The organism is Streptomyces sp. NPDC012474 (assembly GCF_042955185.1).
GTDB lineage: Bacteria > Actinomycetota > Actinomycetes > Streptomycetales > Streptomycetaceae > Streptomyces > Streptomyces cahuitamycinicus.
Genome location: NZ_JBIBEP010000002.1, coordinates 454,891 through 512,132, shown reverse-complemented (window position 1 = coordinate 512,132; position 57,242 = coordinate 454,891). Strand labels below are relative to the sequence as shown.

Annotated in this window: 49 protein-coding genes, 1 pseudogene and 1 riboswitch (1 of these 51 running past the window's edge); of the genes and pseudogenes, 25 read left to right on the top strand and 25 right to left on the bottom strand. The window is 68.7% G+C overall.

Translation table 11 applies throughout. The features are described from left to right. The 4 genes from ACFY9S_RS07150 to ACFY9S_RS07135 all read right to left on the bottom strand — a co-directional run. Window positions 1-147, bottom strand: the beginning of a protein-coding gene (locus tag ACFY9S_RS07150; RefSeq protein WP_391123904.1) for a peptidoglycan DD-metalloendopeptidase family protein. It extends 921 nt beyond the left edge of the window; 147 of the gene's 1,068 nt are visible here — the first part of the coding sequence; it begins with the start codon at window positions 145-147; its stop codon lies off the left edge, out of view. A gap of 101 nt (window positions 148-248) precedes the next feature. Next, entirely contained in the window at window positions 249-3,737 is a 3,489-nt protein-coding gene (gene cydD / locus ACFY9S_RS07145) for a thiol reductant ABC exporter subunit CydD (protein WP_391123902.1), read from the bottom strand. Window positions 3,738-3,749: 12 nt separating this feature from the next. After that, the gene (gene cydB / locus ACFY9S_RS07140) at window positions 3,750-4,757 is read right to left on the bottom strand and encodes a cytochrome d ubiquinol oxidase subunit II (RefSeq protein ID WP_391123900.1); all 1,008 of its coding nucleotides are present in this window, start codon (window positions 4,755-4,757) and stop codon (window positions 3,750-3,752) included. A gap of 20 nt (window positions 4,758-4,777) precedes the next feature. Further along, window positions 4,778-6,286 (bottom strand): cytochrome ubiquinol oxidase subunit I, encoded by a 1,509-nt coding sequence (locus ACFY9S_RS07135; RefSeq protein WP_391123898.1) that lies wholly within the window; start codon window positions 6,284-6,286, stop codon window positions 4,778-4,780. Between the two features lie 149 nt (window positions 6,287-6,435). Here ACFY9S_RS07135 and ACFY9S_RS07130 point away from each other — a divergent pair, with 149 nt between their 5' ends. Beyond that, window positions 6,436-6,828 (top strand): cyclophilin-like fold protein, encoded by a 393-nt coding sequence (locus tag ACFY9S_RS07130; RefSeq protein ID WP_391123896.1) that lies wholly within the window; start codon window positions 6,436-6,438, stop codon window positions 6,826-6,828. A gap of 16 nt (window positions 6,829-6,844) precedes the next feature. On the opposite strand, the gene hisC is transcribed toward ACFY9S_RS07130, so the two are convergent. Continuing rightward, complete coding sequence (gene hisC, locus ACFY9S_RS07125) at window positions 6,845-7,924, bottom strand: histidinol-phosphate transaminase (protein ID WP_102907939.1); 1,080 nt, start codon at window positions 7,922-7,924, stop codon at window positions 6,845-6,847. A gap of 432 nt (window positions 7,925-8,356) precedes the next feature. On the opposite strand from hisC, the gene ACFY9S_RS07120 reads away from it, so the two are divergent. From ACFY9S_RS07120 to ACFY9S_RS07110, 3 genes are all read left to right on the top strand, one after another. Beyond that, entirely contained in the window at window positions 8,357-9,469 is a 1,113-nt protein-coding gene (locus tag ACFY9S_RS07120) for a substrate-binding domain-containing protein (RefSeq protein WP_391123894.1), read from the top strand. A 279-nt stretch (window positions 9,470-9,748) separates the two neighbouring features. Further along, the gene (locus tag ACFY9S_RS07115; protein ID WP_391123892.1) at window positions 9,749-10,840 is read left to right on the top strand and encodes a metallophosphoesterase; all 1,092 of its coding nucleotides are present in this window, start codon (window positions 9,749-9,751) and stop codon (window positions 10,838-10,840) included. A gap of 183 nt (window positions 10,841-11,023) precedes the next feature. Continuing rightward, window positions 11,024-11,890, top strand: coding sequence for a hypothetical protein (locus ACFY9S_RS07110; RefSeq protein ID WP_391123890.1), 867 nt, complete (start codon window positions 11,024-11,026; stop codon window positions 11,888-11,890). Window positions 11,891-12,005: 115 nt separating this feature from the next. Here ACFY9S_RS07110 and thiC read toward each other — a convergent pair whose 3' ends face one another. After that, a complete protein-coding gene (gene thiC / locus ACFY9S_RS07105; RefSeq protein ID WP_391123888.1) occupies window positions 12,006-13,790 on the bottom strand; it encodes a phosphomethylpyrimidine synthase ThiC in 1,785 nt (594 codons plus the stop codon). After that, window positions 13,783-13,972: riboswitch (TPP riboswitch) on the bottom strand. Its footprint overlaps the gene before it by 8 nt. Window positions 13,973-14,044: 72 nt before the next feature. On the opposite strand from thiC, the gene ACFY9S_RS07100 reads away from it, so the two are divergent. Then, window positions 14,045-15,775, top strand: coding sequence for a YibE/F family protein (locus ACFY9S_RS07100; protein WP_391123886.1), 1,731 nt, complete (start codon window positions 14,045-14,047; stop codon window positions 15,773-15,775). A 313-nt stretch (window positions 15,776-16,088) separates the two neighbouring features. Here ACFY9S_RS07100 and ACFY9S_RS07095 read toward each other — a convergent pair whose 3' ends face one another. The 4 genes from ACFY9S_RS07095 to ACFY9S_RS07080 all read right to left on the bottom strand — a co-directional run bounded on the left by ACFY9S_RS07095 (window position 16,089) and on the right by ACFY9S_RS07080 (window position 18,371). Beyond that, entirely contained in the window at window positions 16,089-16,523 is a 435-nt protein-coding gene (locus tag ACFY9S_RS07095; RefSeq protein WP_102913323.1) for an SsgA family sporulation/cell division regulator, read from the bottom strand. Window positions 16,524-16,621: 98 nt separating this feature from the next. After that, entirely contained in the window at window positions 16,622-17,356 is a 735-nt protein-coding gene (locus ACFY9S_RS07090; RefSeq protein ID WP_391124253.1) for an IclR family transcriptional regulator C-terminal domain-containing protein, read from the bottom strand. Window positions 17,357-17,676: 320 nt separating this feature from the next. Next, window positions 17,677-17,889, bottom strand: coding sequence for a DUF5326 family protein (locus ACFY9S_RS07085; protein ID WP_391123884.1), 213 nt, complete (start codon window positions 17,887-17,889; stop codon window positions 17,677-17,679). Between the two features lie 164 nt (window positions 17,890-18,053). Beyond that, on the bottom strand, window positions 18,054-18,371 hold the full coding sequence (locus tag ACFY9S_RS07080) for a cupin domain-containing protein (protein ID WP_062927868.1): 318 nt from the start codon (window positions 18,369-18,371) through the stop codon (window positions 18,054-18,056). Window positions 18,372-18,431: 60 nt separating this feature from the next. Here ACFY9S_RS07080 and ACFY9S_RS07075 point away from each other — a divergent pair, with 60 nt between their 5' ends. The 5 genes from ACFY9S_RS07075 to ACFY9S_RS07055 all read left to right on the top strand — a co-directional run bounded on the left by ACFY9S_RS07075 (window position 18,432) and on the right by ACFY9S_RS07055 (window position 22,480). Further along, window positions 18,432-18,809, top strand: a complete 378-nt coding sequence (locus tag ACFY9S_RS07075; RefSeq protein ID WP_391123882.1) for a phage holin family protein — start codon at window positions 18,432-18,434, stop codon at window positions 18,807-18,809. A 6-nt stretch (window positions 18,810-18,815) separates the two neighbouring features. Next, window positions 18,816-19,307, top strand: a complete 492-nt coding sequence (locus ACFY9S_RS07070) for a low molecular weight protein-tyrosine-phosphatase (RefSeq protein ID WP_391123880.1) — start codon at window positions 18,816-18,818, stop codon at window positions 19,305-19,307. After that, complete coding sequence (locus ACFY9S_RS07065; RefSeq protein ID WP_391123878.1) at window positions 19,304-20,695, top strand: cystathionine gamma-lyase; 1,392 nt, start codon at window positions 19,304-19,306, stop codon at window positions 20,693-20,695. The genes ACFY9S_RS07070 and ACFY9S_RS07065 overlap by 4 nt, the downstream gene beginning before the upstream one ends. Before the next feature lie 194 nt (window positions 20,696-20,889). Next, on the top strand, window positions 20,890-21,795 hold the full coding sequence (locus ACFY9S_RS07060; protein WP_391123876.1) for a LysR substrate-binding domain-containing protein: 906 nt from the start codon (window positions 20,890-20,892) through the stop codon (window positions 21,793-21,795). Window positions 21,796-21,997: 202 nt separating this feature from the next. Continuing rightward, window positions 21,998-22,480, top strand: coding sequence for an NUDIX domain-containing protein (locus tag ACFY9S_RS07055; protein ID WP_102913681.1), 483 nt, complete (start codon window positions 21,998-22,000; stop codon window positions 22,478-22,480). Window positions 22,481-22,490: 10 nt separating this feature from the next. Here ACFY9S_RS07055 and ACFY9S_RS07050 read toward each other — a convergent pair whose 3' ends face one another. Next, window positions 22,491-24,128 (bottom strand): globin domain-containing protein, encoded by a 1,638-nt coding sequence (locus ACFY9S_RS07050; protein ID WP_391123873.1) that lies wholly within the window; start codon window positions 24,126-24,128, stop codon window positions 22,491-22,493. Between the two features lie 571 nt (window positions 24,129-24,699). Here ACFY9S_RS07050 and ACFY9S_RS07045 point away from each other — a divergent pair. Further along, on the top strand, window positions 24,700-25,563 hold the full coding sequence (locus ACFY9S_RS07045; protein ID WP_391123871.1) for a GNAT family N-acetyltransferase: 864 nt from the start codon (window positions 24,700-24,702) through the stop codon (window positions 25,561-25,563). Window positions 25,564-25,631: 68 nt separating this feature from the next. On the opposite strand, the pseudogene ACFY9S_RS07040 reads toward ACFY9S_RS07045, so the two are convergent. Then, window positions 25,632-26,044: pseudogene (locus tag ACFY9S_RS07040) on the bottom strand (heme-binding protein). A gap of 71 nt (window positions 26,045-26,115) precedes the next feature. Then, window positions 26,116-27,324 (bottom strand): MFS transporter, encoded by a 1,209-nt coding sequence (locus ACFY9S_RS07035; RefSeq protein WP_391123869.1) that lies wholly within the window; start codon window positions 27,322-27,324, stop codon window positions 26,116-26,118. A gap of 141 nt (window positions 27,325-27,465) precedes the next feature. Here ACFY9S_RS07035 and ACFY9S_RS07030 point away from each other — a divergent pair, with 141 nt between their 5' ends. Both ACFY9S_RS07030 and ACFY9S_RS07025 read left to right on the top strand, forming a co-directional pair. Continuing rightward, the gene (locus tag ACFY9S_RS07030; RefSeq protein WP_391123867.1) at window positions 27,466-27,930 is read left to right on the top strand and encodes a MarR family transcriptional regulator; all 465 of its coding nucleotides are present in this window, start codon (window positions 27,466-27,468) and stop codon (window positions 27,928-27,930) included. Between the two features lie 58 nt (window positions 27,931-27,988). After that, window positions 27,989-28,441 (top strand): GNAT family N-acetyltransferase, encoded by a 453-nt coding sequence (locus ACFY9S_RS07025; RefSeq protein ID WP_391123865.1) that lies wholly within the window; start codon window positions 27,989-27,991, stop codon window positions 28,439-28,441. 53 nt (window positions 28,442-28,494) lie between these two features. Here the strand turns inward: ACFY9S_RS07025 and ACFY9S_RS07020 are convergent, their stop codons facing one another. Beyond that, window positions 28,495-29,880 carry a serine hydrolase gene (locus ACFY9S_RS07020; protein ID WP_391123863.1) on the bottom strand — a complete coding sequence of 462 codons (1,386 nt, stop codon included), beginning with the start codon at window positions 29,878-29,880 and terminating at the stop codon, window positions 28,495-28,497. Window positions 29,881-30,240: 360 nt separating this feature from the next. Here ACFY9S_RS07020 and ACFY9S_RS07015 point away from each other — a divergent pair, with 360 nt between their 5' ends. After that, window positions 30,241-30,804 carry a dihydrofolate reductase family protein gene (locus ACFY9S_RS07015; RefSeq protein ID WP_391123861.1) on the top strand — a complete coding sequence of 188 codons (564 nt, stop codon included), beginning with the start codon at window positions 30,241-30,243 and terminating at the stop codon, window positions 30,802-30,804. An 851-nt stretch (window positions 30,805-31,655) separates the two neighbouring features. Then, window positions 31,656-32,009: a VOC family protein gene (locus ACFY9S_RS07010; protein ID WP_261680111.1), complete on the top strand. Its 354-nt coding sequence runs from the start codon at window positions 31,656-31,658 to the stop codon at window positions 32,007-32,009. A gap of 83 nt (window positions 32,010-32,092) precedes the next feature. Here ACFY9S_RS07010 and ACFY9S_RS07005 read toward each other — a convergent pair whose 3' ends face one another. The 4 genes from ACFY9S_RS07005 to dnaB form a co-directional block, all read right to left on the bottom strand. Beyond that, on the bottom strand, window positions 32,093-32,314 hold the full coding sequence (locus ACFY9S_RS07005) for a hypothetical protein (RefSeq protein WP_391123859.1): 222 nt from the start codon (window positions 32,312-32,314) through the stop codon (window positions 32,093-32,095). Between the two features lie 40 nt (window positions 32,315-32,354). After that, on the bottom strand, window positions 32,355-32,975 hold the full coding sequence (locus ACFY9S_RS07000) for a hypothetical protein (RefSeq protein ID WP_391123857.1): 621 nt from the start codon (window positions 32,973-32,975) through the stop codon (window positions 32,355-32,357). Between the two features lie 304 nt (window positions 32,976-33,279). Beyond that, window positions 33,280-33,690 carry a TnsA-like heteromeric transposase endonuclease subunit gene (locus tag ACFY9S_RS06995; RefSeq protein ID WP_391123855.1) on the bottom strand — a complete coding sequence of 137 codons (411 nt, stop codon included), beginning with the start codon at window positions 33,688-33,690 and terminating at the stop codon, window positions 33,280-33,282. 195 nt (window positions 33,691-33,885) lie between these two features. After that, a complete protein-coding gene (gene dnaB, locus ACFY9S_RS06990; protein WP_161364680.1) occupies window positions 33,886-35,367 on the bottom strand; it encodes a replicative DNA helicase in 1,482 nt (493 codons plus the stop codon). A gap of 460 nt (window positions 35,368-35,827) precedes the next feature. On the opposite strand from dnaB, the gene ACFY9S_RS06985 reads away from it, so the two are divergent. Then, on the top strand, window positions 35,828-37,165 hold the full coding sequence (locus tag ACFY9S_RS06985; protein WP_391123852.1) for an MATE family efflux transporter: 1,338 nt from the start codon (window positions 35,828-35,830) through the stop codon (window positions 37,163-37,165). A 204-nt stretch (window positions 37,166-37,369) separates the two neighbouring features. On the opposite strand, the gene rplI is transcribed toward ACFY9S_RS06985, so the two are convergent. The 4 genes from rplI to rpsF all read right to left on the bottom strand — a co-directional run bounded on the left by rplI (window position 37,370) and on the right by rpsF (window position 39,070). Beyond that, a complete protein-coding gene (gene rplI, locus ACFY9S_RS06980) occupies window positions 37,370-37,816 on the bottom strand; it encodes a 50S ribosomal protein L9 (protein ID WP_033309881.1) in 447 nt (148 codons plus the stop codon). An 18-nt stretch (window positions 37,817-37,834) separates the two neighbouring features. Beyond that, window positions 37,835-38,071 carry a 30S ribosomal protein S18 gene (gene rpsR / locus ACFY9S_RS06975; RefSeq protein WP_003949403.1) on the bottom strand — a complete coding sequence of 79 codons (237 nt, stop codon included), beginning with the start codon at window positions 38,069-38,071 and terminating at the stop codon, window positions 37,835-37,837. A gap of 46 nt (window positions 38,072-38,117) precedes the next feature. After that, on the bottom strand, window positions 38,118-38,708 hold the full coding sequence (locus ACFY9S_RS06970) for a single-stranded DNA-binding protein (protein ID WP_391123850.1): 591 nt from the start codon (window positions 38,706-38,708) through the stop codon (window positions 38,118-38,120). Window positions 38,709-38,779: 71 nt separating this feature from the next. Then, window positions 38,780-39,070 carry a 30S ribosomal protein S6 gene (gene rpsF / locus ACFY9S_RS06965; RefSeq protein WP_030847098.1) on the bottom strand — a complete coding sequence of 97 codons (291 nt, stop codon included), beginning with the start codon at window positions 39,068-39,070 and terminating at the stop codon, window positions 38,780-38,782. Between the two features lie 264 nt (window positions 39,071-39,334). Here rpsF and ACFY9S_RS06960 point away from each other — a divergent pair, with 264 nt between their 5' ends. The 3 genes from ACFY9S_RS06960 to ACFY9S_RS06950 all read left to right on the top strand — a co-directional run bounded on the left by ACFY9S_RS06960 (window position 39,335) and on the right by ACFY9S_RS06950 (window position 42,041). After that, window positions 39,335-39,640 (top strand): hypothetical protein, encoded by a 306-nt coding sequence (locus ACFY9S_RS06960; protein WP_102907193.1) that lies wholly within the window; start codon window positions 39,335-39,337, stop codon window positions 39,638-39,640. Window positions 39,641-39,806: 166 nt separating this feature from the next. Then, window positions 39,807-40,928 (top strand): peptidoglycan bridge formation glycyltransferase FemX, encoded by a 1,122-nt coding sequence (gene femX, locus ACFY9S_RS06955; protein WP_102907194.1) that lies wholly within the window; start codon window positions 39,807-39,809, stop codon window positions 40,926-40,928. A gap of 81 nt (window positions 40,929-41,009) precedes the next feature. Then, window positions 41,010-42,041 carry an alanine racemase gene (locus ACFY9S_RS06950; RefSeq protein WP_391123847.1) on the top strand — a complete coding sequence of 344 codons (1,032 nt, stop codon included), beginning with the start codon at window positions 41,010-41,012 and terminating at the stop codon, window positions 42,039-42,041. A gap of 103 nt (window positions 42,042-42,144) precedes the next feature. Here the strand turns inward: ACFY9S_RS06950 and ACFY9S_RS06945 are convergent, their stop codons facing one another. Together ACFY9S_RS06945 and ACFY9S_RS06940 are read right to left on the bottom strand one after the other, a co-directional pair. Beyond that, window positions 42,145-43,656: a glycosyltransferase 87 family protein gene (locus ACFY9S_RS06945; RefSeq protein WP_391123846.1), complete on the bottom strand. Its 1,512-nt coding sequence runs from the start codon at window positions 43,654-43,656 to the stop codon at window positions 42,145-42,147. Window positions 43,657-43,782: 126 nt separating this feature from the next. Then, window positions 43,783-46,437, bottom strand: coding sequence for a transglycosylase domain-containing protein (locus tag ACFY9S_RS06940; protein WP_391123844.1), 2,655 nt, complete (start codon window positions 46,435-46,437; stop codon window positions 43,783-43,785). A gap of 402 nt (window positions 46,438-46,839) precedes the next feature. Between ACFY9S_RS06940 and ACFY9S_RS06935 the strand changes: the two genes are divergently transcribed. The 4 genes from ACFY9S_RS06935 to ACFY9S_RS06920 all read left to right on the top strand — a co-directional run bounded on the left by ACFY9S_RS06935 (window position 46,840) and on the right by ACFY9S_RS06920 (window position 50,632). After that, window positions 46,840-47,523: a helix-turn-helix transcriptional regulator gene (locus tag ACFY9S_RS06935; RefSeq protein ID WP_391123842.1), complete on the top strand. Its 684-nt coding sequence runs from the start codon at window positions 46,840-46,842 to the stop codon at window positions 47,521-47,523. A gap of 44 nt (window positions 47,524-47,567) precedes the next feature. Beyond that, window positions 47,568-48,650: an inositol-3-phosphate synthase gene (locus tag ACFY9S_RS06930; protein WP_102907198.1), complete on the top strand. Its 1,083-nt coding sequence runs from the start codon at window positions 47,568-47,570 to the stop codon at window positions 48,648-48,650. An 87-nt stretch (window positions 48,651-48,737) separates the two neighbouring features. Beyond that, window positions 48,738-49,997 carry an MFS transporter gene (locus ACFY9S_RS06925; RefSeq protein WP_391123839.1) on the top strand — a complete coding sequence of 420 codons (1,260 nt, stop codon included), beginning with the start codon at window positions 48,738-48,740 and terminating at the stop codon, window positions 49,995-49,997. Between the two features lie 122 nt (window positions 49,998-50,119). Further along, complete coding sequence (locus ACFY9S_RS06920; RefSeq protein WP_391123837.1) at window positions 50,120-50,632, top strand: hypothetical protein; 513 nt, start codon at window positions 50,120-50,122, stop codon at window positions 50,630-50,632. Between the two features lie 118 nt (window positions 50,633-50,750). Here the strand turns inward: ACFY9S_RS06920 and ACFY9S_RS06915 are convergent, their stop codons facing one another. Continuing rightward, window positions 50,751-52,196 carry a CCA tRNA nucleotidyltransferase gene (locus ACFY9S_RS06915; protein ID WP_391123835.1) on the bottom strand — a complete coding sequence of 482 codons (1,446 nt, stop codon included), beginning with the start codon at window positions 52,194-52,196 and terminating at the stop codon, window positions 50,751-50,753. Window positions 52,197-52,462: 266 nt separating this feature from the next. Between ACFY9S_RS06915 and ACFY9S_RS06910 the strand changes: the two genes are divergently transcribed. Continuing rightward, window positions 52,463-54,868: a DUF6049 family protein gene (locus ACFY9S_RS06910; protein WP_391123833.1), complete on the top strand. Its 2,406-nt coding sequence runs from the start codon at window positions 52,463-52,465 to the stop codon at window positions 54,866-54,868. Between the two features lie 43 nt (window positions 54,869-54,911). After that, entirely contained in the window at window positions 54,912-57,206 is a 2,295-nt protein-coding gene (murJ, locus tag ACFY9S_RS06905; protein WP_391123831.1) for a murein biosynthesis integral membrane protein MurJ, read from the top strand. Window positions 57,207-57,242: the final 36 nt, after the last annotated feature.

Here is a 57,242-nt window from a genome sequence, read left to right as displayed (position 1 = left end):
CGCCACCTCGGCGCTGAGGCCCTGGTCCGCGCCGGTTCCGGTACCGCTGCCCGGTTCCCCGGGCGCCGCCGTCGGCCGGGCCGCGAGCACGGTCAGCGCGCACAGCAGGACCGGAACCAGCAGCCGATGACGGCGATATGAGCGCATGTCAGCGATCGTCGCCCAGCACTGCGGGCCCGGTCCTGTTCAGGTCGTACGGCTGGGGGACCGGCTGCGCCGAATGGCCCAGTGCGCACCGGCCCCGGCTGCTACCGCGCTCCCGCCGGCGACTCCGCGGCCGCCTCCCGCTCGGCCATCTCCCGCAACGGCCCGTCCAGCGCCAGCAGCTCCGCGTAGGGACCGCGCTGGACCACCCGTCCCCGGTCCAGCACGAGCACCTCGTCGACCGCTTCGAGCCCCGCCAGCCGGTGCGTGATGAGCAGCGTCGTCCGGCCCTCGGTCGCGGCCAGCAGATCGGCGGTGAGCGCGTCGGCGGTCGGCAGGTCGAGGTGCTCCGCGGGCTCGTCCAGCACCAGGACGGGGAAGTCGGCGAGGAGTGCCCGGGCCAGCGCCAGACGCTGCCGCTGGCCTCCCGACAAACGCGCCCCGTGCTCGCCCACGAGCGTGTCGAGGCCGTCGGGCAGGCCGTCGGCCCAGTCCAGCAGCCGGGCACGGCACAACGCGGCGCGCAGCTGGTCCTCGGTGGCGTCCTTCCTGGCGAGCAGCAGGTTCTCGCGCAGCGAGCTGTCGAAGAGATGCGCGTCCTGCGCACACAACCCGACGAACCCTCGTACGTCGTCACTGTGCAGCGCGTAGGCGTCCACGCCCGCCAGCACGTACGAGCCGGCCTTCGCGTCGAGGAACCGCAGCAGCACCTGCGCCAGCGTGGTCTTGCCTGAGCCGGAGGTCCCGACCACGGCGATCCGGCGGCCCTCGTCGAGGGTCAGGTCGAGCCCGGCGAGCGCGTCGCGCTCCTGCCCGGCGTACCGGGCGGTCAGCCCTTTGAGCACGACCGGGAACGGTGAAGCGGGCGCCTGCCGGGGCCGCTCGGGCTCCCCCACGGGCTCCGGGGCGTCCAGAACCTCGTAGACCCGCTCCGCGCTCCGGCGGACGCGTTGCCGGTACTGCACGGCCAGCGGCAGCCCGAGCACGGCCTCGAAGGCGGCGAGGGGGGTCAGGACGACGACGGCCATGGTCACGCCGTCCAGCCGCCCGGCGGCGACCGCCTGGGCACCGGCCAGGGCAGCCGCCGTGACGGTCAGGCCGGAGACCAGCGCGGTGAGACCGTCGCCGAGGGCCGTGGCGGTGGCGGCGCGCGAGGCGATCCGGGTGAGCGCCCCGTCGGCCTCGCGCGCCTGGGCGGTCCGCGCGGGCAGCGCGCCGGCGACCGTCAGCTCGGCGGTGCCGGTGAGCAGATCGGCCACCCGCGTCGCGAGCACCCCACGGGCGGGCGCCAGCCTGTGCTCGGCCCGCCGGGCCACCGCGCCGGTGATCAGCGGCACGCCGACCCCCGCGGCCAGGAGCCCGGCCGCGAGCACCGCGCCGGCCTCGGGCAGCAGCCAGGCCGTGAAGCCGACCGACGCCGCCGACACGACGACGGCCGCCCCGGCCGGCAACAGCCACCGCAGCCAGTAGTCCTGCAGTGCGTCCACGTCGGCGACCAGGCGGGAGAGCAGATCACCCCGGCGGACCCGGCGCAGCCCGGCGGGCGCCAACCGCTCGAGCCTGCGGAACACCGCGACCCGGGTGTCCGCCAGCATCCGCAGCACGGCGTCGTGCGACACCAGCCGCTCGGCGTACCGGAACACGGCCCGCCCGATGCCGAACGCCCGCGTAGCGGTGACGGCCATCATCAGATACAGCACGGGCGGCTGCTGCGAGGCCCGCGAGATCAGCCAGCCAGAGGTGGCCATGAGCCCCACGGCACTCCCCAGCGCGAGGCTCGCGAGCAGCAGCGCGAGTCCCAGCCGTCCGCGCCGGGCACCGGACATGGCGCGGACACGGGCGAGGACCCCGCCTGCAGCCGGCTGACTGACGAGCTCGGCCGGGGTGGGCGGCTCGACCTCGACGGGCCGCGTTCCGGTCCCCCGGGCCACGGCGGATGCCACAGGCGACCCGGCGGAGGTCTCGGGCTCCGCCAGCCGCACCACCCGGTCCGCGACCTCCAGCAACGCCGGCCGGTGCACCACCAGCAGCACCGTCCGGCCGGCCGCAAGGCGCCGCACCGCCGCGACGACCTCGGCCTCGGTGGCTCCGTCCAGCGCCGCCGTCGGCTCGTCGAGCAGCAGCAGGGGCCGGTCCGCGAGGAACGCCCTGGCCAGCGCGAGCCGCTGCCGCTGCCCGGCGGACAGCCCGGCGCCGTCCTCGCCGAGCACGGTGTCCACACCCTCGGGCAACGCGTCGACGAACTCCAGCGCCCCGGCGTCCCGCAGCGCCTGCCGTACTGCGTCGTCACCGGCGTCGGGCCGGGCCAGCCGTACGTTCTCGGCGATCGTCCCGGCGTACAGATGCGGCCGCTGCGGTACCCACGCGATCCGGGAACGCCACGCCTCCAGGTCGGCACCTGCGAGATCGACTCCCCCAACCCGCACCCGGCCCTCGTCCGGTCGCGCGAACCCCAGCAGGACGCTCAGCAGCGTCGACTTGCCCGCGCCGCTCGGCCCGACCAGCGCGACCGTCTCCCCGGGCTCGACGCTGAAGGTCACGTCCGAGACGGCGTCCACCGACCGCCCCGGATACCGGACGGTCACGCCCTCGAACGACAGCGCACCCTCCGCCACGGCCGCGGAACCGGACGCCGGGACGGGCGTCTCCAGAACCTCGAAGATCTCCTCGGCGGCGGCGAGCCCCTCGGCCGCGGCGTGGTACTGCGCCCCGACCTGCCGCAACGGCAGATACGCCTCGGGCGCGAGGATCAGGATGACGAGGCCGATGTACAGATCCATCTCTCCGTGCACCAGCCGCATGCCGATCGTCACGGCGACCAGCGCCACCGAGATCGTCGCGAGCAGCTCCAGGGCGAAGGAGGAGATGAAGGCGATCCGCAGCGTCCGCATGGTCGCCCGCCGGTACTCGCCGGTGATCCGCCGGATCGACTCGGCCTGCGCCTTGGCCCGGCCGAAGACCTTCAGCGTCGGCAGCCCCACGACAACGTCCAGGAAGTGCCCGGACAGCCGCGAAAGCAGCTGCCACTGACGGTCCATCCGGGACTGGGTCGCCCAGCCGATGAGCACCATGAAGACCGGGATGAGCGGGAGGGTGCCCACGATGATGGCCGCGGAGACCCAGTCCTCGGTGACGATCCGCGCCAGCACCGCCACCGGCACGACCACCGCGAGACCCAACTGCGGCAGATACCGCGAGAAGTAGTCGTCGAGGGCGTCCACCCCCCGGGTGGCCAGGGCGACCAGGGAACCGGTCCGCTGCCCGCTCAGCCAGCCCGGCCCCAGCTCGGCGGAACGCTCCAGCAGCCGCCCCCGCAGCTCGGACTTCACCGCCGCGCTCGCCCGGTGCGCGGCGAGCTCGGTGAGCCAGCCGACCAGGGCCCGGCCGACCGCGACCGTGGCCAGCAGCACCAGGGGAGTGCCGAGTTCGGACACCGCCATGCGGTGCTGGAAGGCGCCCACCACCACTTCGGCGATGAGCATCGCCTGCGCGATGACCAGCCCCGCCCCTACGACGCCCAGGGCCACGACCGCCGCCAGGAAACCCCGGGTGGCTCGGGCGTACCGGAGCAGACGCGGATCGATTGGTTTCACGTGAAACACACCTCAGTGCACGGTCTCGGCGGCGATGTGCTGAGTGCCGATCCGCTTGCGGAACACCCAGTAGGTCCAGCCCTGGTAGAGCAGGACGACCGGGGTGGCGATCCCGGCACACCAGGTCATGATCTTCAGTGTGTACGGGCTGGACGAGGCGTTGGTGACCGTCAGGCTCCAGTCCGGGTTCAGCGTCGACGGCATGACGTTCGGGAAGAGCGTCAAGAAGAGCATCGCCACCGTGGCCACGATGGTGAGCCCCGACAGGGCGAACGCCCAGCCCTCACGCTTCGCCCGCGCCGCTACCAGCGCCAGGACGAGCGACGCCACGGCCGCGACCAGCGCGACGAGCGATGTCCCGTCACCTCGGTCGGACTGCGTCCACAGCAGGAAGACGAGCGCCAGCAGGGCGGTCACCAGCCCGACGCGCAGCGCCAGCTTCCGCGCCCGCTCCCGAATCTCCCCGACCGTCTTGAGCCCGACGAACACCGTCCCGTGGAAGGTGAACAGCGACAGCGTGACCAGCCCGCCCAGCAGCGCGTACGGGTTGAGCAGGTCCAGGACGCCGCCGGCGTAGTTGAAGTCCTGGTCGATCTTCACGCCGTGCACGATGTTGCCGAAGGCCACACCCCACAGGAACGCGGGGATCAGCGAGGTCCAGAAGATCGCCGTCTCCCAGTTGCGCTGCCAGCTCTCCTCGGGCCGCTTCACGCGGTACTCGAAGGCGACACCCCGGACGATCAGGCAAACCAGGATGAGCAGCAGGGGCAGGTAGAAGCCGGAGAAGAGCGTGGCGTACCACTCGGGGAAGGCGGCGAAGGTCGCGCCGCCCGCCGAGAGCAGCCACACCTCGTTGCCGTCCCAGACGGGGCCGATGGTGTTGATCAGCACCCGCTTCTCGGGCCGGTTGCGGGCGAGCAGCTTCGTGAGCACGCCGACCCCGAAGTCGAAGCCCTCCAGGAAGAAGTAGCCGGTCCACAGGACGGCGATCAGGACGAACCAGACGTCGTGCAGTTCCATGACTGTGCAGCTCCCTCGGCCTAGTACGAGAAGGCCATCGGCTTGTCGGCGTCACGGGAGTCGCCGCCGATCTTCGTGGGCGGGTTGAGGTCGGCCTCGGTGAGCTCCGGCGGGCCCGCCTTGGCGTACTTGACCAGCAGCTTGACCTCGACGACGGCGAGGATCGCGTACAGCGTGGTGAAGACGACCATCGAGGTGATGACTTCGGCCTGGGAGACACCGGGGGAGACCGCGTCACGCGTCTGGAACAGGCCGTAGACGACCCACGGCTGGCGGCCCATCTCGGTGAAGATCCAGCCCCAGGAGCTGGCGATCAGCGGGAAGCCCAGGGTGAGGATCGCGATGCGCCAGTACCACTTGGTGAGGGTCGGGCCGAGCGCCTTCTTCGGCAGCAGCACGAGATGCGGCACCTCGTCGTCGCCCACCCTCAGATGCTGCGGCAGCATGAACTTCTTGCGGGTCAACCACAGCCCGGCCAGGCCGATGGCGAACGACGTCATGCCGAAGCCGATCATCCACCGGAAGCCCCAGTAGGCGACGGGGATGTTGGGCCGGTAGTCACCGGGCCCGTACTTCGCCTGCTCGGCCTTGTTGACGTCGTTGATGCCGGGCACGTACGAAGTGAAGTCGTCCTTGGCGAGGAAGGACAGCAGGCCGGGGATCTCGATGGCGACCTTGTTGTGGCCCTTGTCGACGTCGCCGACGGCGAAGACCGAGAAGGGTGCCGGCTTCTCGCCGTCCCACAGCGCCTCGGCAGCGGCCATCTTCATCGGCTGCTGCTGGTACATGATCTTGCCGAGCACGTCGCCGCTGATCGCGGTGAGGAGCCCGCCGATGACGACGGTGACGAGGCCCAGCCGCAGCGAGGTCTTCATCACGGGGAGGTGCTTCTTGCGGACTATGTGGAAGGCCGCGATGCCGACCATGAAGGCGCCGCCGGTCAGGAAGGCCGCTGTGAGCGTGTGGAAGACCTGGGCGAGCGCGGTGTTCTGGGTGAGCACCAGCCAGAAGTCGGTGAGCTCGGCCCGACCCTTCGCCTCGTTGATCCGGTAGCCCACCGGGTGCTGCATCCAGGAGTTGGCCGCGAGGATGAAGTAGGCCGACAGGATCGTGCCGATCGAGACCATCCATATACAGGCCAGGTGGATCTTCTTCGGCAGCTTGTCCCAGCCGAAGATCCACAGGCCGATGAAGGTCGACTCGAAGAAGAAGGCGATCAGGGCCTCGAAGGCCAGTGGCGCACCGAACACGTCACCGACGAAGCGCGAGTAGTCGGACCAGTTCATGCCGAACTGGAACTCCTGCACGATGCCGGTGACCACACCCATCGCGATGTTGATCAGGAAGAGCTTGCCCCAGAACTTCGTCGCTCGGAGGTACTTCTCCTTCTCCGTCCGCACCCAGGCCGTCTGCAGACCGGCCGTGAGCGCGGCCAGCGAGATCGTCAGGGGGACGAACAGAAAGTGGTAGACGGTGGTGATGCCGAACTGCCATCGCGCCAGGGTCTCCGGCGCCAAAGCCAGGTCCACGTCGCCGCTCCTTACCTACGCTTGTGAAAGCGTTCACATTCACAAGCCATTATGCAGCACGGACTTTCGAGCCCTGGAGGGGGTCCCCTGTCGCGCCGGTCACAACAGGCCCCTTGGCTGGAACTTCAACATATTGTTGAATTGATGGCATGCAGACACCGCCGCCACCACGGATACGGATCTCCTGGCCCGCGGGCCATCTCACGGCGTCGCTCGACGACACCCCGACCAGTCAGGCCCTCGCCAACGCGCTGCCTCTAGTGTCGACAGCGCGCACCTGGGGCGAGGAGGTGTACTTCGACACAGGAGTGTCGGTTTCACGTGAAACAGGCGCCCGCGAGGTCGTAGAGCCGGGCACCGTCGCCTTCTGGACCGACGGCGACGCCCTCGCCCTCCCGTACGGACCAACGCCGATCTCACAGGGTGACGAGTGCCGCCTCGCAAGCCCGTGCAATGTCCTCGGCCGTCTCGACGGCGACCCCGGCCTGCTCACGACAGTGCGGGACGGCGACCCCGTACGCGTGGAACTTCTGGACGCCTGACCTGGCGCGCTGAGCCCTACAGCTCCTTGCGGAACCCTTCCGACACCTTCAGGAAGATGTCGTTCGCCTCGGCCTCCCCGACCGTCACCCGCACACCCTCACCCGGGAACGGCCGGATCACCACGCCCGCCTGCTCGCATGCCTGCGCGAACGCGACCGTGCGCTCCCCCAGCCGCAGCCATACGAAGTTGGCCTGAGTCTCGGGCACAGTCCAGCCCTGCGAGCGCAGACCGTCGACCACGCGCGTGCGCTCGCACACCAGGGAGCCGACCCGGCCGAACAGTTCGTCCTCGGCCCGCAGTGAGGCGATCGCCGCCTCCTGCGCGAGCTGGCTCACGCCGAACGGCACTGCCGTCTTGCGCAGCGCCGCGGCCACCGGTTCATGGGCGATGGCGAAACCGACACGCAGGCCGGCGAGGCCGTACGCCTTCGAGAAGGTCCGCAGCACACAGACGTTGGGCCGGTCACGGTAGAGCTCGACGCCGTCCGGCACCTCGGGATCGCGAATGAACTCGCGGTAGGCCTCGTCGAGGACCACCAGCACATCACTGGGCACCCGGTCCAGGAACCGCTCCAGCTCGGCCCGCCGCACCACCGTGCCCGTGGGGTTGTTGGGGTTGCAGACGAAGATGAGCCGCGTCCGGTCGGTGATGGCGTCGGCCATCGCGTCGAGGTCGTGCACATCCCCGGGCGTCAGCGGCACCTGGACCGACCTCGCGCCGCTGATCTGCGTGATGATCGGATACGCCTCGAACGACCGCCAGGCGTAGATCACCTCGTCGCCCGGGCCGGAGGTGGCCTGGATCAGCTGCTGGGCGACACCGACCGAACCGGTACCGGTGGCCAGGTGGGCGAGAGGCACGCCGAACGCCTCGGACAGCTCGTTCATGAGCGCCGTACAGGCCATGTCCGGGTAGCGGTTGAAGGTGCAGGCCGCCGCCGTCACGGTCTCCATCACACCCGGCAGAGGCGGATACGGGTTCTCGTTGGAGGACAGCTTGTAGGCCACCGGACCACCTGCCGCGGCGGGCTTGCCGGGCTTGTAAGTGGGGATCCCCTCCAGCTCGGCGCGCAGCTTGGGGCTCGTCTCGCTCACCGCAGTCCTCCTCGTGAAGACCGGCGGCCCATGACCGCCGCCGACATCCATTACTCCTCACCTTATGAGGATTCGGCGCCGCTGCGTATAGCCACGACCGAGCAGCCGGGCCCCGACCTCTCCTGTCCCACCGGCAACAGGGGCATCGGCGCACCAAGGCGTACGAATCCGGGGGCGCGCCTCACATATATCTACGCGCCGGTGGTGCACGCCGTGGCGCGCATCCCTCGTGCAGGTGAGTTGAGACCTCTTCGCAACATCACCCACTTGGCAGGCCCGTGCGCGCCGACAAGACACGTACTGTCATGAGAGCGTTCAACGCCCTTGCTTTCCAAAGCAATTGGCAGTAAATGATCATGCAGAAACGTGCCTGTCAACGTGTGCATATGCGTCCGCACTACCCCACCGCATGAGCCCTACTATCGGCTCGCCATGACAGCAGCAGGGAAGCACCAGGTGAGCCGCGCGGAAACCTCACGGCGAGGCAGCAGGCCGGGTCGGGCGGGCATCAGAGACGTGGCCGCCGCAGCCGGAGTCTCCATCACGACCGTCTCCGACGCCCTCAACGGCAAGGGCCGGCTCCCGGACGCCACCCGGCGCCATGTCCGCGAGGTCGCCGACCGACTGGGCTATCGCCCCTCGGCGGCCGCCCGGACCCTCCGTACCGGCAAGTCGGGACTCATCGGCCTGACCGTGACCACATACGGGGATGAACCTTTCACCTTCACGGAGTTCGCGTACTTCGCGGAGATGGCGCGGGCCGCCACCTCCGCCGCGCTCGCCCGCGGCTACGCCCTCGTCATCCTGCCCGCGACCTCCCGCCACGACGTGTGGTCGAACGTCGCCCTGGACGGCACCGTCGTCATCGACCCCTCCGACCAGGACCCGGTCGTCGGTGAACTCGTCCGGCAGGGCCTGCCGGTCGTCTCCGACGGCCGCCCGGCCGGCGCCCTGCCGGTCACCGCCTGGGTCGACAACGACCACGAGGCCGCCGTCCTCGGCATCCTCGACCACCTGGCCGACGCCGGCGCCCGCCGGATCGGCCTGCTGACCGGCACGTCGACGGACACGTACACGCACCTGTCGACCACGGCGTACCTGCGCTGGTGCGAGCGAGTGGGCCAGGATCCGGTGCACGAGGCCTACCCGGCGCACGATCCCTGCGCGGGAGCCGTGGCCGCCGACCGGCTGCTCGCCCGGCCCGACCGGCCCGACGCGGTCTACGGACTGTTCGACCCGAACGGCACCGACCTGCTCGCCGCGGCCCGCCGCTACGGCCTGCGCGTCCCCGACGACCTGCTGCTGGTCTGCTGCAGCGAGTCCACCGTGTACGCCAACACCGAGCCACCGATCACCACGCTCTCCCTGAAGCCGCGCCGCATCGGCACGGCGGTGGTGCAACTCCTCATCGACGCCATCGAGGGACTGGAATCCGACCGGCCGGTGGAGCAGGTGATACCGACGGAGCTGATCGTGCGCACCTCGTCCCAGCGACGCTCGCCGCGCACGACGGTCAGCCCGCCGCGATCACCCGAGGAGACGTAGGTCCACTCACCCAGGTAAAGGGAAGGTCGTACTCCTGGGGAGAAACAGGGCCGGTCCCCCGGAGAGAAGGGATCGTTCTCGCGGAGAGCGGAAGAGCGGGGACGGTCACACGGTGGTCAAAGCCCGGTCCAATCGGGGCGAAAGCCGCGGTGAACTGGACTCTTGCTCTGATTCACCACCCCTGGGTCATCACATGGCGCGATCCGCATTCCTATGATGGGCCCACGACACCCGCGGGCCGCTACGACCAGGCAGTCCGATGCGGTGCAACGCGGCGCGATGGTGGAGGGGTCGATGACTCAGGGGGCCGGTCAGGGACCCGAGGTGGAGCGGACGGCGACGCTGCGCGACTTCCGGGTGCCCGCGTACGTCCACGAGGCCGGTCCGTACGTCCACAGCGTCCACCCCAGTGACGTCGCCCCGCCGCCCGAGGAGGCCTACCCCGAGGGGTACACGCCGACCGAGCGCGACCTTCCCGTCATCAACCGGGGTGACACTGTCCAGGTGACCGTGGATCCCGAGACCGCCGCCGCCCCGCAGGCCACCACCGGGCAGGGACCGCTGTACGTCGTCGGTGACGTGCACGGGTACCTCGACCAGCTGGTGTCGGCCCTCCAGGAGAAGGGCCTGCTCGACGCCGCCGGAAGCTGGTGCGCGGGCACCGCCCGGCTGTGGTTCCTCGGCGACTTCACCGACCGCGGGCCGGACGGCATCGGCGTCATCGACCTCGTGATGCGGCTGTCCGCCGAGGCCGCCGCGGCCGGCGGCTACTGCAAGGCGCTCATGGGCAACCACGAGCTGCTGCTGCTCGGCGCCAAGCGGTTCGGCGACACCCCCGTCAACTCCGGCGCGGGCACCGCCACCTTCCAGGCGGCGTGGCTCCTCAACGGCGGCCAGAAGACCGACATGGACCGCCTCCAGGACCACCACCTGCAGTGGATGTCGCGCCTTGACGCCATCGAGGAGGTCGACGGCCACCTGCTCGTCCACTCCGACACCACCGCCTACCTCGACTACGGCCGCTCCATCGAAGAGGTCAACGACACCGTCCGCGAGACGATCACCCGCAACGACGCGGACGAGGTCTGGGACCTGTTCCGCAAGTTCACCAAGCGGTTCTCCTTCCGCGACGAGGGCGGCGCGGACGCCGTGCGCTCCCTGCTCGATACGTACGGGGGCACCCGCATCGTTCACGGGCACAGCCCGATTCCGTATCTGCTGGGCGAGGTCGGCTCGGAGGACGACGAGGACGACCGCGACCCCGTGATCGAGGGACCGCACGTCTACGCCGACGGACTCGCCATCGCGATGGACGGTGGCGTGACCATGGCCGGAAAACTACTGGTCCAGCAACTGCCGCTGGATGCGTGAACGTTCACCGGGCAGGCGTTCCCCTTCGGAGGACCGGGCCGGTGAGGGGTCAATTTCGGTAAACCCCCTGTCACCGCATACCGTCACCGCTCTACCATCGGCTTATCCGTAGCAGGCTCCCCTCCGTTTCTGCCCGACGGCTCGTCAGCATGCCGAGCCCCAAGCCCTACGGAGCATCGGGGGATGCACATGAACAGCGTTCCGCAGCACCTGCTGAGCGAGGACCGCCAGGAATACGAGCGGATCCTCGATGAGGCGCTGCGCTCCGCACCACACCGTCCCGAACTGGCCGCTGTCGGTCAGCGGCTCAACCCCGAACAACTGCGCACCATGGCGCTGAACGCGACCGCGCTCATCACGGCGGCCGCATCGACCGAGTATCAGCACTACGTCAAGGTCCGCGACGAACTGCGACAACCGGCGTCGGCCGACTCGACGGCCGTGCGCGAGTCCGGTTCCGCCAGGCCCGGTACGGGCGCGTCGGGGCTCGCCGCCACCATGGGCGGGGTCGCCGAGACCGCCGGCGCGGGCGCCGTCGCCGTCGTCGCCGTCCTGGCGCCCGTCCTGGCCGGAACCGCCGCGGCGATCTTCCTGCTCGTCGGGTACATCCTGCGGATGCTCGACCCGGAGCAGGGATTCGCCCGCACCATGCTCACCACGGGCTGGGTGTTCGGCGCCGTGACCGCGGTCGCGATCCTCGTCGCCGCGGTGGGGCTACTGCTCACTGCCCTGCGCAACAAGCCCACGGCCGAAGGCGGACCGTACGGCGAACTGCGGGGCGAGGTGGTCCAGGCCAAGGAGGCCTGGCACGAGGCCCTGCTGGAACGCGGCATCCTGCCCTTCCTGCGGGAGGCCCTCGTCGACCCGGGCGCGGCGGCCGCACTGCACCACACGCCGTCGTCAACGCCGGTCAGCCGCATGCCGCACCTCGGCTACGGCCGCCCGGGGTTCACCAGCCCGGACGACGGCGACCGCGGCTCGCGCCCCAGCTTCAGCAGCCCGGACTACTCCAGCCCGGACTTCGGAGGGCCGGAGCACCAGCCGGAGTAACCCCCGCGTCGGGGCCCGTCCGGGCAGCGGACTCGAACGGGCGGACCCGCACGCGGACTCGAACGGGCGGACCCACAGGCCCGCGGCCCATCGGCCCCGGGCCTGCGCGGCAGGGTCAGTCCGCGATGGGCAGGTACACGCGGTTCCCGCTCGCCGCGAACTCCTTCGACTTCAGCGCCATGCCCTCCTCGATCTCGGTCCGTGTGCCGCCGTGTTCACGGCGGATATCCTGCGAGATCTTCATGCTGCAGAACTTGGGACCGCACATCGAGCAGAAGTGAGCCGTCTTGGCGGGCTCGGCGGGCAGGGTCTCGTCGTGGAACTCCCGTGCCGTGTCCGGGTCGAGGGCCAGATTGAACTGGTCCTCCCACCGGAACTCGAAGCGGGCGTCCGACAGCGCGTCGTCCCACTCCTGCGCACCCGGGTGTCCCTTGGCGAGGTCGGCTGCGTGGGCGGCGATCTTGTAGGTGATGACGCCCGTCTTGACGTCGTCACGGTTCGGCAGGCCCAGGTGCTCCTTGGGCGTGACGTAGCACAGCATCGCCGTGCCCCACCAGGCGATCATCGCGGCACCGATGCCGGAGGTGATGTGGTCGTACGCCGGTGCGACGTCCGTGGTCAGCGGGCCGAGCGTATAGAACGGAGCTTCATCGCAGATCTCCTGCTGAAGGTCGATGTTCTCCTTGATCTTGTGCATCGGGACGTGGCCCGGGCCCTCGATCATGGTCTGTACGTTGAAACGCTTCGCGATCCGGTTGAGTTCCCCGAGCGTACGCAACTCCGCGAACTGCGCCTCGTCGTTGGCGTCCGCGATCGAGCCGGGCCTGAGGCCGTCCCCGAGCGAGTACGTGACGTCGTACGCGGCGAGGATCTCGCAGAGTTCCTCGAAGTTCTCGTACAGGAACGACTCCTTGTGGTGCGCGAGGCACCAGGCAGCCATGATCGAGCCGCCGCGGGAGACGATGCCGGTCTTGCGGTTGGCGGTCAGCGGCACGTACGCCAGGCGCACGCCCGCGTGGACCGTCATGTAGTCCACGCCCTGCTCGGCCTGCTCGATGACCGTGTCCTTGTAGATCTCCCAGGTCAGTTCCTCGGCCCGGCCGTCGACCTTCTCCAGGGCCTGGTAGAGCGGCACGGTGCCGATGGGCACGGGGGAGTTGCGCAGGACCCACTCGCGCGTGGTGTGGATGTTGCGGCCGGTGGACAGGTCCATGACCGTGTCGGCGCCCCAGCGGGTCGCCCAGGTCATCTTCTCGACCTCCTCCTCGATGGAGGACGTCACAGCCGAGTTGCCGATGTTGGCGTTGACCTTCACCAGGAACCGCTTGCCGATGATCATCGGCTCGATCTCCGGGTGATTGACGTTGGCCGGCAGCACGGCCCGGCCTGCGGCGATCTCTTCACGCACGACCTCGGGTGCCACGTTCTCCCTGATGGCGACGTACTCCATCTCGGGCGTGATCTCTCCCCGGCGGGCGTACGCGAGCTGCGTGACCGCCTGCCCCTCCCTGCCGCGGCGCGGCTGACGCGGCCGACCGGGGAAGACGGCGTCCAGGTTGCGGAGGCCGCCGCGGGGCGAGGTGTGCTTGATGCCGTCGTCCTCGGGACGGACCGGGCGGCCCGCGTACTCCTCGGTGTCACCGCGAGCGATGATCCAGTTCTCGCGCAGGGGCGACAGGCCCCTGCGGACGTCGGTGTCGACGAGCGGATCGGTGTACGGGCCCGACGTGTCGTACAGGGCGACGGACTGGCCATTGGTGAGGTGCACCTGACGGACCGGCACGCGCAGGTCGGGGCGATTGCCTCCGATGTACGCCTTGTGCCAGCCGATGGACTTCCCGGCCTCCTCGGACTTCTCGTCCTCAACGGAGGCAGGCGTGCGTGCGTCCTTGTTGGTCATCAGACCTACTCCCTACGCCGGCATTACCCGGTAACAGGTTCGGCGGTCGACGCAGCGGTTTCCGTCCGGCGACGTTCCGTGTGAAACGTCACTCGACTCCGGCGATGTTTCATGTGAAACATCGCTGGGACGGAGGTCAGCGCCCTCTCAGCCCGGTGCTCCGAGCTCCCGCGTGTACAAAAGGTGCCTCCACGCTAGCGGCAATTCTGGCGCGGTGAACAGAGGGCCCCCCTCGTTCTTGCGATGATCGGTCGGTGACCACGACGCAGCGTCCCTCCCACCCACCGCCCGAGCCGCCCCACGGATCCGGCGCCGGAAACGGCAACGGCCATGGTGACGGTCATGATTCCGTCGCCGGAGGCGGGCAGGGGCAAGCCATGCGGCAGGGCCTCGGCCCCGGCCCCGGATACGGGCGTGACGGGCGTTTCAGCCCCTCGGGCCGCGGTGAGTACGGACCGAGCTTCGGTGACGGCCCGGGTGCCGGTTCGCACGGTGGTCATGACGCTCCAACGGGCGGTCCGGGTCCCGGCCACGGCCACGGCCCCGGTCGTGGGCCCGGTGGCGGCGACGGGCATGGCCACGGTGCCGGTGCCGGGAATGGCCATGGCGGAGATGACGGACACGGGCACGGTGGCGCCGACGGGAACGGTCATGGCGGAGGTGACGGGCACGGCTCCGCCCCGGGTGGCGGCCACGGGCATTCGCACAGCCACGGCCCGGCCACGCCCGTCTCCATGCATCTGCGCAAGGTCATCGCGGCGATCCTGATCCCGTTCGCCGCGGCGGTGCTGGTCGGTCTCGCCGTCCTGTGGCCGGGCGGCGCCCCGGCTCACGAGCGCACCGGCGTCGGCTTCGACCGGCAGACGCAGGATGCCACGGTCACCAAGGTGGTCGAGGTGAGCTGCAAGGAGGCCGGCGCTTCGGGCGTTCCGCCGACCGGCGACACCTCCACCGCTGAGGGTTCCTCCGCGGTGCAGCAGGAGAAGGGCACCTGCAAGCGGGCGACGATCCGGGTCGACAGCGGGGACGACAAGGGCCGTACGTTCACCGAGATCGTCCAGCCCGACCAGTCCCGCCAGCTGCAAGAGGGCCAGAAGGTCGTCGTCGCCTACGAGCCTTCGGCGCCGAAGGACCTGCAGTACTCGGTCACCGACGTCAACCGTCGGCTGCCCATGGCGCTACTCGCCGGCATCTTCGCCGTCGCCGTCGTGGTCGTCGGGCGGCTGCGGGGTGTCATGGCGTTGGTCGCACTGGCCATCAGCTTCATGGTGCTGAACTTCTTCATCCTGCCCGCGATCCTGCAGGGGTCGAACCCGCTGGTCGTGGCGGTGGTGGGCGCGAGTGCCATCATGCTCATCGCCCTCTACCTCTGTCATGGTCTGTCCGCCCGGACATCCGTGGCGGTGCTGGGCACCCTCATCTCGTTGCTGCTGATCGGCATCCTCGGCTCAGTCTTCATCGACTGGGCCGCACTCACCGGCAACACCGACGACAACACCGGTTTGATTCACGGCCTTTACCCGACGATCGACATGAGCGGTCTGCTGCTCGCCGGCATCATCATCGGCTCCCTGGGCGTGCTCGACGACGTGACGGTCACCCAGACCTCGGCGGTCTGGGAGCTGCACGAGGCCAATCCGTCGATGGGGTGGCGCGGGCTCTACCGCGCGGGCATCCGGATCGGCCGCGATCACATCGCCTCGGTCGTCAACACGCTCGTCCTCGCTTACGCGGGTGCCGCGCTGCCGCTGCTGCTGTTGTTCTCGATCGCGCAGAGCAGTGTGGGGACGGTCGCCAACAGCGAGCTGGTCGCGGAGGAGATCGTGCGCACGCTGGTCGGCTCGATCGGCCTGGTCGCCTCGGTGCCGGTCACCACGGCCCTGGCGGCGCTGGTGGTCTCGGCCGACCGGCCCGGCACGGAGCCCGCCAGGGAGGCCGCTGCGGTCCCGGCGCGCGGGGGGAGGGGCCGGCGCCGCAAGCGCTGACGCCTCTGCGCCTGTGGACGCCTGTGAAGGCCTGGGCCCCGGCGTCCGGCGCGGGGCCTGGACTCCCCGGCGCGGCGGCTGGATTCAAGGCGCGGCGCCCCGGCCCTCGGCGCGGCGGCCAGCTTCTCGGCATAGCGCCCCGGCGACCGGCGTGGCGCCCGGCTTCCGGCTCGTTGACCGCGAGCGTCTCGGCTCGACCGCCTGGGACCGCGAGAAGATCACCCGACATACGAAGATCGCAGGAAGAAGCGTTCCTTCGCAGTTCGGCGACACCCGGTGAAGCGTTACTCCACCGTGCCGCCGGGCCCATGTCTCAACCAGCGCCCTGCTCGGCGAGGATGCGGTCCAGGGCCTCGTCGAGGTGCGCGTCGAAGTCGGCGAGCGAGCCCTCCTGGCCCAGCGGCACCAGCTTGTCCGTACGGTCCAGGAAAGCGACGAGCGGTGCGGTCGACGACCGGAACACCGCCTGGTCGCTGCCCACCTGAAGCCGGATCAACACCTCGCCCAGCGCGTCGGGTTCGACGGGCGTGACCCGCACATCGCCCTCCCCGCACGGCCGGCCGACGCCGTCGATCAGCAACTCCCGTCCGAAAGCCCATGTCACCGGGGCATCACCGGGCAAGTGAAAAGTCAGCCGGACGGCATAGGGATCACTGGACTCATAGCGCAGCTCCACCGGGATGCGGAAGGAGAGCTCCTCGGACACGAGAAAGCTCATCATGACCTCTGCTTGTACGGACTCGCGCATCGATAACCCCGTCATTCGCCGTGACTGGCCGGGAACGAACCTCTGACACTTGGTGGAATCTTGCTGAACGTACACAGCAGATCACAAGGAGTGAGTTTTCACATACTGATAGAGAGCGCGAGCGAGCCGAGCAGACGCCCGATCTCGGTCTGCAACTGACGGGCCGCGGGGAGCAACCGGTCGGCCTGGTGTGCGGGCAGTGAGATGGCCATCGTCGCGGCCGTGGTGCCGAGAGTGAGGGGGATCGCGGCGCACACCGCACCCAGGGCGTACTCCTGACGCTCGGTCACGGGTTCCATCCGCCGGATCCGCTCCAGGCGCCGGAGCAGGCTGTGGTTGTCGCGCACCGTGTACGGCGTGAGGGGCTGCACCGGGTAGCGGTCGAGGTGGTCACGGCGGGCTTCCTCGTCCAGCTGGGACAGCAGGCACTTCCCGATGGCGTGCGCGTGGCCGGTCTCGCGAAAGTCTGCCCACTCCTCGACCGCCGGGTTGCCCGGGGTGTCGGAGACGCACATGACCTCGATCTCACCCTCCCGGTACACCGCGTAGTACACGGGCACGCCCAGGACGTCCCGCCAGTGCGCGAGCGCGTCGACGACCGTGCTGCGACGTTTCTGCCGCGCCCCGCTGCTGCTCAGCCGCTCGGCCGCCTCACCGAGGAAGAACAGGCCCTTGTCCCGCCGCAGATAGCCCTCGTGCACGAGCGTGCGCAGCAGGTGATACGTCGTGGGCAGCGCCAACCCGGTCTCACGGGCCAGTTGTTTGGCCGGGGCCCCGTACTCGTGTACGGCGACGGTCTCCAGCAGACGCATCGCGCGCTGCACGGATCCGATGAGGGTCGGCGGTGGCGGCGGTGTGGAAGGTGGCGGTGGCCCGGGCGGCGCCGCCGAGCGCGGTTGCGCGGGGACGGTGTGGAGCTGGACGGGTGCGGTGTCAGCCGGGACCAAGGGTCTCTCCCGAAGCGCGAGGGGGCAGACCGTGCGGAGGAACACGGGTGGGGGTGAATGCCGCTCGCGGGGAAGTCCCCGCGTCGAGTTCCGGACTCTATTCGTCTGCCACCGCATACAGGCCGCTCGGACCGGAAACTTCCCTCGCCCGAGGGAACGGGTGATTCCAGGTGTTTCCCGCTACCCCCACCGGTTCCCCACCGGTCTCACCAGTCGCTGCGCGACGTGGAGCTCGACATGAACTTCCGTACGACGTAGATCAGTCCACCGACCAGTGCCACGAAGACCAGCAGCTTGAAGAGCAGTCCGATGACGAAGCCGACGACACTGGCGATCAGCCCGCCGAACACGACCAGGGCGATGACCGGCACCGCGATCCACTTCACCCACCACGGCAGTCCCGTGAAGATCTCTCGCATCGCCCTCGTCCTTACCTTCCCACCCGTTCGAGTGCCGGGCCCTGTCGGTCCTTCTGGATCTCTGATGTCCTGCACTCGATGCTAGGACCGGGAGGGGGCGAACGGGGGCCTCGCACCCCTTGTCCTCCCCTGACCGATCCCCTAGGGAACCCCGAGGCGGTCCGTCATCGCTCGGGCGGAGAGAAGACCACCAGCACCCTAAGGTCCTCGGTGATGTGGTGGAACTTGTGTGCGACGCCCGCCGGCACGTAGATCACGCTGCCGCGCGCCACCTGGGTCGTCTCCAGGCCGACGGTGATCGCGGCACGGCCGCTCACAACGAAGTAGACCTCGTCCTGATTGTGCGGCTTCTGTGGATCCTGTTCGCCCGCGTCCAGGGCGTACAGACCGACCGACATGTTCTGCTCCCGCAGAAACTGCAGGTAGGCGCCCTCGTTGGCGGCGCGCTCCGCCTCCAGTTCATCCAGCCGGAATGCCTTCATCGCCTTGTCCGCCCCTGCCTCTTGTGCCCGTGTCCGATCAGGTCTGCCACGATCAGACACATGAAGAATTTCGTAGTCAAGACGATTGCCAACGCGGGTGCCCTGGCGGTCGCCGTATGGCTGCTCGACAAGATCACCCTGACGGGTGACAGCACGGGCAAGAAGATCGGCACTCTGATCATCGTGGCGCTGCTCTTCGGCGTGGTGAACTTCCTGGTCAAGCCGCTGGTCAAGCTCCTCAGTCTGCCGCTTCTGATACTGACGCTCGGCCTGTTCACGCTGGTCGTCAACGCGCTGATGCTGCTTCTCACCTCGTGGCTGGCCGACAAGCTCGACGTGAGCTTCCATGTGGAGGGCTTCTGGACGGCCGTCCTGGGCGGCCTGATCATCTCGGTCGTCTCCTGGGCGCTGCACGTCGTCCTGCCCGACGGGGACTGAGCAGACATGACGTACCGCGTCTGCTTCGTCTGCACGGGCAACATCTGCCGGTCCCCGATGGCCGAGATCGTCTTCCGCGCACGGGTGGCGGAAGCGGGTCTCGACGGGCTGGTGGAGGTCGACAGCGCCGGCACGGGCGGCTGGCACGAGGGCGATGGCGCGGACCCGCGCACGGTGGCCGTCCTGGAGGACAACGGCTCCGCCGGCGCCCACACGGCCCGGCAGTTCCAGTCGTCCTGGTTCTCCCGCCTCGACCTGGTGATCGCCCTCGACTCCGGCCACCTCGGAGCGCTGCGCCGCCTGGCGCCGACGGAGCAGGATGCCCAGAAGGTACGGCTGCTGCGTTCGTACGATCCTGCCGCCGGCTACGACCTCGACGTACCGGACCCCTACTACGGGGGCGCGGACGGCTTCGAGGAGTGCCTTGAGATGGTGGAGGCGGCGAGCACCGGTCTGCTCGCCGCCGTGCGAAGGGACGTGGAGGGACGGGCGGTATGAGCGATTCCGCGCAGGACGACGCGGGCGGGGCGACGGGTGAGTCGGCCCGGGTGATCCGCCACACGGCACCGGCGGCGGACGCGGGCGAGGTGAAGGATGCCGCGAGCCGGGTGACCGGTGCGGCGGGTGGAGTGACGGATGCCGTGGACGAGGTGACGAACGCCGTGAGCGGGGTGACGGGTGCCGCCGGCGAGACGGCGAATGCTGCGGACAGGGCGACAGGCACCGTCGACGAGGTGACGGGCACCGCGGGACGGGCAACCGTGAAGACCGGTGACGGCACGCGCGCGGTGCGGGCCGGACTGCCCGAGCCGGTCAAGTACGAGCCCACCCTGCCCGGCCCGGTGTTCGCCGCCCACTTCCACCTGCCGGGCGAGCCGACCGGCCCCTACACCTACGGCCGCGACCAGAACCCGACCTGGACGCTGCTGGAGCGTGCCGTCGGCGAGCTGGAGGCACCCGGCCGGGACGATGCGGAGACGCTCGTCTTCGCCTCGGGCATGGCCGCCATCTCGGCAGTGCTCTTCTCCCAGCTGCGCACCGGCGACGTGTGTGTCCTGCCGGATGACGGCTACCAGGCGCTGCCGCTGGTTCGCGCCCAGCTGGAGGCGTACGGCATCGAGGTGCGCACCGCGCCGACGGGCGGCGACGCCCAGCTCGACGTCCTCGACGGCGCGAGGCTGCTGTGGATCGAGACGCCGTCGAACCCCGGGCTCGACGTGTGCGACATCAGGCGGCTCGCCGAGGCGGCACACGCGCGTGGTGCCCTGGTGGCCGTCGACAACACCCTCGCGACGCCGCTCGGCCAGCGTCCACTGGAGCTGGGTGCCGACTTCGCGGTGGCCAGCGGCACCAAGCAGCTCACCGGGCACGGAGACGTCCTCCTGGGCTATGTCGTCGGCCGGGACGCCGAGGCCATGACCGCCGTACGCCGCTGGCGCAAGATCGTCGGTGCGATTCCGGGGCCCATGGAGGCCTGGCTGGCACACCGTTCCATCGCGACGCTCCAGATGCGGGTCGACCGGCAGAGCGCGACAGCCCTGGCGGTCGCAGAGGCGCTGCGCGAGCGGCCCGAGGTGACGGGGCTGCGCTACCCGGGTCTCCCCGACGACCCCTCGCACACGATCGCCGCTCGGCAGATGCGGCGCTTCGGGTGCGTGGTGTCGTTCACGCTGCCCACGCGCGAGCGTGCCGACCGCTTCCTCGAAGCGCTGCGGCTCGTGGACGACGCGACGAGCTTCGGCGGGGTGCGGTCCACGGCCGAACGGCGGGGACGCTGGGGCGGGGACGCGGTGCCTGAGGGCTTCATCCGCCTCTCGGTCGGTGCCGAGGACCCGGAGGACCTGGTGGCGGACGTGCTGCGTGCGCTGGACGCATCGGCCGCCTGACCATCCCCACGGACGGTCCGAGCCTCCCCCCTCGTGGCTCGGACCGTCCCCCGGTTCCGCGCGCAAGAACCGCGCGACCAAGGCTAGTTGACTCTCTGTCAGTGTCCAATCACGGTAGCGACAGAGACCTATCGACTTATTTATAGTTGGGCAGGCCGTGGGCGGGTGGCGAGGGTCGGAGAGGGGAGTGCGCGGTGGATCTGGCCTTACTGCGGACCTTCGTGACCGTGCACCGGGCCGGCTCCTTCACCCGCGCCGCCGCCCTGCTCGGTCTCTCCCAGCCTGCCGTCACCTCGCAGATACGGACGCTGGAACGGCAACTGGGCCGCCCCCTGTTCCTGCGGCAGGCCCGCGGCGTGACCCCGACGAGCATCGGCGACGAGCTCGCCCACAAGGCCGCGCCCCATCTCGACGCCCTGGTGGAGATCACCGAGACCGGCCTCGACGACGACTCCTCCTTACGGACCCTGCACCTCGCAGGTCCTCCGGAGTTCACCGCCGAACGAGCCCTGCCCGCCCTCACGGAGCTGACCGGTGAGGACGGCCAGGGCTTTGCCTTGCGCGCTTCCTTCGGGACGGCCGAGGAAACACTGGAAGGGCTTTCTGCCGGGCACCATGATCTGGCCATCAGCACGGCCCAGCCGCGCGGCTCCCTGCTCACGGCGACTGCGCTCTGCGACGAGGAACACGTCCTGATCGCGGCGCCGCGCTGGGCCGAGCAGATCGGCACCGTGCAAACGGACCGCGAGCCGGAACCGGCCCTCGAGAAGGTGCCCGTGGTGGAGGTGCACGAGTCGCTGCCCTTCGTCTCCCGCTATTGGGCCTCCGTTTTCGACTCGCACCCGGCTACCCCAGGCACAGTGATCGTCCCCGACCTTCGTGCGGTCCTGGCCTGTGCGGCCGCCGGCGCCGGCCTGGCGGTGCTGCCCCGCTATCTGTGTGCGCCGGCGCTGGAGCAGGGCGATGTCGTGGCCCTGCACGAGCCGACGGTGCCACCGCTGCGGACATACTTTCTGGTGGTTCGGACCGGGACGCTGGCGCTGCCCCATATCGCTCGAGCCCACGAGTGGTTGCAGCGGGCTTCGGCCGACTGGTGCTGAGTCCCTCATCGGCCGGGCTCCGAGCTGGGATGACGCGGGTTTCGCGGGCGCCCTGGTGGTGGGGCCGAGGGCCTTCTCAAGGAGGCGACGGGGGCGCCTTGGGGTGGGTATCGGGGCGCTCGGGACCGTGCCTCACTCTGGGGGCTCGGCCGGTGACGGTTCGCGATGTTTCACGTGGAACCAGCCGGGCCACATTTCACTCATGACCGTCCGACCCGTGGTCAAGCGCACCGCCCGCGCCGTTCTGCTGGACGGCGCCGACCTGATCTTGATCAAGCGCACCAAGCCGGGTGTGGATCCCTACTGGCTCACCCCCGGTGGCGGGGTCGAGCCCAGCGACTCGACCGTCATCGACGCCCTGCACCGCGAGGTGTACGAGGAACTGGGCGCCAAGATCACCGATGTGGTGCCCTGCTTCGTGGACACCATGGAGCACATCGGGGAGGACGGCGGAGCAACCGGTGTGAAGGTGCAGCACTTCTTCGTCTGCCGCCTGGAGTCCATGGATCCCTCCCTGCGCCATGGCCCCGAGGTGGACGAGCCGGTCGGCGAGTACGAGATCGTGCGCGTGCCCTTCACCCGGGTCGGTATCGCCTCCGTCCATCTCGTGCCGCTGTCGCTGCGCCACTACCTGGACGGCAACATCGAGGGCGTTCTCGCCATGCACGCTCCCGACCTGGGCTGAGGCGCCAGGGTCAGCTTCCGGCCGCGACCAGTTCCTCGACGGAGTCGTGGCGTATGCGGTTCGACGGGATACCGATGTCCCTCAGTGCGTCCACACTGCTGCGAATCATCCCGGGCGGGCCCGAGAGGTAGGCGTCGAACTCGTTCCACGGCCCATAGGCGCGTATCGCGTCCGGCAGCTGCTGGTTCGCCTGCTGGTCGATGATCGCCCGGACCGAGAGCCAGGGGTGGCTCTGCTGGAGGCGGAGCATGGTGTCGATGTCATACAGGTCGTGGTCCGTGCGGGCTCCGTAGAAGACCTCGACCGACCTGCGGTCCCCATGCTCGGCGACATCTTCGACCAGAGCCTTGATGGGCGCTATGCCCGTGCCGCCGCCCAGGCAGAGCAGACCGCTGTCCGTGGTGTGGTCCACGGTCATGGAACCGGCGGGCGGACCGAGCCGGATGATGTCGCCGGGGCGGGCGCGGTGCACCAGGGCATTGGAGACCCAGCCCGCTGGTACGGCCTTCACATGGAACGACAGAAGACCGTCGGAGCGGGGCGCCGAGGCGAAGGAGTAGTGCCGCCATATCCGGGGCCACCAGGGCGTCTCCACGCTCGTGTACTGCCCGGCGAGGAAGGGGTACGGCTGGTCGGGCCGGACGGTGACGACCGCGACGTCCGGGGTTCGCAGGTCGTGCGTGACGATCTCGGCGTACCACCAGGCCGGGGCTCGCAGTTCGTCCGCGGCCGCCGCGTCGATCATGACCTGGGAGATCGTGGTGTAGGCCCTGACCCAGGCCGCCTCCATCTCCGCGTTCCAGACCCCGGCGGCGTATTTGCTCAGCGCACCGATGAGGCACTCGCCGACGGCCGGGTAGTGCTCGGCCCGCGTCCCGTACTTCCGGTGCCCCCGGCCGAGATTCTGCAAGTAGTCGACGAGGACATCCTTGTTGTCGATGTGCTCGGCGGCCGTGAGCAGCGCTCTGAGCAGCCGGTCCCGCTGCGTGTCCATCGCGGCCGGGAACAGCGACCGCAGGTCGGGGTGGCGAACGAAGAGCAGAGCGTAGAAGTACGACGTGACCTTGTCGGCGACCGGGGATACCTCGGCCATGGCGCGGCGGATGAGCAGGGCGTCCGGGGAACCCTCTTCGACCCGGGGGGTGGCGGCCTCTTCCGGGGACGACACCGGTGCGTACCGCTGGGCGGGGACACGCTGCTCAGCAGCGGCAGTCGGGGGCGGAGCCGGCGTGGAGGCGAAGGGCGTGGGGGTCAGCGGGGCCGGTGCGGGACCCGGCGATGAGGCGCCGGCGAGGCTCGAGACCGCGGGGGGAGGAGCGTGCTGCGCGGCTTGAGGGGCGGGCTTCGGTATCGACCCCGGGGCGTCACGCCCTTGCTCGGGCCCACCGGCGCTCACACTGCCGGGCGTCGTGTTTGTCGGCGCGGATGTGCCGTCTGCCGGGGTTTCCGGGACGGTTCCCGGCCTGCCCACCGGGCGTATCGCGGCCGGCCGACGCCCTTCTGCCGTTCTGTCGGGCGTCCTGGCGTCGCTGTCCGGCGCCGTCGCCGGGTCCTTGCGGGGTGTGAACCAGCCGCCCTCGCCGCCAGAAGTGCCGCTGTCGGCCGACGTGGTGGTCGGAGCGTCCATGGTGTGCCTCGCCTCGAGCATCTTTCGGTCGGTCTGCGCACTTTCCCAGCCGGAAGGTGCCTGCTTTCCCCCGTGGACGGTCTGCGTTCCCATCCTTGTCGCGGCCAATGCGGCCACATTCAACCCGTATTCCGGCCCCGTACGGACAAGTAAGGCGAGAGTGTGACATTGGCCGCAGTGCTTTCATCGAGCTTCTCACCCGCCTGGACGCTTCCGTCGCGTAACCGGAAACGCGGGTCTTCGATCTCTCCGTCCCGCTAGGCTGCGTTGCCCTGCACTCGGCCCATACGGGGCGGGCCGTGCCGTCCCGAATGCGAACCGGAGTCGACCCTACCGGCCACCGGCGTGCACACAAGTCCCCCCTTCCCTCGCCACGAATGCGGCCACGACGCGAATCATCGAGTCGGTCAACTTCGGCGCGGTAATGCACCGTTCCCAGCCTCGATCGGACACGGGGTGTTCTTACGTGTTTCACGTGAAACATCCAGCACCGACCCACGCCGTGTACGGGTGGCGACAACTGGCCAAAAGCTCGTACGTCTCCATTGAAAGAGGTGGACGCCAAGGGCCCGCGTCGGACAGCCTGACCTGCGTGCCGACTCCTTCCCTTGCCTCTCTGCCCATCCGCCGTCTCACGCTCCGCGATCAAGCGGCCTGCGCCGACTTGTCCGAGGACCGGGGGTGGCCACGGGAGGAGCACAAGTGGGGCTTCCTCCTCACGGCCGGAAAGGGCTACGGCATCGACGACCCCGACGGCGGCCTGGTCAGCGCCTGCGTCGTCACCGAGTACGGACCACAAAACCCTGCCCTCGCCGCGATCGGCATGGTTTTGGTGGCCGGACGGCATGCTCGCCAGGGCGTGGGACGCCGACTGATGCGCCACGTCGTCTCGGCGATGGGTGCTACTCCCGTCACCCTGCATGCCACGCCGTACGGCCGCCCCCTCTACGAGGAACTCGGCTTCAAGGTCACCGGGCGGGCCGAGATGGTCCGGGGGCACTTCAGCCCCGGTGGGCCGGAGCCGACTGTCACCACTCGCGCCGCGACCGCCGAGGACCTCACCGCGATCCTCCGGCTCGACGAGCAGGTGTTCGGGACCGACCGCACCCACATCGTCACCCGACTCCCCGCCTTCGCCGATCAGTTGCGCGTAGCCGAGGAGGGCGGGCGGATCATCGGGTACGCGGGAGCCTGGCCCAACATGGACACCCACGTCGTGGGGCCGCTCATCGCGCGCGACACGTCGGTGGCGCAGGCGCTCATCGCCTCTCTTGCCGCTCACACCGACCGCCCGCTGCGCACCGACATCGATGTGCGGCATGAAGAGCTCCTCGCGTGGGTGAAGCAGCGCGGCCTGGAGTCCGTTGCCTTCAACTCGGTGATGTCGTACGGGATCACCGAGCTGCCCGGAGACTGGAGCCGGCGGTTCGCGCCGGTCACGGTCGCGGCGGGCTGAAAAGTCTCGGTACGACGGTGCGGGCTGCCCGGAAACCGGGGCGCCCGCATGGTCGTGCTGAGGCCTGGTCAGGCACGGGCCTCAAGGGCGGCCGTGGCGAAGCCGTGGTCCTGCTCCGGCGGGCCGACGCCGATCGCGCCGATCAGACGGCCCTCGCGCCGCACCGGACCGCCGTCGGCGGTGAACGGCAGCGGCCGGTCGAGCGCGGTCGGCAGCGTGTGGAAGAGGCCTCCCGGCTGCACCGCGTCGACCAGGTCCGCGGTGGGCGCGTTCGGCTGGAGAGCCGTGAATGCCTTGCGGGCGTTGGTCTCGTCGGAGATCAGCACGGCCCGGTGGTCCCGCCGGAAGGCGAGCAGATGCTGCCCGAGTCCAGGACGGTGACGCTGTTGGTGACGCCTGCGGCCTCGGCGGCTCGCCGGGACGCGACGACGAGCGCATCGGCGTCCCGGGGGGTCAGCGGGGCGACAGCGGTGGTGGTGATCAGGAGGGAGTTGTCCTGGACGACGTGCTGGTGCTGCTGAGTCATGCGGTCGGTCGGGGTGACCCGGCTGCTCAGTGGTGGACGGCGGCCCGCTGCCCGGCCGGTGCGCCACCCGTCACGACAGTGCCGGGCTCACCGGTACGGCGCTCAAGGGCTGCCGAGAGAAGGGCCAGGACCAGGGCTCCGGCTGCCAGGACGGCACCGACCCAGTTGGGGGCGGTGTAGCCGAGGCCTGCCGCGATCACGAGGCCTCCGAGCCAGGCGGACAACGCGTTGCCGAGATTGAAGGCGCCGATGTTCACGGCTGAGGCCAGGGTCGGGGCGCCGTGCGCCTGGTCGAGAACCCGCTTCTGGAGCGGCGGCACGGTGGCGAAGCCCAGGGCGCCGATCAGCGCGATGGTGATCGCCGACAGCAACTTGTCGTGGGCGGTGAGGGTGAACAGCGCCAGGACGACGGAAAGGGCGCCCAGGGAGACGTACAGCATGGGCATCAGGGCGCGGTCGGCGAACCTGCCGCCGACGAGGTTGCCGCCGACCATGCCGAGGCCGAAGAGGACCAACAGCCACGTGACCGAGCCGTCAGCGAAGCCTGTGACGTGGGTCATCATCGGCGCGATGTAGGTGATGGCCGCGAAGACACCGCCGAAGCCGAGGACGGTCATGGCCATCGCGAGCAGCACCTGCACGTTCTTGAAGGCGGCCAGTTCGTGCCGCAGGCGCACGCCCTCCGCCTTGGGCGTGTCGGGGACGAGCCGAGCGATGCCGACCAGCCCGACGACGCCGAGGGCGGCGACGATGGCGAAGGTCACCCGCCAGCCGACGGATTGCCCGACGAGCGTGCCCAGCGGGACGCCGACCACGTTGGCGACGGTCAGGCCGGTGAACATCATCGCGATGGCTCCGGCCTTCTTGTCCGGGGCGACGAGATCGGCCGCGACGACCGCGCCGATGCCGAAGAAGGCGCCGTGGGCCAGCGAGGCGACAATCCGGCCGATCAGCATGACGGAGAAGGCCGGGGCGAGTGCCGAGAGCAGGTTGCCGACGATGAACAGGCCCATGAGCAGCATCAGCATCCGCTTGCGAGAGATCTTGGTGCCGAGCACGGTCATCAGCGGGGCGCCGAACATCACGCCGAGCGCGTAGCCGGTCACCAGGTATCCGGCGGTCGGGATGGAGACTCCGTAGTCGCCCGCGACCTCGGGCAACAAGCCCATGATCACGAATTCCGTCGTTCCGATCCCGAAGGCCCCGATCGCGAGGGCCAGAAGCGCGAGAGGCATGGAGGGTTACCTTCCCAGACGATTGCAGGAGCAGTTTGCCTGCGTGCACAATAGTTGCAGACGCGGCATACAGGCAACCGACGTCAATTGCGGATCTGCTCTATCCTGAGTGTCAGCCGCTCCGGGACGGAGGAGACGCCCATGACAGCGACGGACCCCGCACTCACCGCTCTCGCCCAGAGCTGGTGCGCCCTCTCCCTGCTCCACGGGAGGATCGAGGCCCACATCGAGCGCGCCCTGCAAACCGGGCACGACCTCAGCGCGCGCGAGTACTCCCTGCTTGACGTGCTCAGCCGACAGCACGACGGGGACGGCGGACATCTGCAGATGAAGCAGGTCGCCGACGCCGTCGTCCTCAGCCAGAGCGCCACCACGCGTCTGGTGACACGGCTGGAAGACCGCGGACTGCTGGAGCGCTACCTGTGCCCCACGGATCGCCGGGGCATCTACACGAACGTCACCGACGCGGGTCTCCAGCTACTGAAGGCGGCACGGCCGACCAACGACGCCGCCCTGCGCGAAGCCCTCGACGAAGCGGCGAAGAACCCCGAACTGGCCCCACTGGTCCGGGTCGTGGAGACGCTGAAAGCCCCGCTGCCCGCCTGAGGCAGGACATACCGCGTGCGGCATCTCCGCACCGGCCGGCACTGCGTAGGGTGCGTCCATGGGAGATCTTGAGATACGTGCCGCGATCGCCGACGACGTCCCGGCGATCGTCGCCATGCTCGCGGACGACCCGCTGGGCGCACAGCGCGAGTCACCGGACGACCTCGCCCCGTACCTGGCCGCACTGGAGCGGCTCAGCGCCGACCCGAACCAGCGTCTGGTCGTGGCGGTACGGCAGAGCCAGGTCGTCGGCACGCTCCAGCTCACGATCATTCCCGGGCTCTCCCGACGCGGCGCCACCAGGTCGACCATCGAAGGAGTGCGCATCCACGCTGACGAGCGCGGCAGCGGGCTGGGGACACAACTCATTGAGTGGGCGATCAACGCGTCCCGGGACGAGGGATGCCAGTTGGTCCAGCTGACCTCCGACAGGACCCGTACCGACGCCCACCGCTTCTACGAGCGACTCGGGTTCACGGCCTCCCATACAGGCTTCAAGCTCCAGCTCTGACCGGCATGCCTGGGCGTCGTTTCACGTGAAACGACGCCCAGGCACGTCACCGCTCAACCGGTACCGCGCCATCCCCCGGGATCGATCCCGCCCGGCACAGGAGCCCCCTCGTCATACGGCTGACGCGTGAACACGAACGAGCCGAGGTCCAGATGGCTCACGGGCCCGTCCGGCCGCCGTACGGCCTTCAGGGGCTCGCCGGCGTAGTAGCCGTCCAGCCCCGTCCAAGTGCCGTCGCCGTTCGAGCGGAACCGTGAGCGGCGTCCGGCACCGGACAGCGGCCCCAGCGAAACCAGTCCGTCGGCCGTCAGCCGCAGAGCGAAGGCGTGCGTGCCCCAGTACCACTGCCCCGTCAACTCCAGCAGCGACGGGTCGAGATCAACCAACGGCTTCCACGGTGCAGGGATGCGCGGCTCCGCCTCGGCGACGATGCGGACCAGGTCGGCGGCGACCTGGAACAGCAGCGGCCCGGAAGTGGAGTTGGCCATGGCGATCGCCGCCACGTCGTCATCGACGCTGATCATGAGGCACGCGAGGAACCCGGGCAGTGAGCCGGTGTGACCGACGAGGGACCGGCCGTTCCGTCGCCGGATCTCCATGCCCAGACAGTAGGCGTAACCGCTCGCCACATCCGCCGCGTCGTGGGGCGCGGCAGGTGTCCTCATCTCCCGCAACGACTCGGCACTCAGTACCCGCTCGTCGCCATGGACCAGGAAGACCGCGAACCGCGCCAAGTCACCGGTCGTCGACCAGAGCTGACCGGCCGGTGCCATGCGTCCCAGATCCTCGACGGGCTCGGGAAGCATCACATCCGCCCAGGGATGCACGGCCCAGCCGCCCGCATGGGGCGCCTGAGGCAGCACGCTGGTGCGATACAGACCCAGAGGTTCGAGCACTTCACGCCGAAGGACGTCCTCCCAGGGGGCCCCGCGGAGCTTCTCGATGAGTGCGCCGAGCAATGCGTACCCCGGGTTCGAGTAGTGGAACCGGCGGCCGGGCGAGGCCAGCAGGGGCCGCTCACCCAGAACGTCGGCGAGTTCGGGCCGCAAGGATCCCGGGCTCCGCTCCCACCACGGTTCCGGCGTCTCGGCCGCCAGCCCAGCTGTGTGCGCCAGGAGTTCTGCGACGGTCGCCTCCCCCACGCCGGTGCCCGGCAGATGCTTCTCGAGCGGATCCCCGAGATCCAGTGCGCCCTCGTCGCGAAGCCGCAGCACGAGGACGGCCGTGAAGGTCTTGGTGATCGAGCCGATCCTGTACTGCACGTTCTCGTCCGGCGCATGCCCTTCCACCGAAGTCCGTGCACCCGTCCACACCGTGGTTCCATCCCGCACAACGGCCGCGACGAGCGACGGAGCCCGCCCTTCGGCCTGCGCGACGGCGATCCGGTGCAGCAGAGCACGACGGGTACCGGGAAGCAGTTCTCCCTGAGATGTCGTCATGGGCCCAGTCCACCCGGCCTGACATCCCCGCGTCGAGCACATTCGGGCCCGCAGCCTGCGAGGCCGGGTGCAGGTCTCGTGGACTCCTGGCACAGGGCATCGCGCTGACCAGACACTTCGGTGAGGTGTGGGTCTCGCCGCCGATGACCTGTCGATCTTCTGTGACCTGCTGGTTCTCTGTTGTCTCACCGCGATGTCACCAAGATCAGTCTCAGATCGATGCCCTTTCCTCGCCGGAACGATGAGTCTGCGGCTGAGTCACCGAGCACGAGGGCTACATGCGAGCTCAGATCGCACCGATGAGTTTCCCGCGCCGCGCCGGTCTGTACGCGAGGGACCGCCTCACGGAAGGCTGGCGCCATGCGCAAATTGATCTACGGCATGAACCTGAGCCTGGACGGCTACATCGCCGCGCCCGGCGACGACATCGGCTGGAGCGTGCCGAGCGACGAGCTGTTCCAGTTCTGGTCCGATCAGTTGCAGTCGACCGACCTGACGCTGTACGGGCGCAAGCTGTGGCAGACGATGAGCTCCTACTGGCCGACCGGCGACCAGCAGCCCAACGCCACCCCGGCGGAGATCGAGTTCGCGCGCCGCTGGCGGGACATGTCGAAGGTGGTGTTCTCCTCGACGATCGACAAGGTCGACTGGAACGCCCGCCTGGTCACCGGCGACGCGGTCGCCGAGATCACCCGGCTCAAGGCCGAGGACGGCGGTCCGATGGACATCGGCGGCGCGACGCTAGCCGGGGCGGCCATGCGGGCCGGGTTGATTGACGAGTACGTGCTGGCCACCGCGCCGGTCCTGGTGGGCGGCGGCACGGCGTTCTTCACCGCGCTGGACAACTGGGTGAACCTGAACCTGGTGGAGACGCGAACGCTTCCCTGCGGCGTGATCCTGAGCAGATACGAGACTAGGCGCTGAGCAGCTTCCCGCTGTCTCACGGCTTGGATGGGTGTTCCCTCTCACCGTCGCGGCATTTCCTCAGCCGGGACCTTCTGGGCGGCCGCGGCGACTCGTTTCCCCAATCGGGTCAGCTGCGTGGCCGTACCGCGTTCGGCTCGTTCGGAGGGGGATGTCAGGGAGACCGGCCCGACCACAGCAGGTGCAAGACCCCGGCCCGAACAAGCTCCGGGGCGAACCCACCCACTGCGCCGAGGGGCCTCTTCGCGGGGCACCCCGCGACGGCCCCATCAACCGCTCCAGCAGATCAGCGGGGAAAAGCCAGTCACGGCGGTATCCGGCGATGAGCCGTACGTTCTCCAACACGCCCGGCTCCGGTTCGCTCAGCACTTGATACCCACCCGCGGCCCTGCACGACCTGGCGTGTCCAGGCGAACGTGAAGGCCACCTCCGGGGTCTCCAGCCAGCGACTCGGCTTCACATCGACGACCAGCGGCCCCTCCCGCTTCAGCAGCAGGTAGTCGGGGGCGCCGCCGGAATACGGAACTGGTCGTACTGGCTCGACTCGTTCAACGTTACCTATGGGCCCGTCGACTCGAACGTCTACCTGTCGGAGCCGACCGTTCTGGTCGATGAGTGCGGTCCTGTTCGATGGCCGTCCGTCGGCGATCGGCTGGTCATGGGTTCTGCCTGAAGGCGGGCGGCGAGGTGGTGTCCCCTGGAGTGGTGTGGCAGCGATCACTTCTCGCGACGCGCTGCTACCACATCGCGCTACTACACCGCTCTGCGGGACACGATCCCACACCGGACCGGCGGTCGACGGCAGTCACCCCCACCCTGGCAGTCAGCCGGCCCTGTTTATGCTCACGCCCATGGCACTCGAATGGGAACAGATCATCGTCGACTCCTCTGACCCCATCGCCCTCGGGCGCTGGTGGGCCGAGGCTCTCGGCTGGGTAGTGGTCGACGAATCCGAGGAGATCATCGAGATCCGGCCTGAGCCGGACCAGATGCCGGGGCTGCTCTTCGTGCCTGTCCCCGAGGGCAAGACGTCGAAGAACCGGCTCCACCCCGACTTCCGCCCCGACGACCAGGAGGCCGAGGTCGCCCGGCTGCTCTCCCTCGGTGCCCGGCGCGCCGACACCGTGCAGGACGAGCAGCACTGGGTGACCCTCCTCGACCCGGAGGGCAACGAATTCTGTGTCCTGGGTGAGCGGAAGAGCTGAGCGGGGCCGGGCAGCCGTTCGGGCGGAGGTGCCGGACGGTTTTGCCCACCCGCAGTTGCCCCAGCCGCTGTTCACCGACCCGGCTACACCACTACACGGGACATGACCGGCGGCGACGAGGCGATAGGAATGCCGGTCTCGATCAGCAGCAGTTCCTTCACTGCCAGTCTCAGCAGCTTCCCGCGGCCGTTCTTCAGTACCGCCTCGTTGCCGTTCACGGTGATCGCCAGCTCGACTACCTCAACGGTCTCGCCGTCATAGCGGAACCGTGTACCAACCCCCACGCGGGCTCCGGCCCAGCTCACTTCGGAACCTTCAGAACGTGATGACCGCTGACAGGGGTACTTAAGTCGGTGACCAATTCGCCACGCCAGAGAAGGTCGAGGACCCCAGCACGGGCCTCCTCCGGTTCCCGTCCGGCGAGTGCGTCATCGAGTTCGCCAAGTGTCCGGCGGTCCAGCTCCATCGCTCGAAGTTCGTCGAGCAGGAGACCATCGAAGAGCCAGTCGCGTCGGGACCCGGCGAGGAACCGAAGGTTCTCGAGCTCCGCCGACGCAGGTCCGCCCCACACGACGTATCGCCATCCGCATGCCTCCAACAGCCGCTGCTCCAGCGCGCGATGCAATGAGGAGCCGCCAGCACGAACGAGAACGAGCGAAAGTTCGCCTCGCGGACGTGCTCGGCCCGGTCGAGGATCTTCCGCCGCTCGTCTTCGTGTAGTTGTCCCAGCACTACCGACGCGATGTCCTCAGCGTCGTCAGCTGCCGGGCCCGCTTGCTCGGGTATCACGGCCGCACGGTCAGAGAACAGCAGTTCTTTCAGTGACAACCTGAGTAGCCGCCCTCGGCCATCCTTGAGGACCACTTCGTTGCCCGCCGTCGTAGCGGCCATCTCCACCACTTCGACGGTCTCCCCGTCGTAGCGGAAGCGCGTACCGACCCCCACCCTCGTCCCTGCCCCGCTCATGCCGCCTTCCTCAACACCCGTGAAGAATCGAGCGGTTGACGCAGATCAGCAAAGAGAGCATGGGACCACAGCAGGTGGTGAATCGCGGACCGCACCTGGGGCTCAGGGCGGTCAGGCAGGCAGCGGGCGGCTTCGCCCAGTGGGACCTCATCGAGGTCGGTCCGGCGGAGTTCATCGAGAAGCTCAGGGCTGAACAGCCAATCCCGCCGGTAACCAGCGAGGAGGCGGAGGTTATCCAGCTCCGCCTCCGGTGGCTCGCTCCAGACCTCGTACTGCCATCCCCGGGACTCCACCGCTTGCCGTGTCACTCGAACGTGAAGGCCACCTCGGGCCTGGAGAGCCTTCGGTACGGCTTGACGTCCACAACCACAGGTCCCGGCTCGCCGATCAGCAGGTAGTCCGGGATGTGCTTGCGGACCTTCCCCTCCACCACGGACTTCAGCAGGAACGGCTGGGCGGTGATGTGCTGTACGGAAGCGTCAAAAACAGCGAAGAGCAGCCTGGCCAGCTCCAGGCGGGACTCGTAGATCACGTGATCCCGAACTGTCGAGGACCAGTAAGTACCCGAGTAGTGCTTCTGCCCCTTGTACCAGCGGAACGTCCGCCATGGCACAGCCGACCTCAGCAGATCGGAAGACGCTGCAACCCACGCTCGTTCCTCGACAGCGTCGCTGTTGCGACGCCGAACGCTGACCGTTACATCAGGACTGTCCATGGCACCCCCTGCTCGGGCGATTGCCCCTACAGCCACGGTGCCAGCACACTGTTCGAGCAGGGCCCGCACCCCGTCACGTCACTCAACGGGTGACGGTGCTGACCAGCCAGTCTCAGGATCGTGTCCTATCTGCCAGCGATAGGACATCGGTCGTGGGATTAGGACACGGAATTTGGGACCCTACACGAGAGGCGATCAGGTCTGCGCCATGTCCACGAACCGTGAGTAGTGCCCCTGGAAGGCGACCGTGATCGTCGCCGTCGGGCCGTTACGGTGCTTGCCCACGATGATGTCCGCCTCGCCCGCGCGCGGCGACTCCTTCTCGTACGCGTCCTCGCGGTGCAGAAGGATCACCATGTCGGCGTCCTGCTCGATGGAGCCGGATTCACGCAGGTCGGACACCATCGGCTTCTTGTCCGTGCGCTGCTCGGGACCACGGTTCAGCTGGGAGAGCGCGATCACCGGAACCTCCAGCTCCTTCGCCAGGAGCTTGAGGTTCCGGGACATGTCCGAGACCTCCTGCTGCCGGCTCTCGGAGCGCTTGGAGCCCCCGGCCTGCATGAGCTGCAGATAGTCGATGATCACCAGCTTGATGTCGTTGCGCTGCTTCAGCCGACGGCACTTCGCGCGGATCTCCATCATCGACAGGTTCGGGGAGTCGTCGATGTAGAGCGGTGCGGACGAGACCTCGGGCATCCGGCGCGCCAGGCGCGTCCAGTCGTCGTCCGTCATGGTGCCGGAGCGCATGTGGTGCAGAGCGACGCGGGCCTCTGCGGACAGCAGACGCATCGCGATCTCGTTGCGCCCCATCTCCAGGGAGAAGATGACGCTCGGCAGGTTGTGCTTGATCGACGCGGCCCGGGCGAAGTCAAGGGCAAGGGTCGACTTGCCCATGGCGGGACGGGCCGCGATGACGATCATCTGCCCCGGGTGCAGACCGTTGGTGAGGGAGTCGAGGTCCGTGAACCCCGTGGGAACGCCCGTCATCTCGCCGCTGCGCGAGCCGATCGCCTCGATCTCGTCGAGCGCACCCTCCATGATGTCGCCGAGCGGCAGGTAGTCCTCGCTGGTGCGCTGCTCGGTGACCGCGTAGACCTCAGCCTGGGCACGGTTGACGATCTCGTCGACGTCGTCGTCGGCCGCGTATCCCATCTGTGTGATGCGCGTGCCGGCCTCGACCAGTCGGCGCAGGACGGCCCGCTCATGGACGATTTCCGCGTAGTACGCCGCGTTGGCCGCCGTGGGGACCGTCTGGACGAGGGTGTGCAGATACGAGGCCCCGCCGACCTTGTTGATCTCACCGCGTTTGGTGAGCTCGGCCGCGATCGTGATGGGGTCGGCGGGCTCGCCCTTGGCGTAGACGTCGAGGACGGCCTGGTAGATCGTCTCGTGGGCCGGCTTGTAGAAGTCATGGCCCTTCAGGATCTCGACGACGTCGGCGATGGCGTCCTTGGACAGGAGCATGCCGCCGAGGACGGACTGCTCGGCGTCGATGTCCTGCGGCGGTACCCGCTCGAAGGACGGGGCCGATCCGCTGTCCCACGCCCCGTTGTCCCTGCCGCGCTCATGCTGTTCGTCTCTGCCGCGGGCTCCGTCACCACGTCGGCGGGAGGCGGGCAGACGATCACTGGGACCGCTGTCGGCCCACGGGTCGTCCAAGGGCTCGGAAATGCTCACCGAGCCACCTCCTCCCGTCCGCCGAAGCAGACCTAGCCGTGCCCCTTTGTTCTACGGCACGGCACTGACAAATAAGAGGCCCAACTCCGGTTGGCATGCGCCGGTTTTGTGGCGTTTTGAAAACCGGCGGACGGAGCGGGCGCCGGACCACCGTAGGCCTGTCGGCACCGTCAGCCAATCTGGTTATCCACAGGCCATGTGGACGACGGCCCAGATGCTGTGGAGAACTCCGCGAAACCTGTGCACGACCCGGTGGACAGGCCTGTGAACAAGCAATGACCCTCACTCGGGAAGCCCTCTTGACCTGCACCTTTGTCATCCACGGGCTGTGCAGAAGAAAAACTTTCCCAACCGGCCCAAGATCGCCTCGAACAGTGCACAGCAGTGCGCACCCGAGGACGGAAAGTAAGGGGTGCGAATGCTTTGCATCTCTTACCTGTGGACGATTAGATTGGTGCACATGACACAGGCCCCCGCGCGCCGCCGAACCGGCCGGAGACAGCACGACCGAGAGATCGTCGCGCTGGCCGTGCCGGCCTTCGGCGCCCTCGTCGCCGAGCCCCTCTTCCTCATGGCCGACACGGCCATCGTGGGCCACCTGGGCACAGCCCAACTCGCCGGACTCGGCGTCGCTTCCGCCTTGCTCATGACCGCCGTCAGCGTCTTCGTCTTCCTCGCCTACGCCACAACGGCCGCGGTTGCCCGTCGCGTCGGAGCGGGCGACCTCCCGTCCGCCATCCGGCAAGGCATGGACGGTATCTGGCTGGCACTGCTCCTCGGTGCTGCCGTCGTCGCCGTCGCACTGCCGACAGCACCCCATCTCGTGGACCTCTTCGGTGCCTCGGAGGCGGCAGCCCCCTACGCGATCACCTACCTGCGCATCTCCGTGCTCGGCATACCGGCGATGCTGGTGGTCCTCGCCGCGACCGGTGTCCTGCGCGGCCTGCAGGACACCAGGACCCCTCTCTACGTCGCCATCGCCGGCTTCGTCGTCAACGGCGCCCTCAACGCCGCGCTGGTCTACGGCGCCGATCTGGGGATCGCCGGCTCCGCTTGGGGCACCGTCATCGCTCAGTGCGGCATGGCCGCGGTCTATCTCGTGGTGGTTCTGCGCGGAGCGCGCAAGCATGGTGCCTCGCTGCGCCCGGATGCCTCCGGGATCAGGGCCTCCGCGCAAGCCGGTGTGCCCCTGCTGGTGCGCACTCTCTCGCTGCGGGCGATCCTGATGATCGCCACGGCGATCGCTGCCCGTCTCGGGGATGCCGACATCGCCGCCCACCAGATCATCCTTTCCCTGTGGAGCCTGCTGGCCTTCGCCCTCGACGCCATCGCCATCGCGGGGCAGGCCATCATCGGTCGATACCTCGGAGCCGGTGACGCCCAGGGCGCCCGGGACGCATGCCGTCGCATGGTCGAGTGGGGTATCGCCGTCGGAGCCGTTCTCGGAATTCTGGTGGTCATCAGCCGACCGGCGTTCCTGCCTCTGTTCACCAGCGACCCGGCAGTCAAGGATGTGGCGCTGCCCGCCCTGATCATCGTCGCCCTTTCCCAGCCCATCTCCGGCATCGTCTTCGTCCTTGACGGAGTCTTGATGGGTGCCGGCGACGGCCCCTACCTTGCCTGGGCGATGCTGATCACTCTGGTGGTCTTCACGCCGGTCGCTCTACTGGTCCCGGTACTGGGCGGCGGGCTCACCGCCCTCTGGGCCACGATGACGCTGATGATGACTGTGCGGATGCTGACCCTGTGGCTTCGCACTCGCTCGGGCGCATGGATTGTGACGGGCGCGACCCGCTGACCGTTTCACGTGAAGCGCTGCCTGTTTCACGTGAAACAGGGTGTGCTCCACAGAACGCGGTGTTTCACGTGAAACAGGAACGTCCCTCGGTATACCTGCTCCCGACAGAGAAGGCCCTCCGCAGGCCTGCGTCCGACAGACACGAATGGGGCCGCACCCCGCAGGGTGCGGCCCCATCGCTTACTGCTTCAGCACGCGCGGCACTCAGGCCGCGACGACCTCGATGTTCACCTTCGCGGCAACCTCGGGGTGCAGACGCACGGACGTCTCGTGAGCGCCCAGCGTCTTGATCGGCGAGCCGAGCTCGATGCGGCGCTTGTCGACCTCGGGGCCACCGGAGGCCTTGATCGCGGAAGCGATGTCGGCCGGGGTGACGGAACCGAAGAGACGACCGGCGTCGCCGGAGCGAACGGCCAGACGGACCTTGACGCCCTCGAGCTGGGCCTTCACAGCGTTGGCCTGCTCGATGGTCTGGATCTCGTGGATCTTGCGAGCACGACGGATCTGCTCGACGTCCTTCTCGCCACCCTTGGTCCAGCGGATAGCGAACTTCCGCGGGATCAGGTAGTTGCGAGCGTAACCGTCCTTGACGTCGACGACGTCGCCCGCGGCACCGAGGCCGGAGACCTCGTGGGTGAGGATGATCTTCATGAGTCGGTCACCCTTCCCTTATCGCGCGGTGGAGGTGTAGGGCAGCAGCGCCATCTCACGGCTGTTCTTCACGGCCGTGGCGACGTCACGCTGATGCTGCGTGCAGTTGCCGGTCACGCGGCGGGCACGGATCTTGCCGCGGTCGGAAATGAACTTCCGCAGCATGTTCGTGTCCTTGTAGTCCACGTACGTGACCTTGTCCTTGCAGAATGCGCAGACCTTCTTCTTCGGCTTGCGCACAGGCGGCTTAGCCATGGTGTTTCTCCTGTGTGATCAAGAAGTGTGAGTGCGAACCCCGCCCCTAGAAGGGGGGCTCGTCCGAGTAGCCGCCGCCAGTGCCGCCGCCGGAGTTTCCACCCCAGCCGCCGCCACCGCCCTGGTTGCCACCGGCGGGAGCACCGGTCGCCCAGGGGTCGTCAGCGGGAGCGCCGCCGCCCTGCTGGCCGCCACCGGGGCCGCCGCCCCAGCCGCTGCCACCCTGGCCGCCACCGCCACCGCCGAAGCCCTGGCCGCCCTGGCCACCGCGGCCGGTGGTCTTGGTGACCTTGGCCGTGGCGTTGCGCAGGCTGGCGCCGACTTCCTCGACGTCCAGCTCGTAGACCGTGCGCTTGACACCCTCACGGTCCTCGTAGGACCGCTGCTTCAGCCGGCCCTGCACAATGACGCGCATGCCTCGCTGGAGCGACTCAGCGACGTTCTCCGCCGCCTGACGCCAGACCGAGCAGGTCAGGAACAGGCTCTCGCCGTCCTTCCACTCGTTCGTCTGGCGGTCGAAGGTGCGGGGGGTGGACGCGACACGGAACTTCGCGACCGCCGCACCGGAGGGGGTGAAGCGCAGCTCGGGGTCGTCGACAAGATTGCCGACGACCGTGATGACGGTCTCGCCTGCCATGGGGGAACCTCTCGGCGGGTTTGCTCTGGCTGCTTGCTACTCGAATCCCGGGATCAGCTGAGCTGGGAAGCTCAGTGGGTCTCGGGGCGGAGGACCTTGGTCCGGAGGACCGACTCGTTCAGGTTCATCTGGCGGTCGAGCTCCTTGACGACCGCAGGCTCGGCCTGCAGGTCGATGACCGAGTAGATGCCCTCGGGCTTCTTCTTGATCTCGTACGCGAGACGACGACGGCCCCAGGTGTCGACCTTCTCGACCTTTCCGCCGCCATCACGGACGACGGAGAGGAAGTTCTCGATCAGCGGAGAGACAGCGCGCTCCTCGACCTCGGGGTCGAGGATGACCATCACCTCGTAGTGACGCATGTGGAACCCACCTCCTTTGGACTCAGCGGCCACGGTCGTTCCGTGGCAGGAGGGTTGTGATGCGTAGCAACGGTATCGGCCACCACTGACAGTCGGGGTCTCTCGCGAGAAGCCCCTTGCCATGACATGGGCAGACACCGGTGCGGACGGTACAGAGTACCCGCACAGCGGCTTGCGGTTGAAATCCGGCCTCCGGGGCAGCCAATCTGTACCCATCGGGTGTGTATGGCGCTACCGTGCGCCGACTTTCGCAGGAGGTGCCTTATGGCACAGGCATTGCGACCGAACACCGCCGGCGGCCTCTTCGCCACGGACGGCAAGCCCCATCCCCTCCAGGACGCCCTGCTCGCGGTGACCCTGGTGCTGGGCCTCACGTCGTTCCTCACGGCGATCATCGACGACGACCTGCATGTGCTCAGCTCCTGGGCCGGTCTCGTGGGCATCCTCACGGGTGCGTACGGCCAGTGGATCTCGGAGACGACCAGGGAGCGCTTCGGCCTGATCCTGGGCCTGGGCGCATCAGGCGTCGGGTTCTTCCTGGGCATGGCGCACGGCGGCCTCATCGGCTGACGCCAGGGCACCCCTCATCTGAAACACCGGGTCACGCCCCGGTCGGCCTCGCCGGGGCGAAGGTCCCGTACGCCCAACCGGCGCGCTCCCAAGGCGCAGTAGGCTTCGCGCGAGAGCCGGAGCCCCTGTACCCATGGGGACACACCAGCCCGAGGAGCGCCCCGAAATGAGCCTGACCCTGAGGACCATCAGTCGCGAGCAGCATCTGGCCTACATCCAGAGCCTGCCGTCGGCGAGCCACATGCAGGTCCCGGCCTGGGCTGACGTCAAGGCGGAGTGGCGCTCCGAGAACCTCGGATGGTTCGACGACCGCACCGGCGAGATGGTCGGTGCCGGTCTGGTTCTCTACCGGCAGCTTCCCAAGATCAAGCGCTACCTCGCCTACCTGCCCGAGGGCCCGGTCATCAACTGGTTCGCGCCGAATCTGCAGGAATGGCTCGAACCGATGCTGGCGCACCTGAAGCAGCAGGGCGCCTTCTCCGTGAAGATGGGCCCGCCGGTGATCATCCGGCGCTGGGAGGCCCCCTCCATCAAGGCGGGCATCCAGAACCCGGACGTGAAGCGCCTGCGTGACATCGAGGCCGACCACATCGAGCCGCGTGCCTTCGAGGTGGCCGACAAGCTGCGCCGCATGGGCTGGCAGCAGGGCGAGGACGGCGGAGCCGGCTTCGGAGACGTGCAGCCCCGCTACGTGTACCAGGTGCCGCTGGCGAACCGCTCCCTGGAAGAAGTCCACAAGAACTTCAACCAGCTGTGGCGCCGCAACATCAAGAAGGCCGAGAAGGCCGGCGTCGAAGTCGTCCAGGGCGGCTACCAGGACCTTGAGGAATGGCAGCGGCTGTACGAGATCACGGCCGTGCGCGACCACTTCAGGCCGCGCCCGCTGTCGTACTTCCAGCGCATGTGGACAGCCCTCAACACCGAGGACCCGAACCGCATGCGGCTGTACTTCGCCCGGCACGACGGCGTGAACCTGTCCGCCGCGACGATGCTGATCGTCGGCGGGCACGTCTGGTACTCCTACGGCGCCTCGGACAACATCGGCCGTGAGGTCCGGCCCTCGAACGCGATGCAGTGGCGGATGCTGCGCGACGCCTACGCGCTCGGTGCCACCGTCTACGACCTGCGCGGCATCTCCGACTCGCTGGACGAGACCGACCACCTCTTCGGCCTGATCCAGTTCAAGGTGGGTACCGGCGGCCAGGCGGCCGAGTACCTCGGCGAGTGGGACTTCCCGCTGAACAAGCTGCTGCACAAGGCCCTCGACATCTACATGTCGCGCCGCTGATGTCCCGTTCAGTGCTTCTATACCCCTGATACACGGCAACCGCCGATACACGGCACCGCGAGAAAGGTTCCAGGTCCGGCCATGGCGCTCACGCTCTACGTCGACACCGCGCGCTGGCGTGCGCACCACAAGCACGTGCAGGAGCAGTTCCCGGGCCTCGTACCGGTCTGCAAGGGCAACGGCTACGGCTTCGGGCACGAGCGGCTTGCGGAGGAGGCCACGCGGCTGGGCTCGGACGTCCTCGCCGTCGGCACCACGTACGAGGCCGCCCGGATCAAGGACTGGTTCGGCGGCGACCTGCTGGTGCTGACGCCGTACCGGCGGGGCGAGGAGCCGGTGCCCCTGCCGGACCGGGTCATCCGCTCCGTCTCGTCGATAGACGGCGTGTACGGCCTGGTCGGTGCCCGTGTGGTGATCGAGGTGATGTCCTCGATGAAGCGGCACGGCATCAGCGAGCAGGACCTGGCCCAGTTGCACGCTGCCATCGAGAACGTCCGCCTGGAGGGTTTCGCCATCCACCTGCCGCTGGACCGCACCGACGGCTCGGACGCCGTCGAGGAGGTCATCGGCTGGATGGACCGGCTGCGTGCCGCACGGCTGCCCCTGCACACGATGTTCGTCAGCCACCTCAAGGCCGAGGAACTCGCCCGGCTTCAGCAGCAGTTCCCGCAGACCCGCTTCCGGGCCCGCATCGGAACGCGAATGTGGCTGGGGGACCACGACGCCACGGAGTACCGCGGCGCGGTCCTGGACGTCACGCGCGTCGCCAAGGGCGACCGTTTCGGCTACCGGCAGCAGAAGGCGGCCTCCGACGGTTTCCTGGTGGTCGTGGCGGGCGGTACGTCGCACGGAGTGGGTCTGGAGGCCCCCAAGGCGCTGCACGGCGTCATGCCACGGGCCAAGGGCGTCGCCCGCGCCGGCCTCGCGACGGTGAACCGGAACCTTTCTCCCTTCGTCTGGGGCGGCAAGCAGCGCTGGTTCGCGGAGCCGCCGCACATGCAGGTCTCGATCCTGTTCGTTCCGGCGGACGCGCCCGAGCCGAAGGTCGGCGATGAGCTGGTGGCCCATCTACGGCACACCACCACCCAGTTCGACCGGATCATGGACCGCTGACCGACACGGACACCGATCCCTCGCAGCACAGCAAGAAGGCCGTACACGGCGATCCGTGTACGGCCTTCGACGCGTCCCGGCTACGGCATTCCGCGCCGTTCGCTCAGAGCGAACCCCCCGTGGCGCCCGTTTTTCCCCACTCGAGCCGTGCCCCTTCGTACTGGGCGGTCACGTGCGGTCGTGGGCGATCGGCCGGGCCGAGAACGAAGACGTCTTCGGCGCCGTCGAGCACCCCGCCCGAGGGATCGTCGTCACCGGACCGCCGCACCGGATCCCGCTCCGGCAGGAAGATGTCGCGCACGACCATCACACACAGGTACAGCGTCCCCAGCAGATGCAGGGCGATGGCCCAGTGGTACCCGTCGGTGGGCAGCCCCTTGTGAGCGTCTCCGCTGGTCGTGTACGCGAGGTACAGCCAGATCCCCAGGAAGTACGCCACCTCGCAGGCCTGCCAGATCAGGTAGTCGCGCCACTTCGGCCGGGCGAGGGCGGCCAGCGGGACCAGCCACAGGACGTACTGCGGCGAGTAGACCTTGTTGGTGAGGATGAACGCCGCGACGATCAGGAAGGCGAGCTGGGCGAACCGTGGGCGGCGCGGGGCGGTCAGTGCGAGCGCCGCGACAGCGGCACAGCTTGCCAGCATCAGCAGCGTGGCCAGTGTGTTGACCGTGTGGGTGCTGAGCGGGTCGTCCGAGTTCTGGGCCATGATCAGCCAGAAGGAGCCGAAGTCGACGCCGCGTTCCTGGCTGAACGTGTAGAACTTCGACCAGCCCTCGAACGCGAAGAGCATCACCGGCCCGTTCACGACGACCCAGGCGGCGGCCGCGCCCCCCAGAGCCGTCCCGAAGGCGCGCCACCTGCCCGCGCGCCAGCACAGCACCATCAGTGGTCCGAGGAGCAGGAACGGGTAGAGCTTGGCGGCTGTGGCGAGCCCCAGCAGCACGCCGAAGGCGAGGGGGCGGCCACGTGACCACATCAGCATCGCCGCGGCCGTCAGAGCGACCGCGAGCAGGTCCCAGTTGATGGTCGCCGTCAGTGCGGCGGCGGGCGCCAGGGCGACCAGCAGGCCGTCCCAGGGACGCCTGGCGTGGGTACGGGTCACGCAGACGGCAATGACCGCCGCACACACCATGAGCATTCCGGCGTTGACCATCCAGTACCACTGCTCCTGGTGCTGGATGGTGCCGCTGCCGGGCGTGAGCCAGGAGGCGACCTCCATGAAGACACCGGTGAGCACCGGGTACTCCAGGTACTGCATGTCGCCGGGAAGCCTGTCGAAGTACGGCACGAGCCCGTCGGCGAAGCCGCGCCCCTGATAGAGGTGCGGGATGTCCGAGTAGCACGCATGCGTGTACTGGGAGCTGGCGCCGAAGAACCAGGCACCGTTGTAGCAGGGCGCCTTCTGGACCAGCCCGAGGGCGAACATGCCGATCGCCACCAGCGCGATCACCCGCACGGGAGTCCACCAGGACGCCCCGAGCAGGGCACGCCGCCCGAGCGGGCCGCCGATCAGCTCGCTGCCGGCCGCAGCGACCTCGTCCTCCTTGGTCGGCCGCACCGGGTCCGGCTCGTGGACGCTCGCTTGCGTCGATTCTGCACTGGGCATGCCGCACATCCTGCCGTACGTGCCTGGGACTACGCCGAGGGCCGCCGTACCCAAAGGGGACGGCGGCCCTCGTTTCACGTGAAACACCCTCGCGTTTCACGTGAAACACCCAAGCCGGGCGATCTTCAGCGGCGGCTATCCCTCGGGGCCTCCGAAGATGCCTCCATTGCCGTTGCCTCTGCTGTTGCCGCCATCCAGATTCGTATCGGTTGGCGTGGGCTCGGGGGAAACCCCTCCGTCTGTGCCTCCGTTGTCAGTGCCGCCGTTCTGCGCGCCACCGTCGTCCTCACAGCCGAAGAACCCGCAGGTGTCGCTCGGCGACGGAGACGGGGTGGTCGTGCTCTCGCTGGGCGTGGGGCTCGGCGACTCGGTGACCCTCTCGCTGGGCTCCACGCTGGGCGTCGGGGTCGGCGTCGGGGCACCCACCGCGTCCTGGATCTCGCCGATCTTCTCCGCCTCCGGGAAGCCGGGATCGGTCTCGCCCTTCAGCGCGGCCTTCATGTACTCGGTCCACACCTGCGTGGGAGTGTCACCACCGTGGATCGACTCCTCACCCGCCGTGCCGTTCATGGAGAGCAGCTTGGCGCTCTTGGGGTCCTCGCGGAACATCGCGACCGAGGTCGACAGCTGCTGGGTGTAGCCGACGAACCAGGCCGACTTGTTCTCGTCGGTGGTACCGGTCTTGCCTGCCGCCGTACGGCCCAGGGCCAGCGCGTTCTTACCCGTACCGTTCTGGATGACGTTCTCCAGAGTTTCGGTGACGTTGTTGGCCACGTTCTCGGGCATCGCCTGCGTGATGCGCGGCGGCTTGAAGCCTTCGACTTCCTCGCCGTTGAACTTGACGCTGGTCACCGAGTACGGGGCGGCCTGCTTGCCCGCCGCGGCGAACGTCGCGTAGGCGTCGGCCATGCGGATCGCGCTGGGAGTCGAGGTACCGAGCGCGAACGACGGGTTGAGCGTAGCGAAGCTGCCGTCCAGGATGCCTGACTTCTCGGCCACGTCCCGCACGTTCCTCATCCCCACATCCATGCCGAGCTGCACGAACGGGGTGTTGACCGACTGCTCCATCGCCTTGTGCAGGGAGATGTAGCCCCAGGGGTGGTCGCTCTCGTTCTCCTGGAAGAACGGGGTGTTGTCCTTCTTGAGGACGTAGGAGCCGTCGTTGTTCCTGACCTTGAGGTGGTCGTTGCCGTTGTACTTGCTCAGCGGCGAGAGGGGACCGTCGCTCCGGTAGGTGCCGTGTTCCATGGCGGCGGCGAGCACGAACGGCTTCCACGTCGAACCGACCGGGACACCCGAGGTGTCCGCGTTGTTGTTGAAGTGGCCCTTCTCGTACCCGGCACCACCGTAGAGCGCGACGATCGCGCCGTCCTTGGGCTTCACCGACGCCGCGCCGAACTGGACGTGCTTGTCCAGCTCGCGCTTCTCCGGGTCCAGTTTTTCCTTCTCGACCTTCTTCACGGCCTTGGCCAGCGCCTCGACCTTGTCCTTGTCGAAGGTCGTCTTGATCTGGTAGCCGCCCTGGTCGAACTGCTTCTCCGTGATGTTGGAGTGGTTCAGGACGTACTTCTTGGCCGTGTCCGCCAGGTACCCGATCTGGCCGGTCATGCCCTTGGTCGCCTTCCGGCCCTGAAGCTTGGGGAAGTTCTTGATCGCGTCCTGGTACTGCTGGTCCGTGATCCTCTTGTCGTTGTGCATCTGCTCGAGGATCCAGCTCCAACGAACCTTGGCACGCTTGGTGTTGGCCTCCCTGGTCGCCGAGGAGTCAATGCCGTCGTTGCCCGCCGGGTCGTAGTAGGTCGGGCCCTTGAGCAGAGCGGCGAGGAAGGCGCACTCGTTCGGCTTGAGGTCCTTCGCTTCCTTGCCGAAGTAGGTCTGCGCGGCGGCCTGGATGCCATAGGCACCACGGCCGTAGTACGAGGTGTTCAGGTAGCCCTGAAGGATCACCCGCTTGGGGACCTTCGTGCCCACCTTGATCGAGATGAACATCTCCTTGAACTTGCGAGTGAGCGACTGTTCCTGGCTCAGGTAGGTGTTCTTGACGAACTGCTGGGTGATCGTCGAACCACCCTGCGTGTCACCGCCCCGCGCCATGTTCGCCAGAGCCCGGGCGATGCCCGCAGGGTCGACTCCCCTGTCCTGGTAGAAGGTCTTGTTCTCAGCCGAGATCACCGCCCACTGCATGGCCTTCGGGATCCGGTCGATGGTGACGTTCTGGCGGTTCTGACCACTGCCCGCCGCGACCATCTGGGAGCCGTCCTCCCAGTAGTAGACGTTGTTCTGCGACAGGGCCGCCGCGTTCTCCTCGTTGGGGACGCCCACCATGGCGTAGCCGATGCCCGCCACGGCCACCAGGCTGCCGAAGAAGCCGATGCACAGTCCGGAGACGAGCTTCCAGGACGGCATCCAGCGCTGCCAGCCGTACTTGCCTGCCCGCGGATAGTCGATCAGCCGGTTCTTGTCCGGGACGGCGGCAACGCGGCCTCTGCCCCGGCCGGGCCCGTTCGGGCCGCCAGGACCGGCACGCCGGCCGCCTTGGGTCGGTTCGGCCGCTCTCCGGCGGCCGCCACCCGTACTTCTCTGCGCCGCACGGCGGGCCTCGGCACGGCCGCCGTACTGACGCTCCTCACCCCCGGAGTCGTAGGAGTCCGACCCATAGGAGTCGGACGGAGACCCGGTGGCGCCTCGCGGTGCCGCGCGGCGGCCGGAGGACGAGCCGGACTGGCCGCGTCGGGCCGCGGCACGTCCGCCTCCCTGCGGCTGCGGCGGTTTGCGACGGTGCTCGCTCATCGAACGACTACTCCTCGGGCAGGCGCACTCTTGCGCGCCTGGAAACGGCGGCTAGGTTCCGGTCCCCCCGAAGTACGGATGCGGTCGGCTCCGCATTCATCGGTCCCGCAGGCACCCGTACTACACCGAAGACGTCGACGCTCTCAGGCGCCACTCGGTTCCCGGTGATGTGCATGGCGCACAGACTACGCACCGCCAAAACCTGCCGAGCCCCGAAGTTCACCTCAAATCAGGCAACTCGCGTCCGATGAATCGGTGATGTGACCCCGTTCACCCGACGCCCCCTTGTCGCATCCGGAAGGCCGTTCTATCGTCGTGATGTATCGGTTCGATACATCAGCTCGACACATCGGCCCGACACATCGGACTGATACATGCGCACCGCGGCGAGAGGAGGCGACGATGAGCCGGCGTTCCGGGATCCTCGAGTTCGCCGTACTCGGCCTGCTCCGCGAATCTCCGATGCACGGCTATGAGCTGCGCAAACGGCTCAACACATCGTTGGGTGTGTTCCGTGCGTTCAGCTACGGGACGCTCTACCCCTGCCTCAAGACGCTGGTCGCCAACGGCTGGTTGATCGAGGAAACGGGGAACACCACCGAGGACGCCCTCACCGCCCCCCTCGCTGGGCGCCGCGCCAAGATCGTCTACCGGTTGACGGCGGAGGGTAAGGAGCACTTCGAGCAGCTGCTCTCGCAGACCGGGCCCGACGCGTACGAGGACGAAACTTTCGCAGCCCGTTTCGCCTTCTTCGGGCAAACCTCACGCGATGTCCGCATGCGCGTACTGGAGGGCCGCCGCAGCCGGCTGGAGGAGCGGCTCGAGAAGATGAGCGCTTCCCTGGCCCGCACCCGGGAGCGCCTCGACGACTACACGCTCGAGCTCCAGCGCCACGGGATGGAGTCCGTGGAACGCGAGGTGCGCTGGCTGAACGAGCTCATCGAGAGCGAGCGGGCGGGGCGGGACCTCAAGGGTCCGGCCAGCGGGGAGCCCGCTTCGCGTGACACCACATCTGGAGCGTCGGGCGACCTGCCCCGGCCGGGGGGCGACCCCCGGCCGGATTCGCCCGACGACACCGCCACGTGAGAGCCCACTCAGGGCCTCACTCGTACACACAGGGAGCAACCGGAATGGGTTCGGTTCGCGTAGCCATCGTCGGTGTGGGCAACTGCGCCGCATCGCTGGTACAGGGAGTCGAGTACTACAAGGACGCCGACCCGGCGTCCAAGGTGCCGGGCCTGATGCACGTCAAGTTCGGCGACTACCACGTCAGCGACGTCGAGTTCGTCGCCGCGTTCGACGTGGACGCCAAGAAGGTCGGTCTCGACCTGGCGGACGCCATCGGCGCCTCCGAGAACAACACCATCAAGATCTGTGACGTACCCAGCACCGGTGTGACGGTCCAGCGCGGCCACACCCTCGACGGCCTCGGCAAGTACTACCGCGAGACCATCGAGGAGGCCGCCGAGGAGCCGGTCGACGTCGTCCAGGTCCTCAAGGACCAGCAGGTCGACGTCCTCGTCTGCTATCTGCCCGTCGGCTCCGAGGACGCGGCGAAGTTCTACGCCCAGTGCGCCATCGACGCCAAGGTCGCCTTCGTCAATGCCCTTCCGGTCTTCATCGCCGGTACCAAGGAGTGGGCGGACAAGTTCACCGAGGCGGGCGTCCCGATCGTCGGCGACGACATCAAGTCCCAGGTGGGCGCCACCATCACGCACCGCGTGATGGCGAAGCTGTTCGAGGACCGGGGCGTCGTCCTGGACCGCACGATGCAGCTGAACGTCGGCGGCAACATGGACTTCAAGAACATGCTCGAGCGCGACCGCCTCGAGTCGAAGAAGATCTCGAAGACGCAGGCCGTCACCTCCCAGATCCGCGACCGCGAGCTGGGCGAGGGCAACGTGCACATCGGCCCGTCCGACTACGTCGCCTGGCTGGACGACCGCAAGTGGGCCTATGTCCGCCTCGAGGGCCGTGCCTTCGGTGACGTCCCGCTGAACCTGGAGTACAAGCTGGAGGTCTGGGACTCCCCGAACTCCGCCGGCGTCATCATCGACGCCCTGCGCGCCGCCAAGATCGCCAAGGACCGCGGCATCGGCGGTCCTATCCTGTCGGCGTCGAGCTACTTCATGAAGTCCCCGCCCGTGCAGTACTTCGACGACGAGGCCCGCGAGAACGTCGAGAAGTTCATCAAGGGTGAGGTCGAGCGCTGACGCGCCAAACACTCGCTCCTGCCAGGGCTGTGAGGGTCCCCGGGTCGTACGACCCGGGGACCCTCCCCGTATGTGAGGCTGTGCCGCATGGCCGTCGTCCGTGACCTGCGCGTTCTGTTGCGCTTCCAGGGCTTCCGGCGCCTGCTCGCCGTACGTCTGCTCTCCCAGAGCGCCGACGGCGTCTACCAGGTCGCGCTCGCCGCGTACGTGGTCTTCTCACCGGAGAAGCAGACCTCGGCGGCCGCGGTCGCCTCCGCGATGGCGGTGCTGCTGCTTCCGTACTCCCTCGTCGGCCCCTTCGCCGGTGTCCTGCTGGACCGCTGGCGGCGCCGCCAGGTCCTGCTGTTCGGCAGCCTGTTGCGCGCCCTGCTGGCGTCCGCGACGGCCCTGCTGATCCTCAGCCCGGCTCCGGACTGGCTTTTCTACGTCTCCGCCCTGTGCGTCACCGCGGTCAACCGCTTCGTCCTGTCGGGCCTGTCCGCCGCCCTGCCGCGCGTGGTCGACGCCGACCGCCTGGTCATCGCCAACTCCCTCTCCCCGACGGCCGGAACACTGGCAGCGATCGCGGGCGGCGGCCTCGCCTTCGTAGTGCGCCTGGTGGCGGACTCGGACGCCGCTGTGGTGCTCGCGGGAGCGGGACTGTACCTGTGCGCCGCCCTGGCATCGCTGAGCATGGCGCGGGAACTCCTCGGCCCCGAACGGCCCCTGGCGCGCGAGCGGATCGGGACGGCTGTCACGAGCACCGCCCGCGACCTGGCAGCGGGCGTACGCCATCTGGCCGCTCCACAGCGACGGGAGGCCGCCTGGGCTCTCGTGGCGATGTCGCTGATGCGGTTCTGCTACGGCGCCCTGCTGGTCATGCTGCTGATGCTGTGCCGGTACGCCCTCACCTCGACCGCGGACGACGGACTCGCTCTGCTGGGACTGGCGTTGGGCGTCTCCGGCGCCGGGTTCTTCGCGGCGGCCGTGGTGACGCCCTGGACCGCGGGGCGGTTCGGGCCCGGCCGCTGGATCGTCGTGTGCGCCAGTGCCGCGGCACTGCTGGAACCCGCTCTCGGGCTGCCGTTCGCCACCGCCCCGCTGCTGGCCGCGGCCTTCGTCCTGGGGCTGACCACACAGGGCGCGAAGATCGCCACGGACACCATCGTCCAGTCCTCCGTCGAGGACGGCTTCCGTGGCCGGATCTTCTCGGTCTACGACGTCCTCTTCAACGTTTCCTTTGTCGGCGCTGCTGCCGTAGCCGCCCTGATGCTGCCGCCGGACGGCCGATCCGTTCCGCTCGTGATCACGATCGCCGTTACCTACGCGACAGTAGCTGTGACTATGGCCCGGTTTGGCCGCCAGTAAGTGTCACATCAATGACACAGAGCCACTTCCGGCTACTGCGTTGTCAGTGGGGGCCGCTACCTTACGTGGGTCTTATCTCGCGACATGTTCGCGTCACTCACCATGTTCTAGGGGGACCCCAAGTGACTACTCCGCCGCCCCAGGGCAATCCATTCGCGCAGGGACAGCCCGCGGCTGCACCCCAGGCTCCGTTCCCGCCCCAGGGCGGTTACCCGCAGCAGCCTGGGCAGCCCGGCTTCCCGCCCCAGGGCGCCGGTCCGTACGCTCCGGTTCCCCCGCAGCCGTCCGGCCGCAGGCTCAGCTTCAAGACGATAAAGAACATCGTCATCGTCATCGCCGTGGCGGGCGTGGCCATCGGCGGTTACCTGGCCAGCCGGGACGACGCCAACACGGCCGCTGTCGGCGACTGCATGCACCGCGGCAGTACCAGCGACAACAACCCGGACCTCGAAGTCGTCAAGTGCGGCGACACCAAGGCCCAGTTCAAGGTGCTGGCCAAGATCGAGGGCTCGTACCTCACGCAGACGCTGGCCTCCAGTAAGTGCGAAGCCGCGGCCAAGGACTTCCAGTACACGTACACCGAGAGCGGTGACGGCAAGGACTTCCTGCTCTGCCTGAAGGACTACAAGAAGTAGGCGGACACGGTGAGGGGCGGTGTTTCACGTGAAACACCGCCCCTCGGCCTGTCTCCAGTAGGCCGCCTGTCTCCAGCGGGGTCATGTTTCACGTGAAACATGACCCCGTTTCACAGCCTCAGCTCTCCTGTCCGGCCCACCACTCCTTGAGCGCGGCCACCGCAGCGTCCTGCTCCATCGGCCCGTTCTCCAGGCGTAGCTCCAGCATGTGCTGGTAGGCGCGGCCGATGACCGGGCCGGGGCCGACACCGAGGATCTCCATGATCTGGTTGCCGTCGAGGTCCGGGCGGATCGAATCCAGCTCCTCCTGCTCCTCCAGCTTGGCGATCCGCTCCTCCAGCCCGTCGTACGCACGCGACAGAGCCGCCGCCTTGCGCTTGTTGCGGGTCGTGCAGTCGGAGCGGGTCAGCTTGTGGAGGCGGTCGAGGAGCGGGCCGGCGTCACGGACGTAACGGCGGACCGCCGAGTCCGTCCACTCGCCCGTGCCGTAGCCGTGGAAGCGCAGGTGGAGTTCGACCAGACGTGAGACGTCCTTCACCAGCTCGTTGGAGTACTTCAGAGCCGTCATGCGCTTCTTGGTCATTTTGGCGCCGACCACCTCGTGGTGGTGGAACGAGACCCGGCCGTCCTTCTCGAAGCGGCGCGTGCGCGGCTTGCCGATGTCATGCAGCAGGGCAGCCAGGCGGAGGGTGAGGTCAGGACCGTCCTCCTCCAGCGCCATCGCCTGCTCCAGGACGATCAGCGTGTGGTCGTAGACGTCCTTGTGGCGGTGGTGCTCGTCACGCTCCAGGCGCAAGGCCGGCAGCTCGGGCACAACGCGTTCGGCAAGTCCCGTTTCGACGAGCAGAGTGAGGCCCTTGCGCGGCTGCTGGGAAAGGATCAACTTGTTCAGCTCGTCCCGCACCCGCTCGGCCGAGACGATCCCGATGCGCTCGGCCATCTCCGTCATCGCCGTGACGACCTCGGGGGCGACCTCGAAGTCGAGCTGAGCCGCGAAGCGCGCGGCCCTCATCATCCGCAGCGGGTCGTCAGAGAACGATTCCTCAGGCGTGCCGGGCGTGCGCAGCACACGGGCCGCGAGATCCTCGAGCCCGCCGTGCGGGTCGATGAACTCCTTCTCCGGCAGCGCCACCGCCATGGCGTTCACCGTGAAGTCTCGGCGGACGAGGTCCTCCTCGATGCAGTCACCGTACGACACCTCAGGCTTGCGCGAGGTGCGGTCGTAGGCCTCCGAGCGGTAGGTGGTCACCTCGATCTGGTAGCCGCCCTTGTGGGCGCCCACCGTGCCGAACGCGATCCCGACCTCCCAGACGGCGTCAGCCCACGGGCGCACGATCTTGAGGACGTCCTCGGGACGGGCATCGGTGGTGAAGTCCAGGTCGTTGCCGAGCCGGCCCAGCAGCGCGTCCCGTACCGAGCCGCCGACGAGGGCGAGTGAGAACCCCGACTCCTGAAAGCGGCGGGCAAGGTCGTCGGCCACAGGAGCGACCCGCAGCAGTTCACTCACCGCGCGGTGCTGCACCTGGCTCAGGGCACTGGAGGTTTCTTCGTTGGCGTTCGGCACAACAGAAGAGGGTACGTGGCCCGGGCCAACGCGGGCTCCTCCTATTCCGCACACCCAAGGATGGGGACACGTCCGTTATAGGCTCACAAGCCAAGCTCTTGAGCCGTAAAGACCTGCTCCCCACCATAGAGCCGCATACCGGCCCTCGTGGTGTCGGCCCGCGATCTTGTGGAGCGGACCGCGGCACTTCCCCTCAGCGCGCATCGTTACCATGCGTGGACGCACATTCCGACGACCACTGACGACGACGAGGGACGGACGAGCGCGTGGCCGAGGCGGCAGACTTCCAGGGGACCAGTGCCTCACCTGCCCGCCGCTGGCTGCGGCGCACTGGGGCACTGCTCGTCGGCGCGCCCCTGCTGGCCGGCCTCCTCCAGTTGCCCGCCGTCACGTCGGCGGACGCGGCCGGACAGGAGTTCCCGCAGGCTGCCTCCAGCGCGGGCTCGGTGTCGGTCGCGGTCGACTCGCTCAGCCCCAGCGCCCCCTCGGAGGGGGACACGGTCACGGTGTCGGGCACCGTGACGAACAACGGGAAGCAGACGGTCACCGGCGCTCACGTCGACCTGCAGGTGGGGCCCCCTCTCGAAACCCGCTCGGCGATCGACACCCTCGCCAAGAAGAGCGACGACCTCCAGGGACCTTCCGGCAAGAAGGTCGGCGGCAAGTACACCGAGAAGTTCTCCAAGCTCACCCCCGGCGTCGCGGAGCCCTTCAGCATCTCCGTACCGGCCGACAAGCTGGATCTCGCAGGCGACGGTGTCTACCAGCTGGCCGTCTCGCTGTCCGGAAAGAGCTCGGCGCGGCCCTGGGACCAGATTCTCGGCATCCAGCGCACGTTCCTGCCGTGGCAGCCGGAGGAGGCAGGCACCAGGACGAAGACCACCTTCCTGTGGCCGCTGGTCTCCAGTGCCCACATGACGGCCGAGACGGGCTCGAACGAGCAGCAGACACCGGTCTTCCGTGACGACGAGCTCGCCGAGGAGATCGCCCCCGGCGGCCGACTCGACCAGATGGTGTCGCTGGGCAAGGGCCTCGATGTCACGTGGATGGTCGACCCGGACCTGCTGGCATCCGTCGACGCGATGACGCGGAGCTACCAGGTCCGCGGCGCGGACGGCGCCACCACCCCCGGCAAGAACCAGGAGATCGCCAAGCACTGGCTGGCCGAACTCCAGCAGGCGGTCACGGGCGAAGAAGTGGCCGCCCTGCCGTTCGGCGACCCCGACCTGGCCTCCCTCGCCCACAACGGCACGAACGTCACCGGCTCGCTGAGCCACCTCAAGGAGGCCACCGACGTCGCAGCCGAGACGGTGGACACCATCCTCCACGTGAAGCCGTCCACGGACTTCGTCTGGCCGGTGGACGGTGCCGTCGACCCGTCGATCGTGAAGGTCGCCACATCAGCGGGCGCCGACAAGGTGATCACCCGCAGCGACAGCCTCCAGGACAACCTGTCGTACACACCCTCCGCGGCCCGGCCCATCGGCGGTGGCACGACAGCGGTCGTCGCGGACTCCCGGATGTCCACCGCGTTCCACGGCGATCTCACCAAGGCCTCCGCCTCCACGCTCGCCGTGCAGCGTTTCCTGGCCCAGAGCCTCACCCTCGGCCTGCAGACCGGCAAGCAACGCAGCGTCGTCGTCGCCCCCCAGCGCATGCCGTCCGTGAGCCAGGCGCAGGCCATGGCCGAAGCGCTGGCGGCCCTCCAGGGCGGGAACTGGTCCGAGTCGCAGGACCTGACGGCCGCCGCCAAGGCCAAGCCGGACCCTGCTGCCAACACGAAGGTGCCGCCGGCCTCCGCGTACCCCTCCTCGCTGCGCAAGCAGGAGCTGCCGCGGGCGGCCTTCGAGCAGATCGCCAGGACCCAGGGCAAGCTCGACAAGTTCAAGGTGATCCTCACCCGGCAGTCCCGGGTGGTGACCCCCTTCGGGCGGGCCATGAACCGGGAGATGTCCACGTCGTGGCGCGGCCGGGGCGTCGCGGCGGTCGGATACCGAGATGGCATCGAGTCGTACCTCAACGGGCTCATCGACGGGGTCAAGCTGATCCAGAAGTCGGAGACCAAGCTCTCCGGCCGCAGCGCCACGATCCCGGTGACCGTCCAGAACAACCTCGTCCAAGGCGTCGAGCACCTGCAACTGCGGCTCACCTCCAAGAACCCCACGCGCCTCAAGATCGGCGGAGACGCCTACGAGGAGCAGCCGGTCACCGTCAACGGCGGCCACGCCCAGTCGGTGAAGTTCACCACGTCGGCCAACGCCAACGGCCAGGCGGAAGTCGTCGCCCAGCTGTACACGGAGGACGGCCAGAAGTACGGCGCCCCGGTCGCCTTCGACGTGAGGGTCACCGAGGTCACTCCCACGGTGATGCTGGTCATCGGCGGTGGCGTTCTGCTCCTGGTCCTCGCGGGCTTCCGGATGTACACGCAGCGCAAGCGCGCCGCCGCCCGTGAGGCGGCCGAGGACGAAACGGCCGAGGCGGACGACGAGATCGACGGCTCGCAGAGCCAGGTCGACACTCCGCAGAACCCGGAGGCCTCCGGCACACGTCTTGAGCAGGAGACCGAGGCCGGCTCCCGGGCTGACAGCCCGGAGCAGCCGAGTGACCCGGCCCCGGACACCGCAGCGGAAAGCGCCGACCCGTCCGGCACGGGTGAGAGAGTGGACCGTTGAGAAGTCGTGGCCGGTGGGCCCGGGACGATGAGGTGGGGTAACCATGAACGCGCCGTACGACGGTGACCGCGGCGGTGCCGCGGGCAGCCCGGGCTACCCCGGTGCGGGCGAGCCCGAGGGTTCACCGCCCGAGCACGGCCAGGTGCAGCCGCAATCGCCCGCGGACATGTACCTCCAGGACGCCTACGGCCAGGACCCCTACCGGGCTCAGGACCTCTCGGCCCAGGACCCCGTCGGCGAGGCGCTGTACGACCGCGCCGCGCACCCGCCGCCCGCTCCCGGCACGTACCAGCCGCAGCAGCACCTCTACGGCCAGCCGCCGCAGTCGCCGTACGCGCCCGACCCTCAGGTGTGGGCACAGACACCCGCGCCCGAGCCGGAGGGCGTAACGCGGCATCTGCCGTACGGCGACGACCCCCGTACCACCCAGTTCGTGGGCGTGGACGACCTCGTCTCCCAGGCGGGTGAGCCGCGCCAGGAGCCGGACGCCTTCGCGCATCTCTTCCGGGACCAGCAGCAGAGCAGCGGCCACCCGTCGTACGAGACGCCGTCGGTGCCCGGCCCGTCCCCGGCTCCGGGGCAGATGGCACAGGGCCCGTACGCAGCGCAGGACCAGTACGCAGCGCCAGGCCGGACCGCGGCGGCACCGCCCCTCGTGGACGAGGAGCAGGCGCCCGAGCCCGCCGCCTCGTCCGCCCCGAAGAAGAGCGGCCGCGCCGCGGGCCTGATGAAGTCCAGCGCCGTGATGGCGGCGGGCACGATGGTCTCCCGCCTCACCGGCTTCATCCGCTCGGCACTGATCGTGTCCGCTCTGGGCGTGGGCCTCCTCGGTGACACCTTCCAGGTCGCCTACCAGCTGCCGACGATGATCTACATCCTCACCGTCGGCGGTGGCCTCAACTCCGTCTTCGTGCCGCAGCTCGTACGCGCCATGAAGGAGGACGACGACGGCGGCGAGGCCTACGCCAACCGCCTGCTCACCCTGGTCATCGTGACGCTCGGCGCACTCACCGCTCTCTCGGTCCTCGGCGCGCCGCTCCTGATCCGTGTGCTGTCCGACCCGGTGGCCACCGACCCGGCCGCGAACCAGGTCGCCGTCACCTTCGCCCAGTACTTCCTGCCCACGATCTTCTTCATGGGCATCCACGTGGTGATGGGCCAGATCCTCAACGCACGCGGCAAGTTCGGCGCGATGATGTGGACCCCGGTCCTGAACAACATCGTCATCATCGTGACGCTGGGCATGTTCATCTACGTCTACGGCACCGCGGCCGACTCCGGGATGAAGGCCACGACCATCCCGCCGGAGGGCCAGCGCCTGCTGGGCATCGGCGTACTGCTCGGCCTCGTGGTCCAGGCGCTGGCGATGATCCCCTATCTACGCGAGACCGGTTTCCGGCTGCGGCTGCGCTTCGACTGGAAGGGCCAGGGCCTCGGCAAGGCCGTCACGTTGGCCAAGTGGACGGTCCTGTTCGTCCTCGCCAACCAGGCGGGCGCCATGATCGTCATCCAGCTGTCCACCGCCGCGGGCAAGGCCTCACCGGTCGACGGCACCGGCTTCGCCGCCTACGCCAACGCACAGCTGATCTGGGGTCTGCCGCAAGCCATCATCACGGTCTCCCTCATGGCCGCACTGCTGCCACGCCTGTCACGCTCGGCGGTCGAGGGCGACGGGGGCGCCGTCCGTGACGACATCTCCCAGGGCCTGCGCACCACGGCGGTCGCCATCGTGCCGATCGCGTTCGGGTTCCTGTCCCTCGGCATCCCGATGTGCACGCTGATGTTCGGCCCCTCGGGCACCAGCGAGGCCACCAACATGGGCTTCATGCTGATGGCGTTCGGGCTCGGCCTGATTCCGTACTCGGTGCAGTACGTGGTCCTGCGTGCCTTCTACGCCTACGAGGACACCCGAACTCCCTTCTACAACACGGTCATCGTGGCCGCGGTCAACGCGGGCGCCTCGGCGATCTGCTACTTCGTCATCCCGTCGCGCTGGGCCGTGGTCGGTATGGCCGCCTCGTACGGCCTGGCCTACTCGATCGGCGTCGGCGTCGCCTGGCGCCGGCTGCGCAAGCGCCTCGGCGGGGACCTCGACGGCGCCCGCGTCCTGCGGACTTACGCCCGGCTGTGCATCGCGTCGGTCCCGGCCGCCCTGCTCAGTGGCGCGGCCTGCTACGGCATCGGACATTCCCTCGGCCAGGGCCCCGCGGGCTCGCTCGCCGCGGTCCTGGCAGGCGGCGCGGTGCTGCTCGGGATCTTCTTCGTCGCCGCCCGGCGCATGCGCATCGAGGAACTGAACTCGCTGGTCGGCATGGTCCGCGGACGCCTGGGACGCTGAGTCGGGGGGTAGGCGCACAACCATCGTCAGCCACCG

Coding starts and splice junctions, on each gene's coding strand:
- thiC (WP_391123888.1), bottom strand. CDS start 13,790: ATGACCAACAAGGACGCACGCACGCCTGCCTCCGTTGAGGACGAGAAG.
- cydB (WP_391123900.1), bottom strand. CDS start 4,757: ATGGAACTGCACGACGTCTGGTTCGTCCTGATCGCCGTCCTGTGGACC.
- ACFY9S_RS07020 (WP_391123863.1), bottom strand. CDS start 29,880: ATGACGACATCTCAGGGAGAACTGCTTCCCGGTACCCGTCGTGCTCTG.
- ACFY9S_RS07025 (WP_391123865.1), top strand. CDS start 27,989: ATGGGAGATCTTGAGATACGTGCCGCGATCGCCGACGACGTCCCGGCG.
- ACFY9S_RS06940 (WP_391123844.1), bottom strand. CDS start 46,437: ATGAGCGAGCACCGTCGCAAACCGCCGCAGCCGCAGGGAGGCGGACGT.
- rplI (WP_033309881.1), bottom strand. CDS start 37,816: ATGAAGATCATCCTCACCCACGAGGTCTCCGGCCTCGGTGCCGCGGGC.
- ACFY9S_RS07050 (WP_391123873.1), bottom strand. CDS start 24,128: ATGCTCGAGGCGAGGCACACCATGGACGCTCCGACCACCACGTCGGCC.
- ACFY9S_RS07095 (WP_102913323.1), bottom strand. CDS start 16,523: ATGCGCGAGTCCGTACAAGCAGAGGTCATGATGAGCTTTCTCGTGTCC.
- ACFY9S_RS07115 (WP_391123892.1), top strand. CDS start 9,749: ATGGTGGAGGGGTCGATGACTCAGGGGGCCGGTCAGGGACCCGAGGTG.
- ACFY9S_RS06950 (WP_391123847.1), top strand. CDS start 41,010: ATGGCGCTCACGCTCTACGTCGACACCGCGCGCTGGCGTGCGCACCAC.
- ACFY9S_RS07065 (WP_391123878.1), top strand. CDS start 19,304: ATGAGCGATTCCGCGCAGGACGACGCGGGCGGGGCGACGGGTGAGTCG.
- ACFY9S_RS07110 (WP_391123890.1), top strand. CDS start 11,024: ATGCACATGAACAGCGTTCCGCAGCACCTGCTGAGCGAGGACCGCCAG.
- ACFY9S_RS07080 (WP_062927868.1), bottom strand. CDS start 18,371: ATGAAGGCATTCCGGCTGGATGAACTGGAGGCGGAGCGCGCCGCCAAC.
- ACFY9S_RS07085 (WP_391123884.1), bottom strand. CDS start 17,889: ATGCGAGAGATCTTCACGGGACTGCCGTGGTGGGTGAAGTGGATCGCG.
- murJ (WP_391123831.1), top strand. CDS start 54,912: ATGAACGCGCCGTACGACGGTGACCGCGGCGGTGCCGCGGGCAGCCCG.
- ACFY9S_RS07070 (WP_391123880.1), top strand. CDS start 18,816: ATGACGTACCGCGTCTGCTTCGTCTGCACGGGCAACATCTGCCGGTCC.
- femX (WP_102907194.1), top strand. CDS start 39,807: ATGAGCCTGACCCTGAGGACCATCAGTCGCGAGCAGCATCTGGCCTAC.
- ACFY9S_RS06970 (WP_391123850.1), bottom strand. CDS start 38,708: ATGGCAGGCGAGACCGTCATCACGGTCGTCGGCAATCTTGTCGACGAC.
- ACFY9S_RS07035 (WP_391123869.1), bottom strand. CDS start 27,324: ATGCCTCTCGCGCTTCTGGCCCTCGCGATCGGGGCCTTCGGGATCGGA.
- ACFY9S_RS06925 (WP_391123839.1), top strand. CDS start 48,738: ATGGCCGTCGTCCGTGACCTGCGCGTTCTGTTGCGCTTCCAGGGCTTC.
- ACFY9S_RS06930 (WP_102907198.1), top strand. CDS start 47,568: ATGGGTTCGGTTCGCGTAGCCATCGTCGGTGTGGGCAACTGCGCCGCA.
- ACFY9S_RS06935 (WP_391123842.1), top strand. CDS start 46,840: ATGAGCCGGCGTTCCGGGATCCTCGAGTTCGCCGTACTCGGCCTGCTC.
- ACFY9S_RS07130 (WP_391123896.1), top strand. CDS start 6,436: ATGCAGACACCGCCGCCACCACGGATACGGATCTCCTGGCCCGCGGGC.
- ACFY9S_RS07000 (WP_391123857.1), bottom strand. CDS start 32,975: ATGAGCGGGGCAGGGACGAGGGTGGGGGTCGGTACGCGCTTCCGCTAC.
- ACFY9S_RS06945 (WP_391123846.1), bottom strand. CDS start 43,656: ATGTGCGGCATGCCCAGTGCAGAATCGACGCAAGCGAGCGTCCACGAG.
- rpsF (WP_030847098.1), bottom strand. CDS start 39,070: ATGCGTCACTACGAGGTGATGGTCATCCTCGACCCCGAGGTCGAGGAG.
- ACFY9S_RS07075 (WP_391123882.1), top strand. CDS start 18,432: ATGAAGAATTTCGTAGTCAAGACGATTGCCAACGCGGGTGCCCTGGCG.
- ACFY9S_RS06995 (WP_391123855.1), bottom strand. CDS start 33,690: ATGGACAGTCCTGATGTAACGGTCAGCGTTCGGCGTCGCAACAGCGAC.
- ACFY9S_RS07055 (WP_102913681.1), top strand. CDS start 21,998: ATGACCGTCCGACCCGTGGTCAAGCGCACCGCCCGCGCCGTTCTGCTG.
- ACFY9S_RS07030 (WP_391123867.1), top strand. CDS start 27,466: ATGACAGCGACGGACCCCGCACTCACCGCTCTCGCCCAGAGCTGGTGC.
- ACFY9S_RS06960 (WP_102907193.1), top strand. CDS start 39,335: ATGGCACAGGCATTGCGACCGAACACCGCCGGCGGCCTCTTCGCCACG.
- ACFY9S_RS07015 (WP_391123861.1), top strand. CDS start 30,241: ATGCGCAAATTGATCTACGGCATGAACCTGAGCCTGGACGGCTACATC.
- ACFY9S_RS06985 (WP_391123852.1), top strand. CDS start 35,828: ATGACACAGGCCCCCGCGCGCCGCCGAACCGGCCGGAGACAGCACGAC.
- rpsR (WP_003949403.1), bottom strand. CDS start 38,071: ATGGCTAAGCCGCCTGTGCGCAAGCCGAAGAAGAAGGTCTGCGCATTC.
- ACFY9S_RS07010 (WP_261680111.1), top strand. CDS start 31,656: ATGGCACTCGAATGGGAACAGATCATCGTCGACTCCTCTGACCCCATC.
- ACFY9S_RS07120 (WP_391123894.1), top strand. CDS start 8,357: ATGACAGCAGCAGGGAAGCACCAGGTGAGCCGCGCGGAAACCTCACGG.